Annotated in this window: 56 protein-coding genes and 2 other annotated features (2 of these 58 cut by a window edge); of the genes, 5 read left to right on the top strand and 51 right to left on the bottom strand. The window is 39.3% G+C overall.

Annotation, left to right across the window (positions count from 1 at the left end; translation table 11 throughout):
- Together ACX9YW_RS11210 and ACX9YW_RS11205 are read left to right on the top strand one after the other, a co-directional pair.
- Nucleotides 1-1088, top strand: the 3' portion of a protein-coding gene (locus tag ACX9YW_RS11210; protein WP_460346302.1) for an IscS subfamily cysteine desulfurase. Its footprint begins 58 nt before the window's first position; 1088 of the gene's 1146 nt are visible here — the last part of the coding sequence; its start codon lies off the left edge, out of view; the stop codon is at nt 1086-1088.
- Between the two features lie 16 nt (nt 1089-1104).
- Complete coding sequence (locus tag ACX9YW_RS11205; protein ID WP_460346300.1) at nt 1105-1641, top strand: transcription repressor NadR; 537 nt, start codon at nt 1105-1107, stop codon at nt 1639-1641.
- Between the two features lie 136 nt (nt 1642-1777).
- On the opposite strand, the gene pheA is transcribed toward ACX9YW_RS11205, so the two are convergent.
- From pheA to ACX9YW_RS11025, 36 genes are all read right to left on the bottom strand, one after another.
- Nucleotides 1778-2647 (bottom strand): prephenate dehydratase, encoded by an 870-nt coding sequence (gene pheA, locus ACX9YW_RS11200; protein ID WP_460346298.1) that lies wholly within the window; start codon nt 2645-2647, stop codon nt 1778-1780.
- Between the two features lie 41 nt (nt 2648-2688).
- Nucleotides 2689-3144, bottom strand: a complete 456-nt coding sequence (locus ACX9YW_RS11195; protein ID WP_460346296.1) for an ACT domain-containing protein — start codon at nt 3142-3144, stop codon at nt 2689-2691.
- A gap of 14 nt (nt 3145-3158) precedes the next feature.
- Complete coding sequence (gene obgE, locus ACX9YW_RS11190) at nt 3159-4448, bottom strand: GTPase ObgE (RefSeq protein ID WP_460346295.1); 1290 nt, start codon at nt 4446-4448, stop codon at nt 3159-3161.
- A gap of 69 nt (nt 4449-4517) precedes the next feature.
- Entirely contained in the window at nt 4518-5057 is a 540-nt protein-coding gene (locus ACX9YW_RS11185; protein WP_460346293.1) for a Spo0B C-terminal domain-containing protein, read from the bottom strand.
- A gap of 123 nt (nt 5058-5180) precedes the next feature.
- Nucleotides 5181-5471, bottom strand: a complete 291-nt coding sequence (rpmA, locus tag ACX9YW_RS11180; RefSeq protein WP_460346291.1) for a 50S ribosomal protein L27 — start codon at nt 5469-5471, stop codon at nt 5181-5183.
- A gap of 12 nt (nt 5472-5483) precedes the next feature.
- Complete coding sequence (locus tag ACX9YW_RS11175) at nt 5484-5813, bottom strand: ribosomal-processing cysteine protease Prp (protein ID WP_460346289.1); 330 nt, start codon at nt 5811-5813, stop codon at nt 5484-5486.
- Between the two features lie 15 nt (nt 5814-5828).
- Nucleotides 5829-6137 (bottom strand): 50S ribosomal protein L21, encoded by a 309-nt coding sequence (gene rplU / locus ACX9YW_RS11170; RefSeq protein WP_460346287.1) that lies wholly within the window; start codon nt 6135-6137, stop codon nt 5829-5831.
- 12 nt (nt 6138-6149) lie between these two features.
- Nucleotides 6150-6237: a sequence feature (ribosomal protein L21 leader region), on the bottom strand.
- Nucleotides 6238-6349: 112 nt separating this feature from the next.
- Entirely contained in the window at nt 6350-7789 is a 1440-nt protein-coding gene (locus tag ACX9YW_RS11165; RefSeq protein ID WP_460346285.1) for an Rne/Rng family ribonuclease, read from the bottom strand.
- 49 nt (nt 7790-7838) lie between these two features.
- Nucleotides 7839-8705 (bottom strand): M50 family metallopeptidase, encoded by an 867-nt coding sequence (locus ACX9YW_RS11160; RefSeq protein WP_460346283.1) that lies wholly within the window; start codon nt 8703-8705, stop codon nt 7839-7841.
- Nucleotides 8698-9462: a peptidoglycan DD-metalloendopeptidase family protein gene (locus tag ACX9YW_RS11155; protein ID WP_460346281.1), complete on the bottom strand. Its 765-nt coding sequence runs from the start codon at nt 9460-9462 to the stop codon at nt 8698-8700. Before ACX9YW_RS11155 ends, ACX9YW_RS11160 begins: the two co-directional genes overlap by 8 nt.
- Nucleotides 9463-9625: 163 nt before the next feature.
- Nucleotides 9626-10429, bottom strand: a complete 804-nt coding sequence (gene minD / locus ACX9YW_RS11150) for a septum site-determining protein MinD (RefSeq protein ID WP_460346280.1) — start codon at nt 10427-10429, stop codon at nt 9626-9628.
- 1 nt (nt 10430) lies between these two features.
- Nucleotides 10431-11111: a septum site-determining protein MinC gene (minC, locus tag ACX9YW_RS11145; protein WP_460346279.1), complete on the bottom strand. Its 681-nt coding sequence runs from the start codon at nt 11109-11111 to the stop codon at nt 10431-10433.
- A gap of 105 nt (nt 11112-11216) precedes the next feature.
- Nucleotides 11217-11729, bottom strand: coding sequence for a rod shape-determining protein MreD (gene mreD, locus ACX9YW_RS11140; RefSeq protein ID WP_460346277.1), 513 nt, complete (start codon nt 11727-11729; stop codon nt 11217-11219).
- On the bottom strand, nt 11726-12607 hold the full coding sequence (gene mreC / locus ACX9YW_RS11135; protein WP_460346275.1) for a rod shape-determining protein MreC: 882 nt from the start codon (nt 12605-12607) through the stop codon (nt 11726-11728). The genes mreD and mreC overlap by 4 nt, the downstream gene beginning before the upstream one ends.
- Before the next feature lie 10 nt (nt 12608-12617).
- Nucleotides 12618-13643: a rod shape-determining protein gene (locus ACX9YW_RS11130; protein WP_460346273.1), complete on the bottom strand. Its 1026-nt coding sequence runs from the start codon at nt 13641-13643 to the stop codon at nt 12618-12620.
- Between the two features lie 132 nt (nt 13644-13775).
- Entirely contained in the window at nt 13776-14450 is a 675-nt protein-coding gene (gene radC, locus ACX9YW_RS11125; protein ID WP_460346322.1) for a RadC family protein, read from the bottom strand.
- Nucleotides 14451-14528: 78 nt separating this feature from the next.
- Entirely contained in the window at nt 14529-15101 is a 573-nt protein-coding gene (locus ACX9YW_RS11120) for a Maf family protein (protein WP_460346271.1), read from the bottom strand.
- A gap of 182 nt (nt 15102-15283) precedes the next feature.
- On the bottom strand, nt 15284-16339 hold the full coding sequence (locus ACX9YW_RS11115; RefSeq protein ID WP_460346270.1) for an SPOR domain-containing protein: 1056 nt from the start codon (nt 16337-16339) through the stop codon (nt 15284-15286).
- A 105-nt stretch (nt 16340-16444) separates the two neighbouring features.
- Nucleotides 16445-17197 (bottom strand): type 4a pilus biogenesis protein PilO, encoded by a 753-nt coding sequence (locus ACX9YW_RS11110; protein WP_460346268.1) that lies wholly within the window; start codon nt 17195-17197, stop codon nt 16445-16447.
- Complete coding sequence (locus tag ACX9YW_RS11105) at nt 17194-17805, bottom strand: PilN domain-containing protein (protein WP_460346266.1); 612 nt, start codon at nt 17803-17805, stop codon at nt 17194-17196. Before ACX9YW_RS11105 ends, ACX9YW_RS11110 begins: the two co-directional genes overlap by 4 nt.
- Nucleotides 17806-17807: 2 nt before the next feature.
- The gene (gene pilM / locus ACX9YW_RS11100) at nt 17808-18776 is read right to left on the bottom strand and encodes a type IV pilus biogenesis protein PilM (protein WP_460346264.1); all 969 of its coding nucleotides are present in this window, start codon (nt 18774-18776) and stop codon (nt 17808-17810) included.
- An 18-nt stretch (nt 18777-18794) separates the two neighbouring features.
- A complete protein-coding gene (locus ACX9YW_RS11095) occupies nt 18795-19559 on the bottom strand; it encodes a prepilin peptidase (RefSeq protein WP_460346320.1) in 765 nt (254 codons plus the stop codon).
- A complete protein-coding gene (locus ACX9YW_RS11090; protein ID WP_460346262.1) occupies nt 19559-20035 on the bottom strand; it encodes a type II secretion system protein in 477 nt (158 codons plus the stop codon). Before ACX9YW_RS11090 ends, ACX9YW_RS11095 begins: the two co-directional genes overlap by 1 nt.
- A 122-nt stretch (nt 20036-20157) precedes the next feature.
- Complete coding sequence (locus ACX9YW_RS11085) at nt 20158-21363, bottom strand: type II secretion system F family protein (RefSeq protein WP_460346260.1); 1206 nt, start codon at nt 21361-21363, stop codon at nt 20158-20160.
- Nucleotides 21356-22402, bottom strand: a complete 1047-nt coding sequence (locus ACX9YW_RS11080) for a type IV pilus twitching motility protein PilT (protein ID WP_460346258.1) — start codon at nt 22400-22402, stop codon at nt 21356-21358. Before ACX9YW_RS11080 ends, ACX9YW_RS11085 begins: the two co-directional genes overlap by 8 nt.
- An 11-nt stretch (nt 22403-22413) precedes the next feature.
- Nucleotides 22414-24081, bottom strand: coding sequence for a GspE/PulE family protein (locus ACX9YW_RS11075; protein WP_460346256.1), 1668 nt, complete (start codon nt 24079-24081; stop codon nt 22414-22416).
- A 25-nt stretch (nt 24082-24106) separates the two neighbouring features.
- Nucleotides 24107-25105: a G5 domain-containing protein gene (locus ACX9YW_RS11070; RefSeq protein WP_460346254.1), complete on the bottom strand. Its 999-nt coding sequence runs from the start codon at nt 25103-25105 to the stop codon at nt 24107-24109.
- A 20-nt stretch (nt 25106-25125) separates the two neighbouring features.
- Nucleotides 25126-25959 carry a hypothetical protein gene (locus tag ACX9YW_RS11065; protein ID WP_460346252.1) on the bottom strand — a complete coding sequence of 278 codons (834 nt, stop codon included), beginning with the start codon at nt 25957-25959 and terminating at the stop codon, nt 25126-25128.
- Between the two features lie 167 nt (nt 25960-26126).
- Nucleotides 26127-27182, bottom strand: coding sequence for a hypothetical protein (locus ACX9YW_RS11060; RefSeq protein ID WP_460346250.1), 1056 nt, complete (start codon nt 27180-27182; stop codon nt 26127-26129).
- An 11-nt stretch (nt 27183-27193) separates the two neighbouring features.
- The gene (locus tag ACX9YW_RS11055; protein ID WP_460346248.1) at nt 27194-27673 is read right to left on the bottom strand and encodes a prepilin-type N-terminal cleavage/methylation domain-containing protein; all 480 of its coding nucleotides are present in this window, start codon (nt 27671-27673) and stop codon (nt 27194-27196) included.
- Nucleotides 27673-28176 carry a type IV pilus modification PilV family protein gene (locus tag ACX9YW_RS11050; RefSeq protein WP_460346246.1) on the bottom strand — a complete coding sequence of 168 codons (504 nt, stop codon included), beginning with the start codon at nt 28174-28176 and terminating at the stop codon, nt 27673-27675. Before ACX9YW_RS11050 ends, ACX9YW_RS11055 begins: the two co-directional genes overlap by 1 nt.
- A gap of 162 nt (nt 28177-28338) precedes the next feature.
- A complete protein-coding gene (locus ACX9YW_RS11045; RefSeq protein ID WP_460346244.1) occupies nt 28339-30057 on the bottom strand; it encodes a sensor domain-containing diguanylate cyclase in 1719 nt (572 codons plus the stop codon).
- A 109-nt stretch (nt 30058-30166) separates the two neighbouring features.
- Entirely contained in the window at nt 30167-31033 is an 867-nt protein-coding gene (locus ACX9YW_RS11040) for an ATP-grasp domain-containing protein (protein WP_460346242.1), read from the bottom strand.
- The gene (locus ACX9YW_RS11035; RefSeq protein ID WP_460346240.1) at nt 31026-31940 is read right to left on the bottom strand and encodes an ATP-grasp domain-containing protein; all 915 of its coding nucleotides are present in this window, start codon (nt 31938-31940) and stop codon (nt 31026-31028) included. The genes ACX9YW_RS11040 and ACX9YW_RS11035 overlap by 8 nt, the downstream gene beginning before the upstream one ends.
- Entirely contained in the window at nt 31937-32587 is a 651-nt protein-coding gene (locus ACX9YW_RS11030; protein WP_460346238.1) for a hypothetical protein, read from the bottom strand. Before ACX9YW_RS11030 ends, ACX9YW_RS11035 begins: the two co-directional genes overlap by 4 nt.
- Nucleotides 32588-32596: 9 nt before the next feature.
- Nucleotides 32597-34393, bottom strand: coding sequence for a hypothetical protein (locus ACX9YW_RS11025; protein ID WP_460346236.1), 1797 nt, complete (start codon nt 34391-34393; stop codon nt 32597-32599).
- A gap of 92 nt (nt 34394-34485) precedes the next feature.
- Between ACX9YW_RS11025 and ACX9YW_RS11020 the strand changes: the two genes are divergently transcribed.
- Nucleotides 34486-35769: a bifunctional folylpolyglutamate synthase/dihydrofolate synthase gene (locus ACX9YW_RS11020; RefSeq protein WP_460346234.1), complete on the top strand. Its 1284-nt coding sequence runs from the start codon at nt 34486-34488 to the stop codon at nt 35767-35769.
- 46 nt (nt 35770-35815) lie between these two features.
- Here the strand turns inward: ACX9YW_RS11020 and ACX9YW_RS11015 are convergent, their stop codons facing one another.
- Nucleotides 35816-38461, bottom strand: a complete 2646-nt coding sequence (locus tag ACX9YW_RS11015; protein ID WP_460346232.1) for a valine--tRNA ligase — start codon at nt 38459-38461, stop codon at nt 35816-35818.
- Nucleotides 38462-38505: 44 nt separating this feature from the next.
- Nucleotides 38506-38742, bottom strand: a binding site (T-box leader).
- Nucleotides 38743-38913: 171 nt separating this feature from the next.
- On the opposite strand from ACX9YW_RS11015, the gene ACX9YW_RS11010 reads away from it, so the two are divergent.
- Nucleotides 38914-39102, top strand: coding sequence for a YszA family small membrane protein (locus ACX9YW_RS11010; RefSeq protein ID WP_460346230.1), 189 nt, complete (start codon nt 38914-38916; stop codon nt 39100-39102).
- Between the two features lie 13 nt (nt 39103-39115).
- On the opposite strand, the gene ysxE is transcribed toward ACX9YW_RS11010, so the two are convergent.
- The 8 genes from ysxE to hemA all read right to left on the bottom strand — a co-directional run bounded on the left by ysxE (nt 39116) and on the right by hemA (nt 47693).
- Entirely contained in the window at nt 39116-40144 is a 1029-nt protein-coding gene (gene ysxE / locus ACX9YW_RS11005; RefSeq protein WP_460346228.1) for a spore coat protein YsxE, read from the bottom strand.
- Nucleotides 40145-40273: 129 nt separating this feature from the next.
- Nucleotides 40274-41320, bottom strand: coding sequence for a stage VI sporulation protein D (gene spoVID, locus ACX9YW_RS11000; protein WP_460346226.1), 1047 nt, complete (start codon nt 41318-41320; stop codon nt 40274-40276).
- A 139-nt stretch (nt 41321-41459) separates the two neighbouring features.
- Nucleotides 41460-42749 (bottom strand): glutamate-1-semialdehyde 2,1-aminomutase, encoded by a 1290-nt coding sequence (gene hemL / locus ACX9YW_RS10995; protein ID WP_460346224.1) that lies wholly within the window; start codon nt 42747-42749, stop codon nt 41460-41462.
- Between the two features lie 26 nt (nt 42750-42775).
- Nucleotides 42776-43753 (bottom strand): porphobilinogen synthase, encoded by a 978-nt coding sequence (hemB, locus tag ACX9YW_RS10990; protein ID WP_460346222.1) that lies wholly within the window; start codon nt 43751-43753, stop codon nt 42776-42778.
- Nucleotides 43754-43771: 18 nt separating this feature from the next.
- Complete coding sequence (locus ACX9YW_RS10985; protein ID WP_460346220.1) at nt 43772-44548, bottom strand: uroporphyrinogen-III synthase; 777 nt, start codon at nt 44546-44548, stop codon at nt 43772-43774.
- On the bottom strand, nt 44548-45480 hold the full coding sequence (gene hemC, locus ACX9YW_RS10980; RefSeq protein WP_460346218.1) for a hydroxymethylbilane synthase: 933 nt from the start codon (nt 45478-45480) through the stop codon (nt 44548-44550). Before hemC ends, ACX9YW_RS10985 begins: the two co-directional genes overlap by 1 nt.
- Before the next feature lie 16 nt (nt 45481-45496).
- The gene (locus ACX9YW_RS10975) at nt 45497-46330 is read right to left on the bottom strand and encodes a cytochrome C assembly family protein (protein WP_460346216.1); all 834 of its coding nucleotides are present in this window, start codon (nt 46328-46330) and stop codon (nt 45497-45499) included.
- A 16-nt stretch (nt 46331-46346) separates the two neighbouring features.
- Entirely contained in the window at nt 46347-47693 is a 1347-nt protein-coding gene (hemA, locus tag ACX9YW_RS10970) for a glutamyl-tRNA reductase (protein ID WP_460346214.1), read from the bottom strand.
- Between the two features lie 250 nt (nt 47694-47943).
- Between hemA and ACX9YW_RS10965 the strand changes: the two genes are divergently transcribed.
- Complete coding sequence (locus ACX9YW_RS10965) at nt 47944-48444, top strand: LiaI-LiaF-like domain-containing protein (RefSeq protein ID WP_460346212.1); 501 nt, start codon at nt 47944-47946, stop codon at nt 48442-48444.
- A gap of 263 nt (nt 48445-48707) precedes the next feature.
- Here the strand turns inward: ACX9YW_RS10965 and yihA are convergent, their stop codons facing one another.
- From yihA to ACX9YW_RS10935, 6 genes are all read right to left on the bottom strand, one after another.
- Nucleotides 48708-49289, bottom strand: a complete 582-nt coding sequence (gene yihA / locus ACX9YW_RS10960; protein ID WP_460346210.1) for a ribosome biogenesis GTP-binding protein YihA/YsxC — start codon at nt 49287-49289, stop codon at nt 48708-48710.
- On the bottom strand, nt 49286-51613 hold the full coding sequence (gene lon, locus ACX9YW_RS10955) for an endopeptidase La (RefSeq protein ID WP_460346208.1): 2328 nt from the start codon (nt 51611-51613) through the stop codon (nt 49286-49288). Before lon ends, yihA begins: the two co-directional genes overlap by 4 nt.
- A 240-nt stretch (nt 51614-51853) precedes the next feature.
- Nucleotides 51854-53539 (bottom strand): ATP-dependent protease LonB, encoded by a 1686-nt coding sequence (gene lonB, locus ACX9YW_RS10950; RefSeq protein ID WP_460346206.1) that lies wholly within the window; start codon nt 53537-53539, stop codon nt 51854-51856.
- 160 nt (nt 53540-53699) lie between these two features.
- Nucleotides 53700-54959, bottom strand: coding sequence for an ATP-dependent protease ATP-binding subunit ClpX (gene clpX, locus ACX9YW_RS10945; RefSeq protein WP_460346204.1), 1260 nt, complete (start codon nt 54957-54959; stop codon nt 53700-53702).
- Between the two features lie 369 nt (nt 54960-55328).
- Nucleotides 55329-56606, bottom strand: coding sequence for a trigger factor (tig, locus tag ACX9YW_RS10940; RefSeq protein ID WP_460346202.1), 1278 nt, complete (start codon nt 56604-56606; stop codon nt 55329-55331).
- 161 nt (nt 56607-56767) lie between these two features.
- Nucleotides 56768-57671 carry the 3' portion of a tetratricopeptide repeat protein gene (locus ACX9YW_RS10935; protein WP_460346200.1) on the bottom strand. Its footprint extends 119 nt past the window's final position, so 904 of the gene's 1023 nt are visible here — the last part of the coding sequence; its start codon lies beyond the right edge, outside the window; the stop codon is at nt 56768-56770.

Genomic DNA, 57671 nt, shown 5'->3' with positions numbered 1-57671 from the left:
TATATGTGAAAATGGCTACTGAATTATATGGAAATACGAGTAGTTTACATGATATCGGTGGCCAAGCAGCCAGCCTACTTGATAACTGCAGAGAGACATTTGCTAGATTGCTAGGTGTTGATAAGAAAGGGTTATTTTTTACAAGTGGCGGTTCTGAAAGTAATTTTTTAGCCATTGAAGCACTTTTAACTGCACCGAAACGAGAAGGAAAACACATTATTACGACTTTAGCCGAGCATTCATCGATTCATGGCAGTTTAAAAAGACTAGAAAACGATGGTTATGAAGTAACTTTATTGCCGTTTTCCGCTAATGGTGTTGTTGAAATCGAGTCATTGAAAGAAGCGATACGCCCGGATACGATTTTGGTGACGGTTCAACATACGAATTCGGAGATTGGCACGATTCAGCCGATTGAAGAGATCTCAGTCGTTTGTCATGAGCATAATATTCATTTTCATTGTGACTTTGTGCAAGGTCTAGGTAAATCGGATAGCCGACAGCTTTCTCGTTTGATTAGCAGTTTCTCATTTTCAAGTCATAAGTTTTATGGACCAAAGGGGGTCGGAGGGGTATTTATCCAACCGAGTATTCATTGGAAGCCATTTTTTCCTGGCACAAGTCATGAAGGAGGGCTACGTCCTGGTACGCTAAATTTACCAGGAATTGTGGCGATGACAGTGGCTTGTGAAAAAACAATTGGCATGATGACAGATTTGAATCAAAAATATCAAATGTTTCGTGAAGCATTACTTGAAAGATTAGTGCCAATTAATCATCTGCTGACGATTCACGGGTCGACCGGAGACGAGCAATTCCCGGGCATTGTTGGTTTAAGTATTGCTGGAATGGAAGGTCAATGGCTCATGCTTGAGTGCAATCGACTCGGTTTTGCGATTTCAACGGGCAGCGCCTGTGCAACAGGCAAACAAAATCCTTCTAGAGCAATGCAAGCATTAGGAATTTCTGGAAAGGCTGCCAAAGAGTTTGCCCGGATTTCCTTTGGCAGAATGACGACAAAGGAAGAAGTCGAAATGCTTGGGGATACTATTGTAAGGATTGTACACGAATTTAATGGCAGAAAATAAGGGAGGTTTGTGAGATATGCCCAAAAAGATGCTAGGAGAAGAGAGACGTAAATGGATTTTGGATGTATTAAAGGCAAGTAACGAAGCCATTACCGGCAGTGAATTAGCTGCTAACACTCATGTGAGCCGGCAGGTGATTGTTGGCGATATTACACTTTTAAAGGCAAAAAATGAACCAATCATTGCAACTAGCCAAGGTTATTTATACTTTAAAGGTAATTCCCCTGTAACCACGGTGGAACGAACGATTGCTTGTTCTCATAAGCCGGAAGAAACGGAACAGGAACTAAATCTCCTTGTTGACCACGGAGTCATGGTAAAGGATGTCAAAATTGAGCATCCAGTTTATGGTGATTTAACTGCCTCGATCATGGTTTCCAATCGACAGGAGGTCCGGCAGTTTATGAAAAAGGTGCTTGAAACGAAGGCAGCTTTTTTATTAGAACTAACAGGTGGAATTCACCTTCACACCATTTCCGCACCGTCAGAGGAAGCCTTAGATGCAGCGGAAAATGCCCTAGCGGCGGCGGGGTTTATGGTAGGGATTGACTAAATCAGGTTTTGGTGACCTGATTTTGGTGTTTTCTTGAGAAAAGGGCAGCAAACCGGAGTTTGGTGTCCTTTTTGGGTGCTATTCTCGAAAAACGGGCAGCAAACTGGAGTTTGGTGACCTTTTTGAGCTCTTTTCTTCAAGAAAGGTCATCAATGTTCTTTTCCAGATTAAAGGAAGGATAGCTGCCAAGCACTTTTACCTTGCTTCCTAACGCCTCGATTTCAGCGATGGCACCTGGAATGAGGATATCGTCCAGTTGCTTCTCGATGTCGATGATGAAGAAATAGTGGCCTAAGCCTGTTTTCATCGGGCGAGATTCAATTTTTGAGAGATTCAGCTTGCGCCAAGCGAAGGCGGATAATACTAGATGTAACGCTCCTGATTGATCATCAGGTAATGTCACCATAATCGTCGTCTTATAACTATTCATACGGGCTTTGGTCCCAGCAAACTCGATTTCCCGCTTAGATAAAATCACAAACCTCGTATGATTATGGGGATAATCATGGATATTGCGGGAAACGATTTCGAGCTGATATTCCTTTGCTGCTAATTCATTGGCGATAGCGGCAATCGGTCGTTCTGGATGCTCCTTAACAAATTGGGCAGCTGCTGCTGTGGATGTCATATTTTCTGATGGGGTCCCCTTCCATTGCGAATGAAGGTGTTTATGACATTGGGCAATCGCATGCGAATGGCTGAAAATCTTTTCAATTTGCTTATTTTTATTTTCAGGATGAACCATAAGATGCTGGGCGATCGGTGTAGTGACCTCACAGCGAATCGGAATGGCCACTTCATGAGTTAAATAATCGAGTGTAATATTAACAGAGCCCTCAAGCGCATTTTCAAGCGGGACCGTTGCGACATCAATCATTCCTTCATTGACGGCATCGAGACATTCCGGTATGGTAGCAAACGGAATAGAATTATCCACCCCCACAAACATCGTCCTCACTGCTAAATTGGTAAAAGTAGCCCGAGGACCTAGATAGCCAATTTTCATGTTCATCCCCTCTTAACTGAAAAATGCCGGATATCAGAGCTTTACGCACCTGAACCCAGCACTTCCACTTTTTCTACAAATTCTAACTCACGAAGTTGTACAAGTAAATCATCAAGGCCAATGGCCATTTCCGTCACATTAAGTGATAACGTCACATTGGCCCGGCCTTGAAGCGGTATCGTTTGGTGAATGGTCAAGATGTTACAGCCCGCCGAAGCGACAACGCTTAGGAGCTGAGATAGCGTCCCCGAGCGGTCCTCCAAATGAAAAAAAAGGGTAATTAAACGGTCATTCACAACAGAAGAAAACGGGAAGACAGTGTCTCGGTATTTATAAAAAGCACTTCTGCTCAGTTCTACCTTCCCGACTGCATCCCAAATCGACTTTGCTTTACCGCGTTCAACCATTTCTTTTGCATCGACAGATTTTTTCATAGCCTCGGGTAAAACATCTTCCCTGACTAAATAAAATTTGTAATTCTTCTTACTTTCCCGCATTCACACTCAAATCCCTATTCAATAAATTCAAATTCAAATTCCATAATTCTAACGATGTCGCCATCCTTCGCTCCACGTTGGCGCAATGCTTCATCAACACCCATGCCACGAAGCTGGCGCGAGAAGCGATTAATTGATTCTTCCCGTTGGAAATTGGTCATCTTGAATAATTTTTCAATATCCGCACCGGAAACATCAAACGCACCGTCTGGGCCACGAGTAATTCTAAAGTTTTGCTCCTTCGCTTCATGCTTATAAACGACACGATTAACAGAAGTATCTTCCACCTCTTCATAAAGTGGGAATTCCGGTGTTGTCTCAATTTTATCAGCGATGGCAAAAAGCAGGTCGCGAAGCCCTTGGCTTGTAATCGCTGAAATTGGGAATATCGGAAAATCCTCTGTAAGCTTTTCTTTGAAAACCTTTAGATTCTCCTCCGCTTCCGGCATATCCATTTTATTGGCAACAATAATTTGCGGACGTTCCGTTAGTCGTAGATTGTATTCCTTTAATTCCTTATTAATCGTTACATAATCCTCATAAGGGTCACGACCCTCCGTTGCGGCCATATCGATAACGTGTACGATTACCCGGGTTCTTTCGATATGTCGTAAGAATTGATGGCCAAGTCCTACCCCTTGATGGGCCCCTTCAATTAATCCAGGTAAATCTGCCATGACAAAGCTACGTCCATCTGCTGTTTCAACCATCCCCAAATTCGGAACAATCGTTGTAAAATGGTACTCGGCAATCTTTGGTTTGGCCGATGAAACGACAGAAAGCAGTGTTGACTTTCCTACACTTGGGAATCCAACTAAGCCAACATCGGCTAATAATTTTAATTCTAAAATAACATCGCGCTCTTGACCCGGTTCACCATTTTCCGAAAGTTCCGGAGCCGGATTTGCCGGAGTAGCAAAACGACTATTTCCACGGCCACCACGGCCACCTTTTGCGATAACTGCCGTTTGACCATGTTCCACTAAATCAGCAATGATTTCATTTGATTCCGCATCCATGACAACAGTCCCTGGAGGAACCTTCACAATCATGTCTTTAGCACCCTTACCATGCTGGTTCTTCGACATTCCATGCTCCCCACGCGGTGCCTTAAAATGCCGCTGATAGCGGAAGTCCATTAACGTTCGCAAGCCTTCTTCTACTTGAAATACAACGTCTGCACCTTTACCGCCATCTCCACCCGCTGGGCCACCCTTTGGTATATATTTTTCTTTGCGGAAGGCAACCATTCCATTGCCCCCGTCGCCACCTTTTACATATATTTTGACCTGATCGACAAACATTACATTTCCTCCCGTCTGTTTCATCCAATCATACGACGAGAATCGCAGATTTAAATCCTTCTACTTAGTTTAGCCTTCATATGTATAGGTCCATTCCATTTCAAAGCTGATTTCATCACCAGAAAATTCCTTTAATAAAAGCAGTGGTTCTTCCTGAAGTAAAAACTCCTTAAGTTCCGCTTGTTTTTGGATGGATCCAGTGAAATCAAAATAAAGAATGGTTCGATTTTCTTCAGGTAAAATCGAGATCGATAAATGATTTTCTTGAAATGGCTCAACGCAGTTATTTAAGTTGGAAAAAAAAGTTCTAGTCCATTCACTAAGCGTTGAATCATCTACTTTAACCTTTGTTATTTCACCTAATACCTCATATTCCAACTGAAAATGATAAGGCTTCCAGTTAGCTGTTAAGATAAGAGCAGCAAATTGGGGAAGATTCAGATTAGTTAATCTTGCCTCCTGTTGTGCTTCCATAACAATCTCGTCTATTATAGCTTGTGCTCTTTCGAGTTTATTTAATGATAAATTTCCTTTAATTAATTGAATTTTATTTAACCAATCGTGCCTTGCAAATCGCAGCACTTTGACAATATCCCATGTTCTCTCCATTCCATAACTCCCTCACCAAATTTGTGACAGAAGACTGCTTGTCTTTTAGTATATCAAAAAAAGTCAAGGGTCGTAACTAAAAAAACTCTAACCTTCGTTAGGTTAGAGTTTTTAAAGAAGAGTTTATGCTTCTTGTGCTACAGGATATACGCTAACTTTCTTGCGGTCACGTCCAAAACGTTCGAATTTAACAACACCATCCACTGTCGCGAATAATGTGTCGTCTCCTCCACGTCCTACGTTTGTACCTGGATAAATTTTTGTACCGCGTTGGCGATAAAGAATTGAACCACCAGATACCATTTCACCGTCAGCAGCTTTAGCTCCAAGACGTTTCGATTGAGAGTCACGACCGTTCTTTGTAGAACCTACCCCTTTTTTCGAAGCGAAAAACTGAAGATCTAATCTTAACATTTGTTCCACCTCCTATTGGAAGGTAATTTTTATGTGTTTTCCGTAGTCTTTTTCGATTGTTTGTAATGAAACAATCATGCCCTCTAGCAAAATTTGAACTTTCTTTTGTGTCTCCTCTGGGATGTCCATAGGAAATTCACAGCGAAGAAAGCCACCTTTTCCTAATTCTGCTTTTGGTTCAAAGCCTGCCAATGCTTCAATCGCATTTACCGTTCCAAAGGAAACGGCTGTTGCGGCGGCACAGACAATGTCTTTTCCTCTTTTAGCATAATCGGCATGACCGCTTAATGTAAATTCATGAATCAGACCGGATTCTAAACGACTTATCGTTACATGAATCATATCGATTCAATCCTCTTAAGCGTTAATTTTTTCAATTACAACTTTAGTATAAGGTTGACGATGACCTTGCTTTTTACGATAGTTCTTCTTAGACTTATACTTGAAAACGATAATCTTCTTCGCGCGGCCTTGCTTTTCAACTTTAGCAGTAACAGTTGCGCCAGCTACCACAGGGCTACCAACTTTAACTGTTTCACCACCAACGAAAAGAACCTTGTCAAAAGTAACCGTTTCACCAGCTTCAGCGCTAAGCTTTTCAATGTAGATTGCTTGTCCTTCTTCTACTTTGATTTGCTTACCACCAGTTTCGATAATTGCGTACATACTTGCACCTCCTCTTAGACTAAGACTCGCCAATTGCAGGCGCTTTGCTTAGAAACCTGAGCAAAACCTTAATACCTACTCTGAGCGGTTGTAGCACAGGTGCGCTACAAACATAACATAATGAATCCTATCATATTTTTGATGGATGTGTCAATAACTATTTCAAGTGTCATTGGCATACAAATAACTTGCATGATAAATAGTAAATAGGTTTAATTCGATCCCAACTTTGTAATTTCATAAAACGGTTTACATGCTTCAACGTAATAAAATTGTATGTTGAGTCCAAGTGTTTCTTCTAGGCGTTCGAGATGGTCTTCGCTAAAAAGCTGCCCCACTTCGTCAGTTGTCGTGATCTGTACAACCTCGTAGTCAGATTGGCGATATTCCCAAAGCTCGCGCTCAAGCTGGAAAGCGACTGATTCGACGCGAAACACTCGGCCAGTTCCAGCGCAAGTCGGGCATTTCATTTGCAGGGATTCCGACAAAGTCGGTTTCGTTTTTCTTCTTGTTAACTGGAGAATGCCTAGTTCGGTAAACCCGATTATTTTTGTTTTTTTAGTATCGTGTTTTAAAGCATCACTTAAAGCTTTGATGACAAATTGTCGCTCCCGCTCGAGCTTCATATCAATAAAATCCACTAGAATCATGCCGCCAAGGTCACGGAGGATGATTTGGCGCGCGACCTCACTAGCCGCTTCGACATTAACCTGTTGGACTGTTACATCTCGGTTTGACTTGCCGACAAACTTACCCGAATTAACATCTATTACAGTTAAAGCTTCCGTTTCGTCAAACACCAAACAAGCTCCTGAGTCCAACCAAACGATCCGCTTTAATGCCTTCTCCAATTCGTTACTGACAGATTGAGCCGAGAAGATATTTTCTCTTCCTTGGTGAAAATGAAGGCGGACCGCATTCGATATTCGCCTTGCTAAAAGCAATTTTTCAAGTTTTTGCTTGAATTTACTATCGTCAACCCACACTTCACCTTCAGAAACCGCGTTTAGAACCTCGCCAAGTTGGGTAAAAAATAAATCTTTTTGCCATAACAGCATAGAGCCTTTTGCTGATATGGCATCCTTCTGGAGCTGTTCATACATTTTCCGCAGCTCGTCAATTTCAGTCTCAAGCTCCGACTTGTCTGCTTTAGCACTGCTTGTCCTGAAAATGAGCCCTTCAGGTTGTTTAATTATTTTTTCACCCCAGTGCTTTAAGTCATCACGAATCTGCGAATCTGCGATTTTCTGAGAAGTTGCCACAAATCCCCCGCTCGGCATGTATATCAGATTTTCTCCTTGGAATTCAATTACCCCTGATAACCGTGGTCCCTTACTACCTGTGGCGTCCTTTTCAATCTGAACTATTAAGCGTTCCCCTTGATGAACGTATGTGGAAATCGGTTTATCTTTCGCATTTGCCACTGCAAAGGAAGCTAATTTATCCCGATGCAAGAATCCTTGTTTGTCGATGCCAATATCAACAAACACGGCATTCATTCCGGGTAAAACTTTTGTCACAATCCCTAAATATATATTTCCTACGAGGGACTGTCCCCCAGGTTGCTCGACGTAAAGCTTTGTTACCTTTTGATTCTCGATGACAACAAATCGTTTTTCTGAAGTTGCATAATTGACTATTATTTTTGCCAAAACAAAAAGCCTCACTTTTCCTACTGTTATAAGTTTATTATAACAAAATTTAGTAAGGGAAAAGGAGGTCGCTAATTTTTGCCTTTACTCTTTTTTCGGCAAAATAGGCATGTAATAGTTCATTTTCGTCTAATGTACCAATTTCCTTCTTGTCTTTGTAAACAACAATTAAGTGTTTTTTTCCGCGTTGAAACTCACTTAGCACATCGAAGATCGAATGATTTTCATCTGCTAGTATTGATTCCAGTGTACGGAATGTTTCTTTTTTACCATAGTATCTTTCTAACAAAAAGCGCATAAACACATACGGCTGCTGTTTCCACTCGGTATAGAGAGAGAGAATAATAAAGACGATGACGATCCAAACGTTTAAGTTTAAAGGCGAAATCACAAGAACGGCTATGGTAAATAAAACGAGGCCTCCTATTGACAGTACCAGGGTTTGATGATGCGCTTTTGGGAATGAATGCTGCAGGGAGAACAGTAGAAAAACTAGTTTACCACCATCGAGTGGCCAAATTGGTAGCAAATTAAAGACAAATACCATTAAATTAAATTGATAAAACAACTCGTAAACATCAGGCGAAATGAGATTGAATGTATAGCAAAGGTAGCCAGCTGCAATGAGCCAGATATGCTGGAAGGGCCCTGCAAGCGTGACGATTGCTTCCTCCTTTAGAGGACGGTTGCCATGTTCATCCATCTCCGCTACTCCCCCAAACGGAAGGAAACTTATTTTTTTTATGCGCCATGAAAAAAAAGAGGCAGCAACCGCATGACCCATTTCATGAATAAAGATAATCATTAGTAACAAAGATAATTCAATGAAATGGGCGGTTGCCACAGCTAAGAAAATCACAATCCACAACAGTGGATGAATATGAATTTTTCGAAACAAGTAAACTGCTTTACTCAAATCGAATCACCTGACTTGGATCGATAAACTGATGATTCTTTTTCACAGCGAGATAGAAGGATGATTTTAACCCATCCTCCGTACTAGTGGCAACACCAAGCTTGGTGCCTTTATCAATAAACTTGAATAAGGATACTTCCACTGTTGCTAAGTTACCATACCAAGTTTCACTTTCATCCGAATTCTGGACCACAACGGTCTTCCCAAAACCTTCTTTCATTCCGGCAAATGTAACGATTCCGCCATGAAGTGCTTCTACGGATGCTTCCTTACCGGTTTCTATCATGATTCCTTGGCCATTTTTTGCGAAGTCCTCAATTATCCGACCTGATGCAGGCAGAGCGTATTGCGGTCCATCATTGTTGTTTGGTTTCGGTTCATCTTTTATCATCGGTAGAAGTGCCAAAGGCTTACCAAACTTTGATTCATACCAGTCTGAAACTGCCGCAAACTGAAAGCTCGTTTCCATCGTGTTCTCAACAACTGCCCTAGCTTGATCAAGCTTAGGATTGTCATTTTTGAACAAGATTCCCACGATGAGTACAAGGGATACCGAGGCTAGAATTTTGAAGATAAATAGCTCTTTATTAAACAGGGGATGGATCCCCTCATCTGGTCCCGCTTCAAAGGAAGGCATTCTTTCAAATCCCTGACGTTCATCATCTGTCGTGCTCCAGAATGGTGCGTTTGAGGAGGAATCTCCTTTCAATTTTTTTCGTTTGGCAATCCTTTTACGGATTTCATCAGCTCTAGACATATTCACACCCAACCCTTTTAATGGCATTTGTACAAGTCTATGAGTTGTCCCTTGGGAGTATGACTATTGATTAATGAAACCTGTTAAATTCAAAAACTTGCTCGTTTGGTCCTTTCACGGTACGATTACTGCTTAAAAAAAAGACCAGGCCAATTAGCCTAGTCTATCTCACGCCAAAAAACTTCTTCAATTTAGAAAATACTCCTTTAGACTCCGATGCTAAAGATTCTAGAGGAATCGATTCACCAAGAATCCGTCGCGCGATGTTGCGGTAGGAGATTGCTGCTTTGCTATTGGGGTTTAAGGCGATTGGCTCACCCGAATGGGATGCCTTGATTACCTCGTCATCATCAGCAACAATACCGATTAACTCAATTGATAAATGATGGATGATTTCGTCAATGTCCATTGAATCTCCGCTTTCCATCATATGATTGCGGATCCGATTAATAATAAGCTTGGCAGGCTCGACGTGTTCGATTTTTTCCAGCAAGCCAATCACTCGGTCAGCGTCACGGACGGCGGATTTTTCCGGAGTCGTCACAATAATCGCTTTATCTGCCCCAGCAACTGCGTTTTTAAAGCCTTGTTCGATTCCGGCTGGGCAGTCGATGATGACATAATCAAATTCTTGCTTTAATTCTTCGATTAATTTCTTCATTTGTGATTCATTGACGGCATGTTTGTCGGTTGTTTGTGCGGCCGGCAACAAATATAGTAAATCTTCAAAACGCTTGTCCTTGACCATTGCCTGATGCGTTTTGCAACGCCCCTCCACAACATCCACTAAATCGTAGATGATGCGATTTTCTAATCCCATGACAACATCCAGATTGCGAAGTCCAATATCGGTATCTACCAAACATACACGCTTGCCTTGAAGGGCCAAAGCCGTACCGATATTAGCTGATGTTGTGGTTTTACCGACCCCGCCTTTTCCTGATGTGACTACAATTGCCTCTCCCACTTTAGCGTCCCCCTTCGAATCTCGTGAAATTTGGTCTAATACGCATTAAAACTTGCAATCTATCAACAACTATATGATTATTTTCATCAATATAAGCACATTCCATCTCGCGACCAACCTCTTCGGTCAAGGTTTCAGGTGCACGATTAATTAATCCACTGATTCTTAACTGAGCAGGATTCATGTATGAGGCCACAATGACAGCAGATTCATCACCATCACAACCCGCATGGGCAATTCCTCTTAAAGAACCCATTATAAAAATATTGCCACCCGCAATCACTGTGCCACCCGGATTGACATCACCAACTAAAAGTAGATCACCTTCGACCTGTAAAATTTGGCCAGAGCGGACAATTTTAGAAACGGTGACAATATCTGATTGTGTTTTAATTTGTTTAGCCTCTTCAATCGTCATGACGTTTGATTCAATCGTATCAACGACCATATTTTTTTTCTGACGGACTATGCTCTTGATTTCTTCTTTCTGTTCCTCTGTTAAATAACGATTTCCGACACTTACCTTCACAGTGATTAATGGGCGATCACCTTGTGCTCGATAGGTCGCAGACAATTTATCATCAAGCTCTTTTTTCAATTCATGATAGGAACAAGAATCATCGAGATGTAAGGTAAGTCCATCCTTTGAGCCTTTAATCATTACATTCTGTGTTTTCTTCATAGCAGAAGTCACCCCTAAGAAATGCTCAAAGCGCCTTCTACAATGGCGCTGCAGCTGGACACTCTATTCAAAACAATTCGACAAAAACGATAAAACTCCTGTCGATTATGCTAATTGTTCATTAAGTTTTTCAAATTGTTTTTTCAACGGATAAATGGTAATTAATACAAAGATTAAATTGACCGCCAATGTCGGCCAAAGTCGAAATTGAAGAAAGACTGGAAAACTCATTCTTGTCACATGGATCAAGAAGTTCATCTCATACACAATGATCTCAAGTATGGCAATTCCCAATAATACAGCAAAGGTCACAATGAATACATTGGCTTGTAAAATTTTCATCAACTTCGAAATAAAATAAGCCGTTAACGGAAACATAAATAAGTAAATTCCAATAATTTCGGTATAAACGATATCAAACATTAACCCAAATAATAAACCGTACCAAATGCCGTACTTTCGATTACCGAAGATGGTTAAAAGTAAAATTCCTGCCATTAAAAAGCGTGGTACAAAGATATGTCCACCGCTTAGAAATCTTACTGGAAAAAGTTCGACAAATAGACTCTCTAAAATAAACAAAAATAAAAATAGGAAAAATGGTAGGAGACGAATCACAATTCTTCCTCCTCATTATCGACCAACTCAGACAAATCAGGTTGTACCATTGTTCGATTAATGACCATGACATTTTTGATATCGTAAAAATTTGCACCAGGTCTGACATAGGCTGTTTGATTTAGCCCATATTGGTCAGGCATTACCTCAACGACCTTACCAATTGCTAGCCCTTCAGGAAAAACGCCACCAAGACCAGAGGTAATCACATTTTGCCCCTTTTTAATCTTCGCATCAACCGGAATCGATTTAATTAACAATAATTCACGTTTATCATCAAATCCCTCGACTAAACCGTAAATTTCCTTATCCCCTTGGACGATAGCGGAAATCCGGTATTTTGGATCCATCGTACTTAATAATTGTATCGTTGAAGTAAATTGTGAAACCGTTTTTACTTTACCGATTAAGCCTTTAGAGGTAATCACTGCCATATTTACTTTTATCCCATGAACCTTACCACGATTAATGATGATCATTTCATGCCATTGGTCCGGGTTTCGAGAGACAACTGTAGCTTGAATCGGTTTAAAGTCACGCAAAGACTCTTTTTTATCTAAAATATCGCGTAATTCCTTATTTTCTTCTTCTAATAAATGCACTTGTGATTCAAGGCTGGCTAATTTATCTAAACGCTTTTTCAGCTCTTTATTTTCAATATATGTAGTTTGCAAATCATCAAGGTTCTCAAAAAAACCGGCAAAAAATTTAGTGGGCGTTGAAACAAGAGAAGTAACCCAACCGGAGGTGTCCTTCGTAAACTTCTCCGGCCAGGTTAAATTTTCACGATCCCGCAATGAAAAGCCGATTAATGCCACGAGAATAATGATGCTGACAAGCAAAAATATCAGGCGTTTATTCAGAAAAAACTGTGGCATTATTTACACCTCATCGTGAATCCTTATTATTATTTTTAAATAAATGAATATGATCGAGCGCTTTTCCTGTTCCAATTGCAACACAATCGAGTGGATTTTCCGCAATGATGACAGGCATTTTCGTTTCTTCACTAATGACTTTATCGAGATTACGCAACAAAGCCCCGCCACCAGTTAACACAATTCCACGGTCCATAATATCTGCAGCCAGCTCCGGCGGCGTTTGTTCAAGTGTGTTCTTAACCGATTCGACAATGGCATAAACCGTATCTTGTAATGCTTTCGCAATTTCCGCTGCCGTAATTTCAATCGTTTTCGGTAAACCTGTTAATAGGTCTCGTCCTCTAATTTCCATATTTTCAATGCCTTCAGGGTCCCCCGCAGAGCCGATTTCCATTTTAATCGCCTCTGATGTGCGATCCCCGATGAGGAGGTTGTACGTTTTGCGAATATAATTAATGATTGAATCATCCATTTCGTCCCCTGCCACACGAACAGATTGACTTGTGACAATTCCACCTAATGAAATAATCGCTACCTCTGTTGTTCCGCCACCGATATCCACAACCATACTTCCGGTCGGCTCCCAAACAGGTAGATTAGCACCGATTGCTGCTGCAAATGGCTCTTCTATTGGATAAGCATCCCTAGCTCCAGCTTGCTTGGTCGCGTCAATGACAGCCCGTCTTTCAACGGCGGTAATTCCGGATGGTACACAAACCATCACATATGGCTTACGCCCGAATAATCCGCCCTTAGATTTCGTTGCTTCGCGGATATAATATTTCATCATAGCTGCAGTCGTTTCATAATCAGCGATAACGCCATCTTTCATTGGACGTTTCGCCACCACATTTCCAGGTGTACGACCAATCATATTTTTCGCATCATTACCGACGGCAACAATTTGTTTGGTATCGGTTTGTAGTGCGACAACTGATGGTTCGCGTAGCACCACACCTTTTCCTTTAATAAAAACCAGCGTATTCGCTGTACCTAAATCGATTCCTAAATCTTTTGTACCAATTCCAAGCATCGTAGTATCTCCCTTTCTGATACGTTTAACGATTTAAAATAAGGCTCTCTATTCACACAAATATGTTCTTTACCTTAAAAAATCATAAACACTATTATATCGTAACGTTGATGAAAAAAATAGTAGGAAAGGTCATAAATACCCTTTTTCCTTCAAACTAACAAACTTATTTTCCCCGATAATCAGGTGATCCAGCAACTCAATGCCAATGATTTTCCCGCATTCGACCAAGCGTTTCGTCACTTCAATATCCTCCCTACTTGGCGCAGGATCGCCACTGGGGTGATTATGGAGGCAAATAATGGAGGCAGCAGATCGTTTCAACCCTTCTTTGAACACCTCGCGCGGATGGACAATTGAGGCATTTAGACTGCCGATAAAAACCGTTTGCTTATGAATAACTTGATTTTTTGTATTTAAATAAAGACAGACGAAATGCTCCTGTGACAAAAACCGCATATCATTCATCATATATTTTGCTCCGTCCTCTGGAGAACGAATCACATAACGATCATCGAAAGCAAGATTGGCGATGCGCCTCCCAAGTTCAATCGCGGCAAGAACTTGAATCGCCTTTGCTTTCCCAATCCCTTTGATGGCGGTTATTTCCTCTAATGAAGCGCTCTTTAGCATTCTTAATCCTTCGAAATGGGTTAATAATCGATTGGATAATTGCAGTACAGATTCCTGGCTTGTCCCAGTGCGAAGTAAAATGGCGACAAGTTCGTGATTGGAAAGACTTTGTGGTCCATTGGTGACAAATCGTTCCCGTGGTCTTTCATCCTGTGGAAAATCACGAATCATCATTAATGGTGGTGTTTCTAATTCATTGGTTGTCAAAAAAGATTCTCCTCCCTTTTAATCGGGAGTTAAAGGAAACGTGAGTTAAAAGTGTAATGGAAAACCAGCTTTCCTTAACTCGCGAACTGTCCTCGAAACAGGCAGTCCGACCACACTAAAATAATCACCTTGTATTTCCTTCACTAAAAAGCTACCAAGCTGTTGAATTCCATAGGCTCCAGCCTTATCAAGCGGTTCTCCACTTGATACATACCTGTTGATTTCCGTTTCGGTCAACTCCCAAAACGTTACTGACGTGCGTTCAAAAAAATTCGTTGAACCAGATGGTGAAATGATTGCTACCCCTGTATATACTTCGTGGGTACGTCCTGAAAGTTGTCGCAACATGTCGAAAGCTTCTCTTTCATCATTTGGTTTTCCTAAAATTTTGCCGTCTAAGACGACGATGGTATCCGCCCCAAGTACAAAGGAATGCGGAAAATTCACTGCAACCGCCTTTGCCTTTTTCCCAGCAAGTGCCATCACGACTTCATCCGGCGATAAATCGGCCGAAAAACTTTCATCAACATCGCTACTGGAGACCTCAAATTTAAGCTGCAAATTAGCTAGAAGTTCTTTTCTACGAGGAGATGATGAGGCTAAAATGAGGTGTTCCATACATTCACCTTACCTTTTCTTTTTCGTATCATTCAGGGAGATACACCTTCATCGTACCAAAAATGACCAACTATCACAATTTTAATCCATTAAATTTTTTGTAAAAAGAAGCCTGTCGATATCTGCAACAGACTCCTATAATTTATCCCATTTCCCAGAAAATAAACGAAATTACTCGAATACTAAAGTGAAAAATAGGTGCCGATAAATGTCAACAAATGTTGCTGGGCCTCTACAGCTAGTGTATGCTGCGGTTGCTGGGTGTACGCCGTTAATTTTTCAATCGATGTTACCAGGTCTTTGCGCATTTGCTCAATTTTAATAGACTTAATATCTTGCTTATCAATCGTTAATAAAAACTTATTTAGCTCTTGTAAAATGGTCCCATCGACCGGCTTCGCTAGCATGCCTTTTGCAGAAAGTGTGGCAAGCGATTGATAGAGGGTTCCGACTTTCTCTAGTAACCCTACTTCCACCGTCGTTAAGTCCTTCAAGTCTTTTTCTGGAACGGAATACGGTTTCGCAAATACGTCCATCCCCATCGCCTTCATTTCACCGCCAATTGCCTTCGCGTTTTCAATGGAATCAGCAAGACCTACCACGAGGATGGCTTGTCCATTGCTTTCAATAATCTGTGCCGGAATTCCTTGCCCCTTAAATCTTTGCTCTTCCACTTTAGCAGATTCCATACTGGAGAAAACCCCACCTTGGACGATATACGTTTCAAAGGCCCCGAGTTGTAAAGGAACCGTTGCACCTGCAGGAGTTTGCTTGGTCGGGGACGTGTTTTCTGGAATCGTTGTAACTTCATTCTCTACCTTCGCTTCACTGATGACCAATTTTAAAACTAAGAATCCGAAGCTTGTCCCTATTAGGATGGCAAGGGCAATAGAAAATAGAATTGATTTAATTGGTCCACTTCCCTGTTTCCCTTTTAAATTTTTCTTTAAGGAAAGGATATTATTTCTTTTCTTTTCGACAGGCTTTTTCGCAATCACATATTCTTCGATTTCATCACTTTCATCATCATGATTAGGCAGTATCCAATCAAAGCTTTCATCGGCGGCTTGCTCCGCAGCCGCTACCTCTAAAAAACTCTCTTTGTATTCACTAGAATGACTAGAGTGGAGCGATTCAGCACTAGGTTCGACAGCATTTTCTTGCAAATCTTCGCTAAATTCACGCTCCGTCCCGTTGATCTTAATCGTAATCGTTCGATTACTTCTCTGGTTCTCCATCCCAAAATCTCCCTTCTACCCGACTATTTGTTCCATTCTATCATTTTGACAAAAAAAAATAACAAGACTTTTGTCGTCTTGTTATGGAATGTTTCGTCAAATTTTTTAGTTACCGTTATCATTGTAAGGATTATCGAACTGATTAAACGGATTTTTCTTGTTTGCAGGTTCACCTGATTCTACTTTTGGCAACTCATTTTGCAACTCTGCTAATCCTGGCATGTAATAGATGGTTAGCTCTACTTGATAATTTAAAGACTGATTGGACTGATCGGCTTGTCCTAGGCTATTCACTTCTGGAGAGCCAGAAAAATTTATCGACTCAACGGTAACAATCCGATCTAAACTTTCAATCGTTTCGATAAATTTCTCCAAGTCAAAATAACTGGGAGATTGAATCGTTAGCGCAACTGAAAGTTTTTGAATCCCAGTTGGCTGGGCAGTGTCGGTAATCACTTCGGAATTTGTAGTTTCTTGCTGCTGTGATATACCTAGTATTGTGTTAGATTCGGTCTCATCTTCCTTCTTTTCTTCCCCGAATCCCATGTTTAAAATTAGACTATTTGACATTGTCTCCGCTTTTTCCAAGTCTAAAATAAATTGGTTTAACAGCGGATCAACTGGTAAGCGTTTTTGTAAAAACTGTGAATTTTCAACAACGGTATCTGTAGCTTCAGTATGTTGATTTATTAACGCTTGATAGGATTGTTCGACGGTATCTAATTGATTTTTCTTAGTTTGAACCACCGTTTTTAGTGGCTGCAGGTACTGAAAGTAAACAAACACAAAAAGTAGTATAATGACTAAAAATCCGAATAAAAGGATTTTTTTTTCATTTTTACTGAATTGGAGGGTCATTCCGAATCCCCTCCTTTTTCTATGTATGTAAGTTCTTTAATTTTGTCTTTTGCTAAAGTAAGCTGAAAATCACCAATATAGCGAGGTAAATAGTTGTTATGTACACCATCTTTTAGATTACTTATATCTGTTGCTAGGCTCAGCCGTGATATGGTAGCTTCGGAAATCCACTCTGATTGGTTTAACCATTGCAGAAATTGCGCCGCTTCTCGACTTGTATCAAACTGAACAGTTAGTTGAACATTGCCTGTTCCACTGTAGCTATAATTCTGAATGAATCCCCTTTCTGGAAGAAGGGAAGTTAGGTGCTTTAACACCGGTACTGCTTTTATTGGGTATGTCTCTGCCCAGGAAACTGCATTTTTTAATTGTTCTACTGAGGTTGTTTCCTCAGCGGTTGTTAATCTCTTTTCCTGCTCTATTTGCAGCTTTTGATTAGCTTGAAGGATTTTCTCTTCTAAAAGATTCCCTTGTTTTTTCAAGGAGTTTCCATTGATGAACAAAAAGATGGAACCTAATATCATAATCGAGGTTAGGATAGCTAGGATAAGAATAGGTGAAATATTTTTTCGTTCCTTTTTCGGTAAGAGGTTAATATCGACAAGCATGTTTACACCTCTTTTATGGCTAGCCCGAGAGCAAGAAAATGGGATGGCGGGAAATGTTGCACGCCTATTTGACTTAAAGTAATCGATCCAATAGAGATGGTAAACCGTTCCTTCATTTCATCCAATATAACGGCAAGTAACGGATGATCGCCATTCAATAATATTTTCGATAATTGTTGATTCCCTTGATATAAGGAATATTGGTAAAAATCCATTAGCTTTTGAACTTCTTTGTAGTAATCCTCGAGTTGCTGGGCTAAGGAGGAAACATCACCGATAAAGGTGAGTTGCACAAATCCAGCTTGCGTTTCGCGCAATTCCCAATCGTCTTGATGAAAAGGGAAAGGAAATTGATGCATAAAAATCGGATATTGTTGTTCAAAAATACAAATAAAAACACGGTCAATATCGAATTGAATCATCATTAAACGCTCATTAGCACTAGCATTGTCTGTTTGAAAATAAAGCCGATATAACGCTAAAGGTGAAATATCAGCAGCAATCGGTTTTAATTTTAAATCAGTTAAGATTGATGAATATTCCTTTACTTGATGTTCGGGTGCTGCAAACAAAATGGCCTCTTTTTTTCCCTCTTTTTCTGGAAGTAGAATCGAATCAAAAACAGGATCTTCAAAAGGCAAATGAATGCTAGAACCAATTTCTAAAAATAAATAACTGACTAATTCATCAGGCTGAATTTCGTCCGGTATTTTAATTTTACGGATCATCACGAGTGGATCTGGAACAAGGAACCGAACTTTTCTACGAGAAATCCCCCAATCTTGAATGCATTCCTCTAAGATCATCGAAAAAGTGGACGAATCTATTATTTTTCCTTCATGGATAATTCCTTGCGGTAAAATTTTTTCACCCCAGTTAGTCGGTGTTGGAGAAGGCGAAGTTTTAGCCTCAACAAAACGAATTGAGTGATCATTGAAGATTAAATTGGCTATTCGTTTAGTGTTAAACAACTTCAGTTTCACCTTCTTTTACCATCCAGTCGTGATGATTGTTAAATATTTTTCAATAATAATATTACCATAAAAGTAGGCAATTAATGTACCTGCTGCAATAAAGGGTCCAAATGGAATTGGTTTCTTCCGCTCTAGTAAACGTAAAGCTATACCAATCATACCAAATATAGCCCCTAAAAAGGTAGCTATAAAAAATGAAAGCAGCATCATTTTTGTGCCAAGAGCTAAACCAATCACGGCATATAATTTGATATCTCCGCCACCCATGCCTCCCTTACTTACTATCGAAATAAGTAACAGGAGCGAAAATCCGATGACTGCCCCTAAAAGGGAATCCCACCATGGATCAAGGGGTAAGAAAAATCTTTCTATTATAAAAAGAGCCGTAAAAAACAATAATATTTTATCAGGAATGAGAGTGTATGCGATATCAGATACAGAAATAATCACCAATAAAGAAATCAATGTCCATGCAATAAATAATTCACTTGACCACCCCATAATAATGGGTGCACTCATAAATAAAATCCCGGTCAAAAGCTCGATAATCGGATAAAGGGGCGAAATGCCAACCTTACATCGGCGGCACTTCCCCCTTTGAATAACATATGAAACAACTGGTATTAATTCTAGTGGCCCTAGAGTATGTTGGCACTTTGGACATGCAGAACGTGGTTTGACAATCGATTGGTTCATTGGAACGCGTAAGCCGACAACGTTAAAGAAGGAACCGAAAATAATTCCATAATAAAAAATAAAAATTTTAATTAAATAAACCATTATTGCCAAGTTCGTTTAGCAGCTTTAATATCCTTTAAGGTTAAACCACTGATAAGAGCAGTAGTATTGGCTTTACCATCGGAGTCTACGTCAACTAAAGTAACTTTATATTCTAATTCATTTCCTGATTTTACAATATTAACTTTTGTTAACTTAAGATCATATTTTGCATCAGTAAGTGGATCTACTAGTTCCCCTTCGATAAGGCCATTATTCTTTAATTTTTCTAATGTAACATCAAGACCAGTAGCCCCAGTTGGTACTTTTTCAACTCCAGTGTTGACATATAATTTTGCAGCGTCAACTAACTGAATAGCATTTGCTTCTCGTGCATCCTTCTTAGTATTATTAATTAGCCCACCAATATTCGGCACCGCAATTGCCGCTATAATTCCCAAAATAACTACTACTGCAAGTAATTCTACTAATGTCAAACCACGTTGATTTTTGATTCTTTTTTTAATTGTTTGTAGCATGTTTTCTCCTCCTTTAAAATGGGTAAAATATAGTACTTTTTTCCTATAAATCTAGGTTTACTTAAATTATACTATATCTATCTATTAAAATATATGTCGTATTTTTAAATTTTTATTGGCAATTATTGAATATGATTGAAAATATCAAACATCGGAATCATAATTGATAGGACTATAGTCCCAACCAGTCCCGCTAGCACCAAAATCATAATTGGCTCGATTAATGATTTCAGACGATCGGTACTTGACTCGACTTCCTTTTCATAAAAGTCGGCTACTTTTCCTAGCATTTCATCTAATGCCCCCGTTTTCTCCCCAATGACAATCATTTGGGTAATCATCGGTGGAAACGCCCAATGTTTCGTCATTGGCTCAGTCATCGACTCACCCTTTTGGACAAATTCGCGTGACTCTCTTAAAACCCTAGCAATCACTTCATTTTCCACGACTTTCTCTACGATCGCCATGGCCTGTAGAATCGGAACGGCACTAGCAAATAACGAGCTCATCGTCCTTGTCATTCTCGCTAGCATCGCCTTCTGCATCATTTTACCAAATAGCGGAACTCTAAGAATAAAGTAATCCATAAAATAGCGTGTCTCTTTCCGATTTTTTAGTATAACAATCCCGAAATAAATCCCGATCATCCAAAGAATCACGAGCCACCAAAAAGATTGCATCCAATCACTTGCATGGAGAACAAACAAGGTAATAGCAGGTAATTCCGCCCCAAATCCTTGAAACATTCCAACAAATGTCGGAACAACCTTTACTAGTAGAAAGATAACGACGCCGACAGCCAATATTCCTACCGTTAATGGGTAGGCTAAAGCAGAAGTAATTTTTTGCTTTGTGTGATGCTGTTTTTCAAAATGTACGGCTAATCTTTCGAGGGTATCATCCAAATTCCCTCCGACCTCACCCGCCCTGACCATGTTGATAAACATCGGAGAAAAAACCTTCGGGTGTTTGCCAGCTGCCGCGGAAAGCGGGTTCCCTTCCAGTAGTTCCTGTTCCATATCTAAGAGAACCGTTTTTAATTTCTTACTATCTGTTTGCTGAGAAAGAATTCGGGTTGCATCTACAACAGGTACGCCAGCTTTTAGCAAGGTGGCAAACTGACGTAAATAAATGACTAAATGTTGGAGCCTCACTGGATTTCCTAGCGCCAAATCTTTTGTCAATAATGATTCCGCTACTTCGTCTATTTCAATAACGCGGACCCCTTCTTCGCGAAGCAGCTGTAGCGCCTCGCGTTTTGATTCTGCTTGTATCGTTCCGCTCGTTTTCCCTTTTTTGTTTCGACCACTGTATTTAAATCTAGCCATTACCTTCTAGCTCCTGTAGCAATGGAACGGCGGTTTCTTTGTCAATTACACCAATCTCAAGTAATTCCTTGATGCTTGCCTCTAACGTATGCATTCCTTGTGAACGTGACGTTTGCATTACGCTGACAATTTGATGAATTTTTTCATTTCGAATCAAGTTGGCCACTGCGGAATTATTAATAAGAATTTCGGTTGCTGCTCTTCTCCCATTTCGGTCAACTGTAGGGAATAAGCGCTGTGAAATAATCGATACTAACACAGACGCTAATTGAATCCGAATTTGCGGCTGTTGCGATGGTGGAAAGACGTCAATAATCCGATTAATGGTTGCAGGTGCACTGGATGTATGCAACGTACCTAGAACTAAATGTCCGGTTTCTGCAGCGGTAATGGCCGTTTGAATCGTTTCTAAGTCACGCATCTCCCCAACTAAAATCACATCTGGATCTTGTCGAAGCGCCGCTCTTAACCCATTGGCAAAGTTTTTCGTATCTGCCCCTACCTCGCGCTGGTCAATAATCGATGAACCATGCTTATGCAAATATTCAATTGGGTCTTCAAGGGTAATGATGTGTTTGCGCAAATTTTGGTTCATAAATTGAATCATCGCTGCCAGAGTGGTCGACTTCCCGCTTCCTGTCGGTCCGGTGACAAGAACAAGCCCTTGATGCCTTTCAGCTACCTGCTTCAAAACCTGAGGTAGATACATTTCTTCAATAGTCGGGATTTTGGTTGGAACAATCCGTATCGCGAGGGCCACACAGCCCCGTTGAAAATACGTATTAATACGGTATCTAGATACCCCGGGGATTCCATATGAGAAATCCAGCTCCCCTTTTTCAACAAACGTTTCCCATTGTTGCTTCGGGATAATCGCCTTAGCCATTTCTTCCGTTTCATCCATCTGCAGAGGGTACTTACCATAGCGTTTTAACTCGCCATTTACACGCATGATCGGTGGAACACCTACTGTCAAATGAATATCTGAAGCTTTTAATTCAAAACCCGCACGAAGCAAATGATCTATTTTTTCCTGCATGCTGTTCACTCCTATTCAAAATAGGCTACTTTTAATACTTCTTCAGTTGTCGTTAGTCCTTGCTTTACTTTTAATAGACCATCATCGATGAGAAAAACAGTCTTATTGGCAATCGCCATTTTCTTTAGTTCAGTATCCGAATTAGAGGTCATAACGATCCGTCGCATTTCATCATCAATCACCAATACTTCATGAAGGGCAATTCTTCCTTTGTAGCCAGACATATTACATGCCGAACAGCCTTTCCCACGCACTACTTTACTAATCACGATCCCTCTTTTAGCAAAAATTTCCTTATCCATCAAAGTCGGCTCTTGCTCCGTACGGCAATCCCGGCAAACCTTCCGAACCAATCTTTGGGCGACGATCCCACCTAAAGAGGAAGCAACAAGAAATGGTTCAATGCCCATATCAATCAGTCGGGATATGGTTCCAATCGAATCGTTCGTATGCAAAGTACTTAACACTAGATGCCCCGTTAAAGAGGCTCTAATCGAGACTTCTGCTGTTTCTTTATCCCGTATCTCCCCAACCATAATAATATTAGGGTCTTGTCTTAAAATAGATCGCAGTCCCTTGGCAAATGTCATGCCTACACCTGGATTGACTTGAATTTGATTAATACCCTCGATTTGGTATTCCACTGGATCCTCTATCGTCACGATGTTGACTTCTGGACTATTCAATTGATTTAGGGCGGAATATAAAGTAGATGATTTCCCTGATCCAGTAGGTCCGGTGATCAGGACCATTCCGGTCGGCTTATTGATCATATTTATAAACCGTTTTAGGTTTAATTTGTTATAGCCCATGTTCTCAATATCACTAATGGCATTTCCAAGATCCAGAATCCGAATAACAATTTTTTCACCATAAACAGTTGGGATGGTTGACACACGCATATCAACAGTATGGTGGTCTAAACGGATTTTAATTCTTCCATCGAGCGGGACACGGTATTCGGTTATATCTAAACTCGCTAATACCTTTATTCTCGCTGTGACAACACTTTGTAACTGTTTCGGTAAAACCCTTTCAATTCTTAACACTCCATCTATCCGGTAGCGAACAACGACTTTTTTTTCCTGTGGGTCAATATGGATATCACTCGCTTTATTGGTAACCGCATTTGAGAAAATCGAATTCACCAATCGAATAACCGGTGAATCCTGTTGTTCATTATTTCTTTCCTCTGTAGCCCTATTGGCTACTGGAATCTGCTCGATAAACTCATCAAACTCGGAATCCACATCATCATAATTTTTATTGATGGCTTTGACAATTTCATCTTTGGTGGCGATGACTGGTTCTATCTGTAAACCTGTAGTAAGTCGCAGGTCATCGATGGCATAATAATCCATCGGGTCAGACATCGCTACAAATAGTTTATCGCCTTCTTTTCTAATCGGAATCAGGTTATTTCTCTTCGCCACTTCTTTTGAAACAAGATTAAACAGTCTTGTGTCAAATGAATATTGATATAGGCTTATGTGAGGGATTCCAAGTTGGACTGACAGTTCTTGCATTAACTGCTGTTCAGTAATATAACCTCTTTCTAAAAGAGCATCCCCTAACTTTTGGTTAGAACTTTTTTCTTTTAACGTCAAACTTAGTTGTTGTTCTGTTATTAGACCGGCTCTAACTAGTAAGTCCCCTAGCCGCTTTCTTTGCTGAACCAAGCCAATCCCCTCTTTCTAACCGGCATTATTTTTCGGTTTCATCAGGTTTCCCCCATAAAGGGTCCTGTTCATCGTTTGAGTTTGCTTCTGAATGATTTCCTTCTGTTTTAGGATTCTCTGGAGGAATTTGTCCACCGTTATATTCCTCATTGGCCTTGTTTTCCGTTATGAGATCCCCTTGATTACTTTCCTGGATTCCAACTACCTCTACACGATGGATCGGAGGGTAATAATCCTTTGAAACGAGACTCTCCTCCACTTTACTGCCATCAGGATTTAGGACCTGTTTTTTCAATTCAATATATAGCCCGTTTTTCCCAACTTTTGTTTGATTTGTTTGGCCTGGATTTAAAAAGGGACTGTATTGTCTAATGGTCTTAGGTGTAAATTCTTCTCTCTTGCTTTCTGTAATTGAATATTGAAATGGAAATGGCAAACCCTCAAGGTTGAACACTAATGATTGTCCATCACTGAAAATGGTCATTTTATATCCTTCTTTATTTGGATTATGGAAACTAAGATCCAAACCTTGTTTAGGATCAACCTTCGCTTCGTATCCAAGCGGAATATCTTCCTGTAGTTCCATCCCTATATGCCTTTCGACCACTTGAAAATTAGTTGGAAGAATAGTCTGATAGGTTCCAGATGACAAAAACCCGAGTAAATCTTGATTTAAGCCAGTCAGCCCTTGTTTTTCTAAAAAACTTAACATCGAAAAAGTGGCTTGTGGCTCAATAATTAAAGTCGCACCTATATTGTTCATCTCTTCATTTACAATGGGAGTTTTAACGGTATGAAGTATTTGTTCCCTTTCTAATGGTTTGTTCCCCTTTTGATTGATATTATCAGTCACTAACGAACCTTTATCCTCTGTTTCACTTTTGGAATTTTTCTCCGCTGAAAGCTTTTGGGAATTCGAGACGATACTTTTAAAAGCAATCGTACCAAAATGAGAAAAACTAAAGATTAGAAAGGTAGAAAGAAATATAATAAGCGTTATTCGTAAAGGAAATAATAATTTCATTCGGTTCTATACCTCCACCTTTAAGAAAGATTCTCTAACTTAAAGTCCTTGCCTTTAGAATGGTCCTTGTTTCCTTTTTCTATTTCATCATTTTCTTCATCATATAAAAGCTTTTCAATCTCAGATAAATAATGTGATGAATCTTCATCAGCATCCTTCCTCTGTTTATCGATATCGGTAATGGGATTGTCGACACTAATAAGATCGTCTTTCCAATCTTCTAATTCAGCTATGTTGTCTTCTAATTCTTCCAACTCTCCATAGAGGGAACCGATATCTTCGATTTCAACTAAACTGATCTTTATTTCTTCCATTCCATCTTCTAACCCTACCGGATCCGGTTCTAAAGGTTCGGATTCAAATGGTTTAATCTCTATATCCTCTAATTTCTCTGAATCAATCACTTCATCCTTCAAGTTTTGTTTTTCTAAGAAGGTAGCTATTTCAGATAAATCACTATCTTCGGTATCTTCTTCAGAAAGGATTATTTCCTCCGGATTATTGGAAGAAATAAGTCTTTCTTCTAGTGAAGCTAATTCTCTTTCATGAGTAAATAGATTAATAGAATTTTTTTCTGTTATTTCATCAGAATCTATCACTTTTGAGAAATCAACTCTCTCATTTTGGTCAGTCATTCTTTTACCCAAGATCATACTTGCTAAACCTGCAAAGGCAGCCATTAATAATCCCACTTGCCAAAAGGGAATGACTGTGTACACCATAATTCCAATAAGTGAAATAACTAAGGAAACGATTAGAAGTGAAAATTTTTGTAACGGTGTCATTTTCACCGGCAAAAAGTACAAAATGGGGTACATAATAATAAAAGCTAAAAGTGCAAAAAGAATATTCATTATATTCAACCCTTTACAAGGAATAGGAAATTAGTCCTAAAAATATCAATTCAAGATTATTGTATAATAAGATAGGATTTTTTTAAAGATTACTAATTATTGTATTGTAGGAAATACTATGAAATAAAAAAGGTACCCCATCGTGGATACCTGTTATGAAAATGTGATTAATAAATTACATTTAAATTACTCTCAATAATTCCCCATTCATTCAGATCATAGAAATATTGGATGTCTTTTTCGATTAAGGGTGGACAGGAATTAACTGACCGCAAATAGGCAGAGTAGTCATCCCAAGTATTCGTTGTTCCGTTTCTTAATATATAAGCGTTACCTCTTATACAAATATAATTTGTTTGGTTACCACCCAAGGAGACTGGATATTTAAAATAGGCATCACCCGAAACAACTAGGATCCCATTGTTTCCGTTAAAGGTAACTGAAAACAATTTATTATTAGCCTCTCTTCCTTCAAACCAAGCATGTCCACCTACCATCAATTTACCATTACCACCAATAATGACCGGAACATAAAAATGGGCCGATGAAAACATTTTTGACACCGCATTCCCACTTAACTTTGTATCATTAGGATTGGTAATACTTACCAATGGTAGAGTATTAGGGTCCACCGGTGTCCCTGTGCCAGTACCTGGCCCCGGTCCACTTCCTGAACCACCAGTTCCTGGTCCTGTTGTGGCTTTATTTTCAATTAAGAAATAGGCTTTGACACTCTTTTCAGACTTATCTACAATTTTTCCAATACTTTCGATCGGGATGGAAAAGTTTTTATAATTCTCACAGCTAGCAACTTTGGTGTCATCCCTTGGTGTGAGGGAATACGGTGCATAGTATTTAATTTGAAAGGAATGATCCGGATTAGCATCCATGTTTATTGTTTTTGGTAACACGGAACTAAATGAATTGATTTGAATCGTCATTTTTTCACAAAAAAGAGTATCATGATTAATCGTATTGTTTATATATCTTGTATCTTTTTTGGACTCTTCAATCGCTTTTGCGACTAATGTTTGGAGATAGGCATGCGCATATTGAATGCCCATTTCAGACATGTCTTTTGATTGGGAGTTCCCCTCTGTTTTTTGGATTTGTAGGGAGGTATTAACCACTTTAGGTAAAAGCAGCATTCCAAATGAAACGATTAAGATGATAATGACTAACACATTTAAGAGTACATAGCCGCGCTCATTAAAATTTTTCATGGTTATTACCTCTACAATCTGCTTATGATGGTGGTCAATTCGAATTTTTTAGAAGGATCTTTTTTATTTGTTAACATTAATTTTTGAACATGAAGAGGTATTTTTTTATTTAAGCTAAGGGAAAGGTTTGTAATGGTTGGATTAGCTGTATCAATGACAAATGAACCTCCACTAGATGATTTTAGTTCGATACGAATATCGTAATCTTGGGTAGATATTAAGTTGTCCCCAATAGTAAGATTCCAATTTGTTGCATCGGTCCGCTGGTAAGCAATTGTGTATGGGTCACTCCCTGAGCTTAAATGGCTACTAGTAATCATTGAAACAATAATATTGGCTTGTTGCCGTAAATTTATGTGTGTATCGCTGATTTCCATACTTCTAAAGGTTTGGACGAGCACACTTGAAATCAGGCCAGCAATTGTCAAAGAAAGCGTAATGGTTACTAATAATTCTACTAAAGTGATGCCACGGTTATTTAATTTCACCATCAGGTTTTCCCCCTAATATAACCAAAGGTCTCCGAAAGTAGTTTTCGGTTAGCCGTAAGTGGTGAGTTATAAATTTTAATATTAATTATATATAATACAGGCAGTGCTGTAAGGGTAAGAGTATTAACACCTGTAATGGTATTTTCAGTATAATTTTTCTTGGTAAGCGATATCTCTGGATAGTAACTAACACCATTTACGCTATAGTTACACTTTGAATTTTCCAGTTCGGCAATTAACTCCACGGGATAAGAGGTTGGATAATTCGAGCAATTAATAAGAAATTGGGTTTGATCCAAAGTATTATTGTATTTCGCTTCGACTATTTTAAGAGTTTTTCTAGCAAGATTGAATGCAACAAGTTCTTCTTCGTTTTTACTAGAAAAAACTAAAGAATTGTTAAAAAACGAAAAAAAGGATGTAAGAATAATAAACAATAAAACGACAGAGGCAAGAACTTCAATTAGGGAAACTCCATTTTGATTTAGTTTTAATCGGTTCATTCTAATTCCCTAACCCCCTATCATTTTTATGACTCTTCTCTTATTATACCAATGATTTAGTATAATTTTAGTGAATAAATTCTGTCAATAAAGTTTTATTGGTATAAACCATCGAAAAAATAAAAAAAAGACAGTAGACTTTAGTTAAAAGTCTTGCTGTCTTTATTTTACATACTCCGCCACCCGATTTCGCCCTGCCCGCTTAGCGCCTACATAAAGGGCACGGTCGGCATGTCTGATCAGGGCCATTGAATCATCCGCGTCTGCTGGTGCTGATGCCACCCCTATGGATGCCGTGATATGGACAGAAAGTTGGATTTCATCTTCACCTATATGCTCGTTTAGGATAAATGGATAGTAAGCAATTTCTTGGCGAATAGTTTCAGCCATTTCCAAAGCATCTTCTTTTGTCATATCTGGAAGAAGAACAACAAATTCTTCACCGCCAAAACGGGCAACGGTTCCATTATTACCTACGGTTGATTTTACTCGGTTAGCCAGTTCATAAAGGATTTCATTTCCACTCTGATGACCATAAGTGTCATTAATGACCTTAAAATGGTCGATATCAAGGATGACGAGTGAAAGCGTTTGCCTTTGTCCGATTTCTAACTTCTCATATTCTTCGGCAACTAGGCGTTCGAAATAGCGATAATTATACAACTTAGTGAGAGCACAACGTTCACTGTGTGCTTTGGTTTCTTGATAATGCTTAGCGTTTTCAATAGCGACTGCAAAATGAGAGCAAAGTATGTCAACAATAATAAGCTGTGATTTTTCATAGGCTCGTTTTTGTTTTGATGCTAAAAATAAAATACCTGTCACTTCATTGTGGCGTACGATTGGAACACATATCAAACTTTGTGCTTCAGGAGGCATATAGCCTTCTGCGTATTTTTTCCATTCTTTCTCAGAATGAAAAATAACCGCTTTACGACTCGCCCAAACATATCCACTAATCCCTTCATTTTTCATAATCGGGGCAATTTCTGGGGGAGTTAGCATGCATTTTTCCATTCGCCTTAGTAATTCTAATCTTTCATCTTTTACATCCAAAATATAGGCATAATCTACAGGTAGCATTTCCGAAACCTTTTGGATAAATAGATCGAGAACTTCATCTACCTGTAAATGCTCAGCCAATTGGTGGCCGATATCGGCGGCATTTTGTAAGTATTCGTTAATTTTCTGGCTTGAGTAATAAAGATACAGAATAATCGATAAGGTGACAAAGGGAACACCGACTGATAAAAAGGCAATTTCTCCAACTTGCCTGTAAAGAATATAGAGCGTAAAACCAATTGGTAAACTAATAACGACTGTCGCTAGGTCCCAAACAATATCTTTTGCCAAAAAGGTCCTTTTTCGTTCGTAAATCCATCGTAGCGTTAGGGTTAAGAGAAATTGATTAACCATAAAATGGACAAGTGCATAAACAACCGCAAACCAGAAGTTGGATGGGTTGTTAATGAGGTCCATACCGGTCGCTCCACCCAAAGAGTAATAGATGAGTCCACTTGTTATCGATATGATAAAGAACATAATCGAGTTAAGCGGATATCTAAAGGCATCAGTTTTTCCAACTCGAAGTCTGATTAGTAAAGCAACAAGTGCTACCTGCGAAACAATCAATTCAGCTGCTAGTCCAAATGCCAAGAAGATGGCTAAATAGCCCCAGAGGATAAGCGAAATGGGTGTATTATTGATGACCATCGGCATCAACCCACCAATTAAGGCTAATACAGCAAATCCTAGAAAATCATCGAGTTGGGAATGGCTGATTTGTAGTGGATAATGTGTAAAAACTAGCCACATACCAAGCGGTACTATTAATGACCAAGAAAGCCAAATAGCCTTTTTAACATTTGGTTTGACCTGCATTACCCACACTCCTTTAAATAGTTCGAAACTAAGATAACTACTATTTTAACAAAAATTCAGTCAATTGTCACACTACTTATTGACTAAATTTTTACAATTTTTGACTAAGTTAATGAAAACTTCTATTGATATAATTCAAATAGATTGCAGCAGGATCAACTGCACTAGTTGAATAAAGGGAGCGGCAGCCAACAACATCTTCTATTTCATTAAAAATGAATTGATTTTTACTATTCAATAGAAAATCGATTCCAATAAAATCGGCTTTTAGCGTGGTGGAGATTTTTTCTACCATTTGTTTTTCATCATGATTCAATTTATACGGGCTTATATTGCCACCTAACGTATAATTTGCTTTAAAGGATGTACTAGATTCTCTCAGTACAGCCCCGATCACTTCTGAACCGATAACAAATACACGGATATCCTTGCCCGGATTATCTGAAAACTGTTGTAGCACAAATCTCTTATGAGGTACTTCTTTTAATTTATCGACTATTTCAGCAATCGAGTTGACGAGATACACTTCATTTCCCCCACGACCATCTACCTGTTTTAACACCATTGGAAAGTTTAACCGACTAGTTTCAGGTTGGAATGTGTGATAATGAATAAAGTAAGTGTCTAAGGTTGGAATATTTAGACCGCTTACAAATTGATAGGTTATCGCTTTATCATTACATATTTCTGAAACCCTAGATGGGTTAAAGCATCTGATTCCCAAGTATTCAAGCTGTCTCGACAACAATGGGTTAATCGTTCTTACAATCGCAAATCGACATTCCCTGATATTTAAATGGGTATGGTAGACGGAAAATTGGTTATTTTCAATGCCAAATATTAGTTCTTCTTCAAGAACTAAATGTAGATTAATGTCTTGCTGTTTTGCTTGATCCATTAACATTGCAATGAATCCTTTATTTCTTTCGGCGTCCATCCTTTTGTATATTAACCACCCCGTTATGCCATTAGCCATTTCGCTTCTCCTCAAGATCGTTGATGATGAAATCAATCATATAATCCGGCACCCATATTCCTGTACAATCATAAATATTGCGTAAATGTGAATTCGAATTGACCTCACAAATAATTGGCTCTTCATTTTCCCCAAATAAAAGATCGATACCAGAGAAATAAGTTCCCATGATTTTGGTACATTTCACTGCTAATTGGATTTGAGCTTGTGTCGGCTCATACTTCATCATTTTTCCACCATTGGTCACATTGGCTCTGAAGTCTGTTTCTGAATGCCTGTACATGGAAGCAACAGCCTGGTCACCGACGACGTTGATTCGAACATCTCTGCCGTGGCTAGAGGCGATGTATTTTTGAAATAAATAGGAGATTCCGGAAAGCTCAGCAACTTTCGTGTAAAATTCTGTTTCGTTATGGATTAAATATACTTTCATTCCAAATGAGCCATGAACCTCTTTAATAATTAGCGGAAAACCTAATCGGTCGATGACATATTCGTAATAATCGTTGTCTTTTAATTGAAAGCCTTTATATACCTTAGGCGCAATTATCGTTTCAGGAATCGGAATTCCATGATCGGCTAGCATTTGGTACATGATGGCTTTATTATCGCAGCTTTCAATCGAGGAAACAGGATTATAAACTGGTATACCTAGCTTTTCCAAATGACGTGCTAAGAGAATATCCTTATCTAAAAAGATAATAAAATCAGGTTGGGTTAAATTTCTGAAAATTCCTAAGGCTACATTTCCATTGACGATTTCCATCGCAATTTCGTGATTTTGATAGATCGTGCATGCAATGTTTTTTCTTTCGCAACTGATTTTTATCATATTCGCTTGATCAATAAATTTTTCCGAGATGAGGCTACCGTTATAAATCACCCAGCATGATAGATGTATATTCATATTAGACTCCTTATGGTTTCTATGCTTGATATAATGGATTCTAGTATTTCAACAAAGCGATTTTCCTTCGTTTGTAGGTTTAATAATCCCCAATTGATTTCCACTTGAATACATGGAATTTGGGAGCGCTGCGAAATGGTTGACGAAACGGTATTCTTGAACCCGCCCGTAAAATGCTCATCCACAATAACAGGAGTAATTCCATTTGATTCAAACTGACTTTTTAATATATTAGCATAAACCAGATTATGAAAAACATTTCTCCCTTTACCTGTGCCAATTTCGATTGCCGCTTCCCGTTCGCTTTTCATGATATGAAGATCAATTAGAAACTCAATTCCATTTTTGGTAACTAAATCAATAATCTCCTCTTTATAAGGATGCTCCGAATCATAGTTAGGATCAGTCAAATCATTTTTGGTTTTTGTAATGCAATAGCAATCCAGTTTTTTTTGAATAAGTTTTGCCAGTACCCCAGTCATAAATTCACCATGCTTCGGTGAACCATTTCGAAAATGGGTTACACTATGTGGGGCGGAAATGATGACAGGAATACTTCCTGTCAAGATTTCATAAGTTCCATTCTCTTTAAAATCCTCGTTTTTATATCTAGATTCTAACTCAATTAAATCTTGCAGAAGGTCCATACTGTTCACCTAATTCTTTGGTATTTTCTCACGGACTGTCGATAACGTAATATAACTCGAAATCGGTATGGTAACGATACACAATATCACTCTCAACCAAAATTTCAAATCTGCAAAGGAGAAAATGGCAATGATGGTTGCAAGGATAGGTAAAAATTGTAGACTGGCATTTTTCTTAAAAAGGAATGAAAGATTCCTTTCCACTTCACAGGCTTTGCCAATTTGCTTAATCCCTAATTTAAACCTTAAATGAGCCGGGATACCGATAGAGATATTGATGCGACTTTCATTTGGAACGATATTCGTTTCTTTAATGGATTCGGTTGAATCTAGTTCTAGCACAGGAACTACGACAGAACGGCCACGATAATGAAGGATGATTAAATCATTTTCATCAATTCCTAGCAAACTCATCGCACTTCTCGGCATCCTTACAATATTACTAGATTCATCAGTGCTATATGGTCGAATCACATTTAATTGGATCTTAGAGGACCTAATTGACAAATTAAGGAATTTCTTGAAAACACCTGTTAATACATTTCGTTTTTTCTTCATTTTTGAAGTATAAATTGGATAAATGGCTACCTGATTATAGCCAACCTTCTTAAAAATTTCTTTCAGTTTTTGCTTGTCCTCAAATTCTTTTATACTATGAACCTTTTGATTGCTGTAATGATCGTTTAAAAAGGTGATTTGATCGGCATCTAGTACATTCTTTCTATTAAATAAATCAAAATAATAGGGCGATAAGGTATCTGGTGGATGTTCTAAATCCAAAAATTCCCGCTGTAAATAGCTTAATTTTATCGCCCCATCGGTCGGGGATGAAGATTTTCTAATCTTGTCCCGGTGAATATCAAAGGACGAGGCAGTTGCAAGATTTACGATTTCAAAACAATCGGCACCCGATTCCATTAAGTCTTTATATAGATTGGAAGAAACAAAAACCACACCACTTGCCAAATTTTTAGCATCTTGTATATGTATTTTTTCACCGATCATTTTCTTAATTGGATGAATAATAAGCCGCGAATTGGCTTCCGTTTTTAACTTTGTACGAATTCCAAGAGTTGTGACGATTTGATTTGGCTCCAATTTAGACGTACTTTTGACACATCCAATAGAATACTTAAAGTTAATTGGATTATAAACAATAATGTATTCATTTTCATGTATTCCGTACTGGCGCATCGCATCAATATGTAATTCAACCCTATTTAAAGGAAGGTTTTGCAAGACTTGTCTATCAGATAATCCAACGATTTCACTTTTATACTGAAGCGATAATTTTGGAATGGTTCTAATCAACGCTTTTAATAGATCAAAAAACTCGCTTAAATGATCTAATTTACCTATTTTCATAAAAGTTAATCGTTTATCCGAAAAAACAGGATCAGATTCGACAACCTCAGTATTCAAACAAAATAGATTATGTTCTATCAATAAAGATTGAGTTAAAAAGGATTGAATAGCCTCCTCGTTACTCGAAATCAATATCTGATTAGGACCAATATGTTCAATGTCTAAGACAAAAATCGTATGTATCCCATGTTCATTTATGTAGCTTTCGACTTCAACGGAAACTAGGGACCGAACCGCTTTTACATGAACTTTTGTTAGCCCATAAATGGTTTCACACCAATTTCTTGCACGAAAAACATTGTCTTTCTCTATAACAAGGATTAATATTGGTTTCTCCCCGATAAAGGTATCCTTTTTGGTAATAAAATGATTCCAAATAGACTGCTCTTTCGTCTCGGACATTTGAAGGTACTCGATAAAATCCTTCTTTTTTCGTTTCAACCCGGATGGCATCCTTCCACCTACTATAAAAATTGATATATAATGATATTCTAACGATTAAGAATTAAAGTGACAATAGGGAAGGGATTGTAATGATAAAAGGGCTCGATTATTATAAAGCGAAATTCCATATAAGAACAAAGGAAGAAATCAATCTAGGGCTCCAACGAATCGAAGAATTTTTACAGAAAATCGGCAACCCGCAAAAAGCAATTCAAACTGTCCATCTCGCGGGTACAAATGGAAAAGGGTCCACTCTTCAATTTTTGCGATCAATACTCATCGATGCGGGTTATCAGGTTGGTACCTTTACTTCACCATATCTACACTCTGTTCATGATCAAATTTCAACGAATGAGGGACCGATTTCGGAGGAAAAACTTGAGGAGACCATTTTATACATATTGAACCAATTAGAAGACAAATCTAATCTCGAGTCCTTAACGGATTTTGAATTTTTAACTGTTCTGTCACTCGTCTATTTTGCTAGAGTGGATCAGCAAGATATTGTTCTTTATGAAACAGGGATGGGAGGATTACATGATTCTACTAACGTCATTACTCCTCTTGCTTCGATCATTACCAATATAAGTTTAGAACATACCAACTTTCTTGGTGAGACATTAAGCGAAATCTCCTTTCAAAAAGCGGGAATCATTAAAGACAATATACCTTGCCTAACGGCAGTGGATCATAGCGAGGCATTGTCCGTTATACAAAAAACAGCGGCAGAAAAAAACGCTCCGCTCTATGTCAATAATATCGATTTTCAGATTCGGGAAGAACAAGAGGGTTATCTGTTTCAAACAAACGATACCGTATATCCTTTATTGGAAATAGGGATGAAAGGAAATTATCAAATAAAAAATGCTGGATTAGCTATTATGACAGCTATCATTTTACATCGGGATTATTCCTATAAAATTGAGTCCATCCATATTGCTAATGGACTCAAACAAGCCTTTTGGCCAGGTAGATTTGAGATGTTTTCGCAGAATCCATTGATCATCTTAGATGGAGCCCATAATCCGGATGCGATCGATGGTCTTGTCAAAACGCTAGAAAAAGAATATGTTGATAAACGGATTCACATCATCTTTGGCGCCCTAACTGATAAAAATGCTTCTTCCATGATTAAAATGCTGGAAAGAATTGCCCATCGCATGACATTTATCGATTTTGATTTTCCTCGCGCTGCAAAGGCTGCCTATTTAGAAAGTCTATGCTCCTTGGAAAGTAAAAGCAGCTGCAGTCATTTACCCGAATGTCTAAGTGCAGAAATGAATCGATTGGGGCAGGATGAAATATTAGTTATTACCGGATCGCTTTATATGATTGCCGAAGTAAGAGCGACCTTGCTCGAATTAAATAGATAAATAAAAAGACGAATTCCAGATAGCTGGAGTTCGTCTTTTTAAATAATTAACTGTTTTTTAATTCATCAATCCGCGCTTGAACAGCTGCGCGCTTTTCTAAATAATCCTGCTCTTTGGCACGTTCTTCGGTAATTACCTTTTCAGGTGCTTTAGCCACGAAACCTTCGTTGGAAAGTTTCTTCTGAACGCGTTCCACTTCACTGTTTAACTTTCCTAGTTCCTTCTCGAGACGAGCGATTTCCTCATCAATATTGATTAGTCCCGCTAATGGAAGAATGATTTCTACGCCCGTTACAACGGCTGTCATGGCTTTGTCAGGTGTCGTTAAGTCTGTTCCGATGTGAAGCTCATCCGGATTACAGAAACGAACGAGATAGCCGCGGTTGTTTTCTAATGCTGATGTGATGTTAGCATCCTTCGTTTTTAAGAATATGTTGATTTTTTTACTTAAAGGTGTGTTCACTTCGGCACGAATATTTCTTACCGCACGAATGATTTCAACAAGCAGCTTCATTTCACCTGCTGCCTCCGTGTCGATTAACTCTTGGTTAACGGTTGGCCAAGCTGACGTTGTGATTGATTCACCTTGATGAGGAAGGTTTTGCCAAATTTCCTCGGTAATAAACGGCATAAATGGATGCAATAATCTCATCGTGTTATCTAAAACATAGGCAAGTATGGAACGGGTCGTTTTCTTCGCGGCTTCGTTGTCACCGTATAGTGGCAGCTTCGCCATTTCAATATACCAGTCACAGAAGTCATCCCAAATGAAGTTGTATAAAACGCGACCCACTTCACCGAACTCATAACGGTCAGATAGTCTAGTTACTGTCTCAATGGTTTCATTTAAACGAGTTAAAATCCATTTGTCAGCCACTGATTTTTCGCCGGTAAGATCGATTTCATCGTACGTCATACCGTTCATATTCATGAGAGCAAATCGAGATGCGTTCCAGATTTTATTCGCAAAGTTCCAAGTCGACTCCACCTTTTCCATACTAAAGCGTAAGTCTTGACCAGGTGAGCTTCCTGTTGCCAAGAAGTATCGTAGGGAGTCAGCACCGTATTGATCGATAACATCCATTGGGTCAACCCCGTTGCCTAATGATTTACTCATTTTACGGCCTTCTGCGTCACGAACTAAACCGTGGATCAAAACATCTTTAAATGGGCGTTGACCAGTAAATTCTATACCTTGGAAAATCATTCGCGATACCCAGAAGAAGATAATATCATAACCTGTTACTAAGCAGTCCGTTGGATAGTAACGTTTATAGTCCGCTGATTCCGTATTTGGCCAGCCCATTGTTGAAAACGGCCAAAGGGCTGAACTGAACCATGTATCTAAAACGTCGTTGTCCTGTGTCCAGTTTTCGATATCGGCTGGTGGCTCGTGGTCAACATATACCTCGCCCGTTTCATTATGGTACCAAGCTGGGATTCGGTGTCCCCACCATAATTGACGAGAAATACACCAGTCACGGATATTTTCCATCCAGCGCATATAAGTATTTTCAAAACGGTCTGGAACGAAATGAACCTTATCTTCTTTGCTTTGTAGGGCAATCGCCTCGTCAGCAAGTGGCTGCATTTTTACGAACCATTGGGTTGAAAGGTATGGCTCAACTACTGCACCACTGCGCTCGGAATGACCAACGGAGTGTAAATGTTCTTCAATTTTAAACAAAACGCCTTGTTCTTGAAGATCTTTGACAATTTGCTTTCGGCATTGGAAACGATCCATACCTTGGTATTGTCCAGCATTGGCATTCATGGTGCCGTCTTCGTTCATCACTAAAACTCTTTCCAGGTTATGACGGTTACCAATTTCAAAGTCGTTAGGATCATGTGCAGGAGTGATTTTAACTGCTCCTGAACCGAATTCCATATCCACATAATCATCCGCAACGATTGGAATTTCGCGGCCAATGATTGGAAGCTTAACGGTTTTACCGATGAGATGTTTATAGCGTTCGTCTTCTGGATGAACAGCTACCGCCGTATCACCAAGCATGGTTTCCGGTCTTGTTGTTGCTACGTCAATGCTACCGCTACCGTCTGTTAATGGATAATGCATGTGATAGAACGCACCTTGAACATCCTGGTAAATAACCTCGATATCAGATAGTGCTGTTTTCGTGGACGGATCCCAGTTAATAATTCGTTCGCCACGATAGATAAGTCCTTTTCTGTAAAGTTTAACGAAAACTTCACGTACGGCATCGGATAAACCTTCATCGAGGGTGAAGCGCTCACGCGAGTAATCTAAACCTAAGCCTACCTTAGCCCATTGCTGGCGGATATGGCTTGCATATTCCTCTTTCCACTTCCATGTTTCTTCAACGAATTTTTCGCGCCCTAAGTCATAGCGGGATTTACCTTCATGACGAAGCTTTTCCTCTACCTTTGCTTGAGTGGCAATTCCGGCGTGATCCATTCCAGGGAGCCAGAGTACATCGTAGCCTTGCATCCGCTTCATGCGTGTTAGGATATCTTGTAATGTTGTATCCCAAGCGTGTCCTAAGTGAAGTTTTCCCGTTACGTTTGGTGGTGGGATTACGATTGTATATGGTTGTTTGCTTTGGTCATCTTTTGCTTCGAAAAATTTACCTGATAGCCACCATTCATAGCGACCCTTTTCAATCGATTTCGGGTCATATTTAGTAGGCATGGTTAGTTCTGTTGTTTCCATTGGGTTTCCTCCTTTTGAAAAATAAAAAAACTCCATTCGCCTAATAAAAGGACGAATGGAGTTGTATTCGCGGTACCACCTTTTTTCCAACACACAAACTGGTCATGTTGGCTCTCGAGTTAGATAACGGTCTATTCCGTCTTCCATTACTAGGATGAAATCCGTTGACAGAAGAAGCTCCAGGGTGACTTTCAGATGGGTCTATTTAGGAAATGTCGCAGCGTTTCATTTCCCTCTCTTGAAATAGAAATCCAACTTACTCTCCCTATCAAAGCCTGTTGGTAAATTTTATATAGTTATACTACTGAAAAATAACGATGTCGTCAATCATGATAACCATATTTTTTATAAAATATTCGGCTTATCCTTTTTTCGTTCCTGAAAAAATAAGACACTTTTTAAAAGCGACCATCATACATTAATAATAATTAACAAACAAGGGGTGCTACTAAATGCGAAAATACAACCCTTATACCCTACCACCTTGGCTTAGAAAATGTAGAGCGATTGCCAATCAGTTTATCATTCCTTTTTGTATTTTTCAAGGAATCCGGACGATTATTATTCCGACTACTTTTGATGTGTTGCTATTAAGTGTATTTATTCTTCTGGCCATCGCTTTATACATGGAAATAATTTAAGGAGCCTACCGGTTTATGATTGCGGGGCTCCTTCCTTTTTTTGCTTCAATTGTTCTTCGATTTGCATCATTCTCCCAATCACATATTCGGTGTTTTTTAGCTGCCAGTATCGTCGCTGCAATTTTTGCGAATATTCTCGTTCGTTTTTCTTATCAGTTGTTTGTACATACTCCGTTGTTAGCCGAACCAGCAAATTTGGATAGGAAAAATAACTGAACAATAATAGTTTCTCATCATCCTTATACGCGAAATATTTAAAATAGTAATCATATAACCAAGTAAGAACATCTTCCGATTGTCTCATATGCCCTCTTAACGATCGAAATAGCACCGGCAAGACATCGTGAATCGGTGATCCAAGCTTCGACTCTTCGAAATTAGCAAAAAAACCATAGCCTTTTTCATCGTACAGAAAATGCTCGGTCGACACTTTTCCATGATTTATCACCGTTCGCACTTTTTCCTGATCCTTCGTCGCCTCGTACCATTCTCCTAGCTTGGTGATGGCAAACCGCTGTGCCTGGCGTACATCATGATAATAAAGGCAAAACTGAAGCTCAAATGGAGACATATAGATTTTTTTTTCACAGGACTCGATAAATCCTTCCAAAAACTCAGAATCCTTTTCCCACTGCTGCTTCGTTCGCTCATAATGCTTTTCTCTGTCCTCTTTATCTATCTGTACCTCTTTCTGCGACAGCGCATGCAATCTAGCTAATTCACGGAACATCTGTTGCGGCCGTTCATTATGGTCCTCCTTTTCATCATTACTTAACCAAGGCATTAAGTAATATAAAGAATTACCGTGAATAACCGCATAACGTCCATCAAAGGTCGGATAAATCGGAACAATTCGGTTATAGCCTTTCTGATAGAGGAAATGTACATGTTTGATAAAGTCAACACCATGCTGGATGGGGATTGATTTTAATGCAAAGGTTCCTTTTTCGGAATAAATCTTATAAATTTTCCCGAATTTCTCGATAAAATGTGCTCTAATATCATAATGCTGCAGGATTTGCTCTAGATTTTGTTCATTCATTTTGTCGCCAACTCACTTTCATCCCGGGGAGCGCCTAAGCCTAAAAGCGCCGGTACACTCGACAACACAAATAGAAAAAGTAGAGCAGGTTATACAACCCGCTCACTGTTATCTCACTAAATTCAACGTCTATTTTTTGGAAGAAGCCGGGACATAAAGGACTTGCCCCTCATAAACATCTTGATTTGGCTCCATTTTATTCACTTTTAATAGCTGTTGAACAGGTAAAGCATATCGTTCTGCTAACATTTCGGCTGATTCTCCTTGCTGAACGATGCAAACCTTCATCTTTGCATGGTCATCGCCTTCTTTGCGGGCTAAAAATTCTGAAATCGACATGCTCTTTTTATTAGCTAGCTTTTTCTTAACAAATTTTTCAACAATGTTTGAAGAGGACGAGGACGAGGACTCTGAACTTTCTTCCCCATGGTGAGTTGCAATCGTCGCTGATTCAACCTCAACATGTGTCACCTGCACTGGCGCCGCTGTTTCGGTAGTATGCGGGTGTTGACTACGATAGGCAGCGAACGAAATTTCTGGTGACATTGGCTGGTAGGAAGAGGATTCCGCCAGGGTTGGTTCCGGAAAAGCGGGCTCATCCATTCTAGCCTCTACTTCAAATACCTCAAAGTCAGTGTCTTCCTCTTCTTCTGGTTGATTGCGATGAGAGAATTCATAGACTTGAGTTACCTCTATTTCTTCTAGCTGCTCCTCTTCACGTTCTTGTTCAACATCATTCTTTGCTGATTGTTCACCGTAAAGGCCGGTAATATTGAGTTCCGCTGTTAATTTTAAACAGCTGCGCTCAAGTAAGGCATAATCAAACGTTTCAATTAACACATCAATTTCACTTATCTCGCGAACACGATAAGTAGGGATCGTAATATCCACCGGGAATTGATGGGCAAACTCACATACGCCTTCCTCCCGTTGCTCCACTCTTTGCACCCAGCGTTGTGCTGACGGGACCTGCTGGTCTGGGTCCGTTTCGGAATAGGTTTTATACTCTCCAGTTAAATCGAGAGTACCTCGAATGGTTACATACTGGTCACTTTCTTGAATTGTTATATTCGGATCAAGTGAGAGCGATAATAGCTCCTCGACTTCCTGTCCTCTTTGAAACCAGACAGACTCCTCTAAAGAAAATCGTAAAAACGATTGGTTCTCTTGAGACAAAGCGACTCCTCCTTTCTAATCCTTTAACGTAAAATCACCATGTCATTAAACTCTATGAACGACGTGTGATTTTTATGATAGGATTTCATCCAACAAAAACAAAAAAACTCCCACTACAAAAGTGGGAGTTTGCCAGCATTTAGCCTCTAATCACCGCAAAAGCATTTTCGATAGCTGTTAAGGTTTTGGCGATATCTTCATCGCTATGGGCGGTTGAAAGGAACAAGCCTTCGAACTGTGATGGCGGTAAGAAGACGCCTTGGTTCGCCATTTCGCGATAATAGGTTGTAAAATAATCGAGATTAGATGTTTTCGCTGCCTCGTAATTCACCACAGGCTCGTTCGTAAAGAAGAAGCCAATCATCGAGCCGGCGCGATTGATCCAATTTGGAATATCATATTTTTCAGCCGCTGCCTTTATTCCTTTTTCAAGGATATCAGCTTTACGTTCAAATTCAACATAGTTGTCAGGAGAAAGCTGACTTAATGTCTCTAACCCTGCTGTCATCGCTAGTGGGTTACCTGATAAAGTTCCCGCCTGGTAAATCGGGCCGCTTGGAGCGATTTTTTCCATGATTTCAGCGCGTCCGCCATAAGCACCAACTGGTAGTCCGCCACCGATGACTTTTCCTAAGCAAGTTATGTCAGGGGTAACTCCAAAGTATCCTTGGGCGCAGTTGTAACCAACGCGGAAGCCTGTCATCACTTCATCGAATATTAATAACGCACCGTACTGCGTAGTTACTTCGCGAAGTCCTTCTAAGAAACCAGGTTGTGGTGGAACGACACCCATGTTACCTGCAACCGGCTCCACAATAACCCCTGCGATGTCCTCCCCGTATTGTTCGAATGCATATTTTAAGCTATCTAAATCATTGTAAGGCACTGTAATTGTGTTTTTAGCTACACCTTCAGGCACTCCAGGGCTATCAGGTAATCCTAGAGTCGCTACACCTGAACCAGCTTTGATTAAAAGCGAATCGCCGTGGCCGTGATAACAGCCTTCAAATTTCACAATTTTATTGCGGCCAGTGTAACCACGAGCCAATCGTAGCGCACTCATTGTTGCTTCGGTACCTGATGAAACCATTCGAATGATTTCAATAGAAGGAACGCGCTCAATCACTAGCTTAGCAAGTTCATTTTCAACTAAAGAAGGTGCTCCGAAGCTTGTTCCAAGTTCTGCTACCTTTTTAATTCCTTCGACCACTCTGTCGTTAGTATGACCTAGAATCAGAGGCCCCCAAGAAAGTACATAGTCAATATATTCATTACCATCGATATCATAAATTTTTGAGCCTTTTCCTCTTGCCATAAAAATTGGATCCATCTTCACCGATTTAAAGGCACGGACCGGACTGTTAACCCCACCTGGCATTAGGTTTACTGCTTCTTTAAAAGCTTCAATTGATCTAGTATAAGAACGCATGTGCAAATACCTCTTTTCGGTCTATTTTAAGATTCTCTTAACCAACGAGCTACGTCTTTCGCAAAATAAGTAATAATTAAATCTGCGCCAGCTCGTTTCATACCAGTCAACATCTCCATCACGACTTTCTTCTCATCAATCCAGCCGTTTAAAGCAGCCGCTTTTACCATCGAATATTCGCCACTTACATTGTAAATCACTAATGGTAGATTAAAATTATTTTTTACATCGCGAACGATATCCAGATAAGGAAGACCAGGTTTCACCATTAGGAAGTCTGCGCCTTCTAATACATCTGATTCAGCTTCACGAAGCGCCTCTAAGCGATTAGCTGGATCCATTTGATACGCTTTGCGGTCACCAAATTGTGGCGTACTATCAGCTGCGTCACGAAATGGGCCGTAGAAGGAAGAGGCATATTTAACTGCATAGGACATGATGGGAATATCCTCATAGCCAGCTTCATCTAAACCATGACGAATCGCTGCTACGAATCCATCCATCATATTGGAAGGAGCGATGATGTCTGCACCCGCTTCTGCTTGGCTAATGGCCGTTTGCACTAATAATTGTAGGGATGGGTCGTTTAAGACTTTGTCGCCTTCAATTACACCGCAATGGCCATGGCTTGTGTATTCACATAAACAAGTGTCAGCAATGACAATGATTTCCGGGTAATGTTTTTTTACAAGTCTAGTGGCTTCTTGTACAAGTCCGTGATTATGATAAGCACCTTGACCTAATTCATCCTTCTCATTTGGCACTCCAAACAAAAGAATCGATTTAATCCCTAATGTTACGATTTCATCCATTTCTACTTGAAGATTATCAAGGGAAATTTGATACACACCTGGCATAGATTTGACTTCATTTTTAATATTTTCCCCTTCAATAATAAACAACGGGTAGATAAGGTCATTGATATGTAAGTTCGTTTCGCGTACTAATGAACGCATATTTTCAGTAGCTCTTAATCGACGGTGTCGATGAAAGTTTAATTCCATGGTATTTCAACCCTTCCATTAATGTATTCTTTGGAGATAGATGACGATTTCCTTTAACATATCTTCCACTGTATAGATTTCTGGCATGACATCAACCCGCAGTCCCATCGATTCAATCTTTTCCTTCGTGACAGGTCCTATACAAGAAATGATATAATTTTCCAATTCGCGATGCAATTCGTATTCATTGATAACATCCATAAAATGTTCGACGGTGGATGGGCTAGTAAATGGTAAAATGTCGATTTCACCGTTAGCTATAGCCGATTTCAATTGACTTTTACTATCCTCGGGCATGTACGTTTCATAAGCAATGACTTCATCCACATGCGCTCCGCCCCGTTTTAACGATTGAGCAATATAGTCGCGAGCCAGATTTCCTTTTGGAATTAGAATTTTCATTCCAGATTCAACCAATGGTAAAAATTCCTCTACAAACCCTTCGGCAACATATTCTTCAGGTATAAATTGCGCCTGATAACCCTTTTGAGAGAGTACTTCAGCAGTCTTCTTGCCGATTACCGCCACTCTCGGTAATGTTGGAGCCCCATTTTGATAAAAAGAAAGAAATGTCTCCACCGTTACATTACTTGTAAAAATGATCCAGTCGTATGTATTTACTTTTTTCAAAATGGTTTCAGTTTCGATGGATGGCTGTATCGGCCGAAAGGCAAGGAGAGGGATTTCCAACGGAACTCCCCCATATTTTTCCACTAATGTTGAAAAAGATTTTGACTCGTATTTTCCACGCGGCACTAGTACCTTTTTTCCTAAAAGTGGAAGGTGCCCGTTCATTATTTATCTAACTCCGCTTTCACTTGATCGATTAATTGTTTTGCACCACGCTCAATTAGTAAGTCAGCTGCTTGTGCCCCAAGTGCTTCAGGGTCAGTCCCCTTCACTTCCTCCTTGTAGATGATTGAACCATCTGGAGAAGCTACTAAAACAGTTAGGACAATTTCTTTTTCATCATTGATAAAAGCATAGCCGGCAATCGGAACCTGACAACCGCCTTCCATTTTGTTAAGGAAGCTTCTTTCAGCCCTTACAGCTAGATCCGTGCTTTCGTCAGTAAATTGAGCCAACAATTCACGAAGCTCTTGATCTTCTTCACGACATTCAATCGATAGCGCACCTTGACCAACAGCAGGTAAGCAAATTTCAGTTGATAGAAACTGAGTAATCACATCTTTAGCCCAGCCCATACGGAAAAGGCCAGCTGCAGCTAAAATAATGGCATCATATTCATCGGTCTCAAGTTTTGCTAATCTTGTATCAATATTGCCACGAATCCATTTAATTTCAAGATCTGGTCGTTCCACAAGCAATTGTGCAGCACGACGTAAACTGCTAGTGCCGATTTTTGCCCCAGCCAGCAATTCCTCAAGAGGTACATGACCTTTCGAAATTAACACATCGCGATGGTCTTCACGTTTGGGAATACTCCCAATCATTAATCCTGGCGGTAAAACAGCCGGCATATCCTTCATGCTGTGTACAGCCATATCAATTTCTTTGTCCAACATCGCCTGTTCGATTTCCTTTACAAACAGACCTTTACCGCCAACCTTGGATAAGGTTACGTCTAAAATTCGGTCGCCTTTTGTAACAATTTCCTTCACCTCGAACTCGAATGGAGCGCCAAGATTTTTCAATTGCTGAATGACCCAATTTGTTTGTGTTAATGCTAATTTACTTTTTCTTGAACCGACAATAATTTTTCGCATAATAGCCTCCTATAAGTTACGAGTTCCAAAAATGGAAGGATGATAATTGACCAAAAAGGAAAAAATTGATTAAAACAATAAGAAAAGAAGCGATATTCCAAATCGATAACCTTTTCCCTGAAACACCTTTTCTTGTGCGCAAATATAAAATCACACTGTAAACCGCTAAAACGGCAAAAGACCCTAACACTTTCGAATCGTACCATTTCATATCGGGTACTTTTAAAAAGGCCCATTGAATCCCTAAAATCAAGCTTAAAATCAACATCGGTACGCCAATGATATTTAATAGATATGAAAAATGTTCAAGTTTTGAAAGGTCAGAAATCCGCCACAGTCTTGTTCCCCATTTTTTCCTTTTTAATAAATCATATTGAATCAAATAGAGTAAGGAAAAAACAAATGATAAGGAAAAAGCGCCATAAGATAAAATCGCCATCGTAATGTGAATTAAGAGCAATTCGGAGATTAATTGTTCACCCATATTGATTGAATCCAGCTGCATAGGGGCAAACGTATGAATAGCCATGATGCCGAACCCTAATATATTTGTAAAAAAGACGATAAAATCCACTTTTAATAATCGATTAATCACTAAGCTTAAGGTCACCAGAACCCAAGCATAAAAATAAAGCCCTTCAAAGATGGTTAAAACAGGGAATCTACTTGTCTTTAACATATATAAAATTAAAAAGGACGTTTGCAAAATCCATACAAATGCAAGTAACCAGAAGGCAATTCTATTCGCCTTCCGGTTATGCTGAAGAAAATCTACAAAATATAAAAGGACGACCAGGGCATATAGGATGACAGTCAGTTCATGCAGCCTTGTAAAATAGATGTCGTACATAGCTCCAAACCTCTCTCTATGATTGTAAGGAAGCCTGTGTTACATTGACCACTACATGTTTGGTATCGGCTGTCTTATGAACTTGCTGAGTTTTCACATGTTCCTCGATATTAAAGATTTTGATAAATAAATCCAACGCTTCATTGGCATCCTTACGAGACGCTAATTCTTTCGCCTGTAAAATCGGATCCTTTAGCAGCTGATTGATAATACTTTTTGTATGTTTATTTAAAACTTTAAGATCCCGGTCGGATAAATCAGGTAGTTTCCGTTCGATACTTTCCATCGTTTCTTCTTGAATCGCAATGGCTTTTTCACGTAATGCAGAAATTACCGGAACAACTCCAAGCATATTAAGCCACTGATTAAATTCGACGATTTCAGCCTCAATCATTAAGCGAATTTTATCCGCCTCTTTTTGACGTTCTTTCATATTCGCTTCGACAATTCCTTCTAAATCATCAATGTCATATAAAAAGACATTGTCCAGTTCGGCAAGACGTGGATCAAGGTCACGTGGAACAGCAATATCAACCATAAATAATGGTTTCCCTTTGCGAAGATTATCCACATGCGTCATCATTTCTTTCGTAATGACGAAATCCTTTGCACCTGTTGAACTGATTAAAATGTCGGCTTCTACTAATGCACATTGTAACTCTTGTAACGTTTTCGCGATTCCATTGAAACGATTGGCTAGATTTTGCGCCTTTTCAAAGGTTCGATTAATGACTGTGACCTTACTTACCCCATTGGAGTGTAAGTTTTGAATCGCCAGCTCTCCCATTTTACCTGCACCCATTATGAGCACATGTTTATTTTGGAGGTTACCAAAAATCTTCTTCGCTAATTCAACCGCTGCATAACTGATGGAAACAGCATTGGCACCAATATCAGTTTCTGAATGTCCTTTTTTAGCAAGAGTAATCGATTGTTTAAATAACTGATTAAAAACGGTTCCGGTGGTTTTCATTTCTTGACCTTGCAAAAAGCTGGTCCGGACTTGACCAAGGATTTGCGTTTCCCCAAGAACCATTGAATTTAAACCGCAAGTAACATTAAATAAATGATTTATAGCTCCGTCTTGTTCATAAATGAAAAGATATGGTGCAAAATCATCCTGCGCAATCTGAAACCATTCTGATAAAAATTCCTTTATATAGTATCGGCCAGTATGCAATTGGTCAACGACCGCATAAATTTCCGTACGATTACATGTTGAAATAATGACATTTTCAAGGATGCTCTTTTTGGATTGCAGCCTTTCCATAGCATTACCTAAATCAGTTGGATTAAAAGTTAACCGCTCGCGGATTTCGACAGGGGCCGTTTTATAATTTATTCCGACAACTAAAATATGCATATCTACCGAACACCCCCTAAATACATATACTTAATACCCTAGTAAGATTATAGCACGGCATTTTTCGCTTTTTACGCAAAAAATGTGAACAGAATTCGAATTCCTATGTTAATATGGTAGAAAAGTGACTTGTCCAAAAATTCCGCATAGTCGCTTTCCTTCATTTATTTTTTATTCGACAAAAAATCCTTCCTTATGTACAGTATCAAAAAAACATAAGAGATTCAAGTGAAGCGGATGTGGTAGAAGGATGAAAAATCAACGTATTTTTCCAGGAATTATTTTAATAGGGTTTGGGGCTTATTTTTACCTACAACAGACACAAATAAACTTGTTTAAAGAATTTTATACTTGGCCAACCTTATTAATCATTGTCGGGATTGCTTTTTTAGGTCAAGCTTACCTCGGAAAAGATTATGAAGCGATTTTGCCTGGGACAATCTTGCTAGGATTCGGGATTCATTTTCATGTCGTCAATAAGCTTGCTGTTTGGCCAGATCATATTGGTGCCTTTATTTTAATTATCGCGCTTGGCTTTTTGCTGCGCTATCAAAAGCTCGGCACTGGCCTTTTTCAAGGGTTGCTCTTTTTGATTTTGGCAGGACTGCTACTTTTTTACGATAAAGTAGCCGAATGGTTTGGTTTTTTAGAAAATAGCGTGTCACTTGCATGGAAATTTTGGCCAGCCGCATTAGTTTTAATTGGGATTTATCTTTTAGTGAAAAAAGAGGGGAAAAAAAGGCATCGATAAGCATGAAAATTACATACTTTGAGAGAAACTCGTCAAGAATTGGCGAGTTTTTTGCTTTTAATAAACAAGCAATTTTTCGATTTAGCGATATATTTACCTTTATTAGAACTTTATTTACCTTTTTGATGGACATATTTACCTAATTTCGGATTATATTTACCCTAATAACATTTTATTTACTTTTTTCACAACTTCGCCACATTTGTGGCCAACAAAAAAAACTGAACCAGGCAACACCCGCTCCCGGTTCAGTCAAAAACACATCACATATACTGACTCATCACAGCCCAAGCTTCATCTTTTCCTAAACCGGTTTCCGAAGAAAACACAATCATCGGGTCGCTTGAATCGGCTTGAAGCTTTTCCTTGGTCACCTTCAAATGTTTCTGCCACTTGCCCCTTGGAATTTTATCAGCCTTGGTGGCAATAATAATGCACGGAATTCCGTAATGCTTTAAAAATCCGTACATCATGCAATCATCTTCCGTTGGGGGGTGACGGAGATCAACGATCAGTACGACCGCACGGAGTTGCTCACGTGTCGTAAAGTACGTCTCAATCATTTTCCCCCAAGCTTCGCGTTCCTTTTTGGAAACTTTCGCATAACCGTATCCGGGGACATCGACAAAATGCAGCATTTCATTAATTATATAGAAATTCAATGTTTGCGTTTTACCAGGCTTTGATGAAATACGTGCCAAACCACGGCGGTTTAGCATTTTGTTAATGAAAGAAGACTTCCCAACATTTGAACGGCCAGCCAGCGCAAACTCTGGTAAATCACTTTCAGGATACTGTTCGGGTTTAACAGCACTTATCACAATTTCCGAACTAGTTACCTTCATTCACGAGCACCATCCAATAAAGCATTCTTTAAAACCTCATCTACATGCGAAACTAATACAAAAGTTAAATCATCGCGGACACTTTCCGGGATGTCTTCAATGTCCTTTTCATTGTCTTTAGGACAAATGATTTTGGTTAATCCGGCACGATGCGCGCTTAAGGTTTTTTCCTTTAAGCCACCAATTGGCAACACGCGACCACGTAAGGTAATTTCACCCGTCATGCCAACCTCGCGGCGAATCGGTCTACCTGTTAAAGCGGAAACAAGTGCAGTAGCTATCGTTATCCCAGCAGATGGTCCATCCTTTGGTACAGCACCTTCTGGAACGTGAATATGAATATCATACTTTTCATGAAAATCTGATTCAATGTTTAGTTCTGCTGATTTCGACCGAATGTAACTGAAAGCCGCTTGGGCAGATTCCTTCATCACATCGCCTAGCTTACCTGTTAAGACTAGCTTTCCTTTTCCAGGTGCTAACGATACCTCGATTTGAAGCGTATCTCCACCAACGGTTGTATAGGCGAGACCTGTTGCCACACCAACCTGATCTTCTAATTCAGCTTCACCATAACGGAAAATTGGTTTACCTAAAAATTCTTCAACATTTTTATCGGTAATGACCACTTTCTTTTTTGTACCCGAAACGATAATTTTCGCTGTTTTCCGGCAGATGCTAGCCATTTGTCGCTCTAAGGAACGAACCCCCGCTTCTCTCGTGTAATAACGGATAATTTTTTGAATTCCCTCATCACGAATCTGGAGAACTCCTTTTGTCAAACCATGCTCCTTGACTTGCTTAGGCAATAAATGTTCTTTAGCTATATAGAGCTTTTCTACTTCCGTGTAACCGGCAATCGTGATAATTTCCATGCGGTCTCGTAATGGCCCTGGAATGGTCGCTAGGTTATTGGCTGTAGCAATAAACATAACCTTCGATAGATCGTAGGTCTCTTCTATATAATGGTCGCTAAAGTTATGATTTTGTTCTGGGTCTAATACCTCTAGCATGGCTGCAGATGGGTCGCCGCGGAAGTCGCTTGACATTTTATCAATTTCATCTAGCAGGAAGACTGGATTAATCGTTCCGGCCTTTTTCATCCCCTGGATTATCCTGCCTGGCATTGCTCCTACATAAGTCCGTCGGTGACCGCGGATTTCTGACTCATCCCGAACACCACCGAGCGATACCCGAACAAAATGACGATTCAACGATCGAGCGATGGAACGAGCTAAACTCGTTTTCCCTACTCCTGGAGGTCCAGCTAAACAAAGAATAGGACCCTTAAGACTATTGGTTAATTTTTGAACGGCCAGATATTCCAGCACCCGCTCCTTAACCTTTTCCAGACCGTAATGATCTTCATTTAAAATTCTTTCGGCCTTTCCGATATCGAGATCATCATCGGTTGCATTCGACCAAGGTAACGAAATTAACCATTCTAAATAATTGCGAATAACAGCACTTTCAGCAGAACTAGAAGGTACTTTTTCATAACGTTCTAACTCTTTATAAGCGGTCTTTAATACATGTTCGGGCATGCCGGCTTGCTCAATTTTTTCGGTAAGTTCGGCAACTTCGCCTGTTTTTCCTTCCTTATCGCCCAGTTCCTTTTGGATAGCTTTCATTTGCTCACGCAAATAGTATTCCTTTTGGGTGCGTTCCATCGATTTTTTCACACGTTGGCCGATTTTCTTTTCAAGGTTAAGTACTTCTTTTTCGTTATGAATAATATCGATTAATCGACTAACGCGTTCTTTGACATCGAGAGTCTCTAATATGGTTTGTTTTTCCTTCAGTTTTAATGGAAGGTGGGAGGAGATAATATCGGCCATACGTCCTGGCTCCTCAATATCTACGACCGATGCATAGGTTTCAGCTGAAACTTTTTTTGACATTTTTATGTATTGTTCAAAATAATCAAGCATTGTTCGCATTAGCGCTTCCAGCTCAGTATCCTTAGTGTCATCATCTTCGTATGTATTCACCTTAACAGAAAAGTAAGAAGTTTCGGGTAAGTATTGGATCACTTCTGCCCGTTTTAGCCCTTCCACAAGCACACGAATAGTTCCATTCGGGAGCTTGAGCATTTGTTTTACCTTCGTTAAGGTTCCCATTGGATATAAATCTTCTTCGACTGGTTCATCTAAAGAGACATCCTTTTGGGTTGTTAAAAAAATGAGATGGTCCCCCACCATTGCTTTCTCTAGCGCTTGCACTGATTTTTCACGGCCAACGTCCAAATGTAAAACCATGGTCGGATAAACTAATAATCCTCTCAATGGAAGTAGTGGAACGTTGTACTCTTTTGGTTTTGCCATGCAAAGCACCTCCGTTTTACCTTAAATTTTCTTCATGTAACCTTTGTACAATTCTAACTTATTTAAGAAAAAGTGTCTATTTTTTCGGGCGGACTGCTAATCGCTTTATTAGTATCAATTTAACTAGCTATTTTTAAACAAGAAAAAAACTTCGGAATGGATTTAACCATACCGAAGTTTTTTCAATCGTCTAGCTTCAATCTATAGGGGCTTTACTGGTGATTTTTAGCTATATAACTACTACACAGATTCCTTCTTGGAAATGTCAAAGGATGCAGGAATGGAGTCCAATGACACTGGTTTTCCATCTTTTAAATAATTCAGTTTTAGCGCTATTTCGAAGACCTCTTCTAGGTGACTAACGGTAATAATATTTATTCCGTTGATTTCGTTCAAGATCGATTGCTTATTTTCGCTAGGTATGATCACCGTTTTGGCACCGGCTTTTTTCGCTGCCACGACTTTTGGATATACACCACCGATAGGCTTTACGTGACCATGGATACTGATTTCCCCTGTCATCGCTAAAGTATGGTCAACAGGAATTTTATAGATGGCTGAATAAATCCCTGTTGCCATTGCGATACCTGCTGATGGACCATCGATAGGCACACCACCTGGGAAGTTGACATGGATATCAAATTCGTCCGCTGGAACTCCCATTGAGCGTAGCACAGTGATAACATTTTCAATCGAGCCGCGCGCCATACTTTTTCGGCGAATCGATTTACCACTTCCGCCAATACTTTCTTCGTCAACAATACCGGTAATATTAATCGAGCCTTTTTCCTTTGCAGGTATCACGGTTACTTCAATTTCCAATAACGCCCCACTGTTTGGTCCATAAACGGCTAGACCATTAACAAGGCCAATGGAAGAGCTTTCGTTGATTTTTTTCTCCATCCGTGGGGTTAGCTGGCTTGAATGGATAACCCATTCAATATCTTCATCTTTAATATGCATGCGATCTTCCGTAATGGCAATCCCACCAGCAGTTTGGATAATATTCACTGCTTCACGTCCATTACGGGCATAATTAGATAAAATTTCTAAACCTGAATCCTCGATTTTTAGTTTTACTTTTGCAGCTGCTTTTTTACCGATGGAGAAGATTTCCTCTTGAGTAAGCTCACGGAAAAATACTTCCATACATCTAGAACGAATGGCAGGTGGTATTTCGCTTGGTGTTCGTGTTGTCGCCCCAATTAACCGGAAATCTGCTGGTAGACCATTTTTAAAAATATCATGGATGTGATTTGGAATTTGCGAATTCTCCTCATGGTAATAAGCACTTTCCAAAAATACTTTACGGTCCTCCAACACCTTTAACAGCTTATTCATTTGGATTGGGTGCAACTCACCGATTTCATCGATAAACAGAACTCCACCATGTGCATTGGTAACTGCACCTTGTTTCGGTTGGGGGATTCCCGCCTGCCCCATCGCACCAGCGCCTTGGTATATAGGGTCATGTACAGAACCAATTAAAGGATCAGCTATTCCCCGTTCATCGAACCTTGCTGTCGTTGCATCCAGTTCAATAAAAACAGAGGTTTGTCGAAAAGGTGATTTCTGATTCTTTTTCGCCTCTTCCAAAACTAAGCGAGCAGCAGCAGTTTTACCGACTCCTGGTGGCCCATAAATGATCACATGTTGCGGATTCGGACCACAAAGTGCAGCCTTGAGCGCCTTGATTCCGTCCTCCTGCCCAACGATGTCTTGAAACTCTCTCGGACGCACTTTTTCCGATAATGGTTCCGTTAAGGTGATTGACCTCATTTTTCTAAGCTGCTCCATCTCTTTTCGTGATTCTTTATCAATCGAAATTTTTTGTGAGCGTTGCCCTTTTAATAAATTCCAGAAATATAGTCCGATAATAACCCCAAAGAACAATTGTATGATTAAGGCAATTCCCGTCCAAGTCATGTTATTCCTCCCACTTGTTACAAACTCATATATGCTATTATCTCCGCAAGCAAGAGGGAATAAACAAGGAATTGTGAGAAAGATTTACTCCAACGCACTGAATGGAACAAAATTTATATAAAAAAACGCCACTTTAAAAAGTGGCGAGTTTTATCAAATATTAGGCAGAACGTTCCTTATCAACTACCGTACCGTCATCTAGTAAAAGTTTTGGTGTGCTGTTATTTAAAACCGTTTCCTTCGTAATCACACATTTTGTGATATCTTCACGAGAAGGCAGGTCAAACATCACATCTAACATTATACCTTCAATAATGGAGCGTAGTCCACGGGCACCTGTTTTACGCTCAATGGCCTTTTTCGCAATTTCCTTTAGTGCATCTTCTTCAAACTCTAAATCAACATCATCTAATTCAAGCATCTTTTGATATTGCTTGACTAGTGCATTTTTTGGTTTCGTTAAAATTTCGATTAGAGCCTCTTCGTCTAATTGTTCTAAGCTAGCAATAACCGGTAAACGCCCAATAAATTCTGGAATTAATCCAAAGCGTAATAAATCTTCAGGTAATACCTTCGATAGAAGTTCTTTTGAACTGATATCGGCCTGTTTATTGTCACCGCCAAAACCAATCACTTTTTGACCAAGGCGACGCTTAATGATTGGCTCAATCCCATCGAATGCTCCACCGCAAATGAATAGGATATTGGTTGTGTCAATTTGGATAAATTCTTGGTGCGGGTGCTTACGACCACCCTGTGGTGGAACACTTGCAACTGTACCCTCAAGAATTTTTAATAAAGCTTGTTGAACACCCTCACCTGAAACGTCACGTGTGATAGATGGGTTCTCGGACTTACGAGCAATCTTATCGATTTCATCGATATAAATAATACCTTTTTCAGCCTTCTCTACATCATAGTCTGCAGATTGAATTAACTTTAATAAAATGTTTTCTACGTCTTCTCCTACGTAACCGGCTTCTGTCAGTGATGTTGCGTCAGCAATGGCAAAAGGAACGTTTAGAATTCGAGCCAAGGTTTGGGCTAATAGCGTTTTACCGCTTCCTGTCGGTCCAATCATACAAATATTACTTTTTGAAAGCTCGACATCATCAATTTTACTATTGGAATTAATACGTTTGTAATGGTTGTACACCGCAACAGCTAAGGATTTCTTTGCTTGATCCTGTCCAATAACATATTCATCCAAAATTTCGCGAATTTCCTTTGGCTTTGGTACATCTTTAAATTCTACTTCTTCTTCCGTTCCTAATTCCTCTTCAACGATTTCGGTGCAAAGCTCAATACATTCATCACATATATAAACACCTGGACCAGCAACTAATTTACGGACTTGATCTTGAGTCTTCCCACAAAATGAGCACTTTAATTGCCCTTTTTCATCATTAAATTTGAACAATATTTTCACCCCTTGAAAAACTTTCTACCTAAAAAATAATGACGGTTATAAAAGATAAAATTGATCTATTCATTTTTCTATAAAACATTCTTATATTTATGTATTGGATTGTAACACATTTTATATTCGGACAGGAAATAATAACACTTGAAACTTACAGTGAAATCCATATGGAATTTAACTTATGATATGTATTGAAAATTTTCTTTATAACCGTCAATTAAAATTAGTGTACGTGTTAAGGATAACCAAATATTAATAAAAAAAATCTTTCGCCTTCTATTTAGTACTTATGTATTATATGGATATAAAAGAGCCTAGTTAAAAAACAAGGCACGATTAGGATCGTGCCCTGTATAATTTCATGAATTATTTTTTGTTTTCTACTAAGAAGTCTACTGCTTTTTTCAATTGTAGATCACCTTTTAAGCCGCTAAAGTCACCTAATGCTTTTTTGATGTTATCTACAGTCATATTGTAAACTTTAGACATTGTTTCAAGTTCTTTTTCAACTTCTTCATCAGTTACTTCAAGATTTTCAGCTTTTGCAATCGCTTCAAGTGTTAAGTTTACACGAACACGCTTTTGAGCTTCCTCTTTCATTTGCTCACGAAGTACTTCTTCGTTTTGACCTGAGAATTGGAAGTATAGTTCAAGGTTTAATCCTTGCATTTGTAAACGTTGCTCAAACTCGTTCATCATTCGCTCAAGTTCAGTTTCAACCATTGCTTCAGGAATATCCACTTCAGTATTGTTAGCTGCTGCTTCTACAACTGCATCGCGAACATGATGCTCAGCTTGATGTTCTTTATCGTGAACTAAACGGTCTTTAATTTTTGTTTTTAATGCATCTAATGTCTCGACTTCTTCATCAACATCTTTAGCGAATTCGTCATCTAAAGCTGGAAGTTCTTTTGTTTTGATCTCATGAACAGTTACTTTGAATACAACAGGCTTTCCAGCTAATTCAGTTGCATGGTATTCTTCAGGGAATGTTACGTTAACATCCTTTGTTTCACCAGCAGCCGCGCCAACTAATTGCTCTTCGAATCCTGGAATAAATGAACCTGAACCAAGCTCTAATGAGTAGTTTTCAGCTTTTCCACCTTCGAATTCTTCTTCTCCTAGGAATCCAACAAAGTCAATGACAACAGTATCACCGTTTTCAGCTGTGCCTTCTTCTTTCACAACAAGCTCAGCTTGACGCTCTTGAAGTGACTTAATTTCATTTTCAACATCTTCATCAGTAACTGTTGTGTCAATAGCTTCTACTTCTAAGCCTTTGTATTCACCTAACTTCACTTCAGGCTTAACGGTTACAGTCGCTTTAAAGATTAGGTTTTGACCTTTTTCCATTTGTTCGATATCAATTTCAGGACGGTCAACTGGCTCAATTCCAGTTTCAAGAACTGCGCTAGCATATGCTTCAGGTAATAGAATATCTAGTGCATCTTGATATAATGATTCCACACCGAAACGCTTTTCAAAAAGAGCACGAGGCATTTTGCCTTTACGGAATCCAGGTACATTTACTTTTTTAACAACCTTTTGGAACGCAGCGTCTAACCCTTTGCTTACTTCTGTAGCTTCAACTTCTACAGTTAGGACCCCTTGGTTCCCTTCTAACTTTTCCCATTTTGCAGACATTTGCATTTTCCCTCCAACATCTATTTATCACTTCATGAAAGTTTATTGGTTGAATACTTCTTGCCTTACAAGTCCATATCCATCCGTATGTAAAATATGTTTTCTTACACATTACAACCACTACATTATAACACACGTTTGCTTTCTTTCAACATTCTAACCTATAGAATCGGGGAAGAAATTTCTTCTAATTTTTTGAGAAACCTTAGAGTTTCCGATATTTCCCCTTGATTTATTAGATATTTTTTTGCTAATTTTTCGATAGAAACCTGTTCACCATAAAATTCCAGACCGATATAATGGTAAGCAGCCGCCCATACTGATGGCGTGATTGGTTCTCGGGAGAGCGGGTACAATAAGAATGAATGCCTTGCGAAAATGGCATTAATACTTTCGAATAGAGTTGGGTTATCCTGCTCTAGCTCATTTTTTAAATGTTCCAGACCAGGAGAATCTGCTAAATATTGTTCCATATTAGGCAATTCTACAGGTTTCATTTTTATGTACTTGTCAAATTTCTCAACTTCGACCTCCTGACTAACTTCTTGCTCCTTTAATAATTGAAGTAACATCGTTTTCACAAAGGGATGTCCATCAGGAGATTGAAGATAGATGCGTATATGGGGTAAATAGGCTCTCACATTTTTGTGAGCGAGTTCGGCAACAGCTAGGAACTGTTCGTTTAAGCTCTCATATTCTAAGAGATTCCATTCTTCTATTGATTCATCTTCAACTTGCTCACTAGCCGAATGAACCGTATCTAACTTTCGTTTGCTAAACTCAAGGATTTTAGTGAAACTATCCAGTTTTTCAATCGGAATTTCTTTTTCCTCTAAAAGGGCTCCAATCGTTGCAACAATTTCCTCGTATTCGTTTAGTTGCAAGAGAATGGTGATGTAGATATCAATTAATTGAAAATAGTCTACCGCCCCTTTTTTTAAGGTAGACTGGGCAAGTTCCTTAGCAGCGGTCAAATTATTGACTTCAAAGTAAGCAACAATAAGACCAAAAGCTATATCCTCATTATCCTCGTCAAGCTGTTGGGCCTCTTCGAGGAATTCGATT

It is taken from the genome of Pseudoneobacillus rhizolycopersici, assembly GCF_054786815.1.
The sequence above is the reverse complement of the archived record's forward strand: the minus strand, read 5'-3'. Positions and strand labels throughout refer to the sequence as shown.

Excerpts from the sequence above, each read along its gene's own strand:
- ACX9YW_RS11030 (WP_460346238.1), bottom strand. The coding sequence starts at position 32,587 with ATGGACCTTCTGCAAGATTTAATTGAGTTAGAATCTAGATATAAAAAC.
- ACX9YW_RS11065 (WP_460346252.1), bottom strand. The coding sequence starts at position 25,959 with ATGAATATTCTTTTTGCACTTTTAGCTTTTATTATTATGTACCCCATT.
- ACX9YW_RS11040 (WP_460346242.1), bottom strand. The coding sequence starts at position 31,033 with ATGGCTAATGGCATAACGGGGTGGTTAATATACAAAAGGATGGACGCC.
- hemL (WP_460346224.1), bottom strand. The coding sequence starts at position 42,749 with ATGCGTTCTTATACTAGATCAATTGAAGCTTTTAAAGAAGCAGTAAAC.
- ACX9YW_RS11175 (WP_460346289.1), bottom strand. The coding sequence starts at position 5,813 with ATGATTCATGTAACGATAAGTCGTTTAGAATCCGGTCTGATTCATGAA.
- ACX9YW_RS10975 (WP_460346216.1), bottom strand. The coding sequence starts at position 46,330 with ATGTACGACATCTATTTTACAAGGCTGCATGAACTGACTGTCATCCTA.
- ACX9YW_RS11205 (WP_460346300.1), top strand. The coding sequence starts at position 1,105 with ATGCCCAAAAAGATGCTAGGAGAAGAGAGACGTAAATGGATTTTGGAT.
- pheA (WP_460346298.1), bottom strand. The coding sequence starts at position 2,647 with ATGAAAATTGGCTATCTAGGTCCTCGGGCTACTTTTACCAATTTAGCA.
- ACX9YW_RS11115 (WP_460346270.1), bottom strand. The coding sequence starts at position 16,339 with ATGGAGAACCAGAGAAGTAATCGAACGATTACGATTAAGATCAACGGG.
- ACX9YW_RS11060 (WP_460346250.1), bottom strand. The coding sequence starts at position 27,182 with ATGAAAAATTTTAATGAGCGCGGCTATGTACTCTTAAATGTGTTAGTC.
- ysxE (WP_460346228.1), bottom strand. The coding sequence starts at position 40,144 with ATGAATGAACAAAATCTAGAGCAAATCCTGCAGCATTATGATATTAGA.
- hemB (WP_460346222.1), bottom strand. The coding sequence starts at position 43,753 with ATGGAATTAAACTTTCATCGACACCGTCGATTAAGAGCTACTGAAAAT.
- rplU (WP_460346287.1), bottom strand. The coding sequence starts at position 6,137 with ATGTACGCAATTATCGAAACTGGTGGTAAGCAAATCAAAGTAGAAGAA.
- ACX9YW_RS11185 (WP_460346293.1), bottom strand. The coding sequence starts at position 5,057 with ATGGAGAGAACATGGGATATTGTCAAAGTGCTGCGATTTGCAAGGCAC.
- ACX9YW_RS11010 (WP_460346230.1), top strand. The coding sequence starts at position 38,914 with ATGCGAAAATACAACCCTTATACCCTACCACCTTGGCTTAGAAAATGT.
- tig (WP_460346202.1), bottom strand. The coding sequence starts at position 56,606 with ATGTCTGCAAAATGGGAAAAGTTAGAAGGGAACCAAGGGGTCCTAACT.
- ACX9YW_RS11105 (WP_460346266.1), bottom strand. The coding sequence starts at position 17,805 with ATGCTTGTCGATATTAACCTCTTACCGAAAAAGGAACGAAAAAATATT.
- yihA (WP_460346210.1), bottom strand. The coding sequence starts at position 49,289 with ATGAAGGTAACTAGTTCGGAAATTGTGATAAGTGCTGTTAAACCCGAA.
- ACX9YW_RS11130 (WP_460346273.1), bottom strand. The coding sequence starts at position 13,643 with ATGCTTGGAATTGGTACAAAAGATTTAGGAATCGATTTAGGTACAGCG.
- lonB (WP_460346206.1), bottom strand. The coding sequence starts at position 53,539 with ATGACTTGGACGGGAATTGCCTTAATCATACAATTGTTCTTTGGGGTT.
- ACX9YW_RS11035 (WP_460346240.1), bottom strand. The coding sequence starts at position 31,940 with ATGAATATACATCTATCATGCTGGGTGATTTATAACGGTAGCCTCATC.
- lon (WP_460346208.1), bottom strand. The coding sequence starts at position 51,613 with ATGGCAAAACCAAAAGAGTACAACGTTCCACTACTTCCATTGAGAGGA.
- minC (WP_460346279.1), bottom strand. The coding sequence starts at position 11,111 with ATGAAGAAAACACAGAATGTAATGATTAAAGGCTCAAAGGATGGACTT.
- ACX9YW_RS11085 (WP_460346260.1), bottom strand. The coding sequence starts at position 21,363 with ATGGCTAGATTTAAATACAGTGGTCGAAACAAAAAAGGGAAAACGAGC.
- ACX9YW_RS11110 (WP_460346268.1), bottom strand. The coding sequence starts at position 17,197 with ATGACCCTCCAATTCAGTAAAAATGAAAAAAAAATCCTTTTATTCGGA.
- ACX9YW_RS11070 (WP_460346254.1), bottom strand. The coding sequence starts at position 25,105 with ATGAAATTATTATTTCCTTTACGAATAACGCTTATTATATTTCTTTCT.
- ACX9YW_RS11095 (WP_460346320.1), bottom strand. The coding sequence starts at position 19,559 with ATGGTTTATTTAATTAAAATTTTTATTTTTTATTATGGAATTATTTTC.
- ACX9YW_RS11195 (WP_460346296.1), bottom strand. The coding sequence starts at position 3,144 with ATGCGGGAAAGTAAGAAGAATTACAAATTTTATTTAGTCAGGGAAGAT.
- mreC (WP_460346275.1), bottom strand. The coding sequence starts at position 12,607 with ATGCCACAGTTTTTTCTGAATAAACGCCTGATATTTTTGCTTGTCAGC.
- ACX9YW_RS11155 (WP_460346281.1), bottom strand. The coding sequence starts at position 9,462 with ATGTCTAGAGCTGATGAAATCCGTAAAAGGATTGCCAAACGAAAAAAA.
- radC (WP_460346322.1), bottom strand. The coding sequence starts at position 14,450 with ATGATGATTCGTGATTTTCCACAGGATGAAAGACCACGGGAACGATTT.
- ACX9YW_RS10985 (WP_460346220.1), bottom strand. The coding sequence starts at position 44,548 with ATGAACGGGCACCTTCCACTTTTAGGAAAAAAGGTACTAGTGCCGCGT.
- ACX9YW_RS11045 (WP_460346244.1), bottom strand. The coding sequence starts at position 30,057 with ATGCAGGTCAAACCAAATGTTAAAAAGGCTATTTGGCTTTCTTGGTCA.
- ACX9YW_RS11050 (WP_460346246.1), bottom strand. The coding sequence starts at position 28,176 with ATGAACCGATTAAAACTAAATCAAAATGGAGTTTCCCTAATTGAAGTT.
- ACX9YW_RS10965 (WP_460346212.1), top strand. The coding sequence starts at position 47,944 with ATGAAAAATCAACGTATTTTTCCAGGAATTATTTTAATAGGGTTTGGG.
- ACX9YW_RS11120 (WP_460346271.1), bottom strand. The coding sequence starts at position 15,101 with ATGGAACACCTCATTTTAGCCTCATCATCTCCTCGTAGAAAAGAACTT.
- ACX9YW_RS11015 (WP_460346232.1), bottom strand. The coding sequence starts at position 38,461 with ATGGAAACAACAGAACTAACCATGCCTACTAAATATGACCCGAAATCG.
- ACX9YW_RS11090 (WP_460346262.1), bottom strand. The coding sequence starts at position 20,035 with ATGCTACAAACAATTAAAAAAAGAATCAAAAATCAACGTGGTTTGACA.
- ACX9YW_RS11080 (WP_460346258.1), bottom strand. The coding sequence starts at position 22,402 with ATGCAGGAAAAAATAGATCATTTGCTTCGTGCGGGTTTTGAATTAAAA.
- ACX9YW_RS11020 (WP_460346234.1), top strand. The coding sequence starts at position 34,486 with ATGATAAAAGGGCTCGATTATTATAAAGCGAAATTCCATATAAGAACA.
- hemC (WP_460346218.1), bottom strand. The coding sequence starts at position 45,480 with ATGCGAAAAATTATTGTCGGTTCAAGAAAAAGTAAATTAGCATTAACA.
- ACX9YW_RS11055 (WP_460346248.1), bottom strand. The coding sequence starts at position 27,673 with ATGGTGAAATTAAATAACCGTGGCATCACTTTAGTAGAATTATTAGTA.
- rpmA (WP_460346291.1), bottom strand. The coding sequence starts at position 5,471 with ATGTTAAGATTAGATCTTCAGTTTTTCGCTTCGAAAAAAGGGGTAGGT.
- obgE (WP_460346295.1), bottom strand. The coding sequence starts at position 4,448 with ATGTTTGTCGATCAGGTCAAAATATATGTAAAAGGTGGCGACGGGGGC.
- hemA (WP_460346214.1), bottom strand. The coding sequence starts at position 47,693 with ATGCATATTTTAGTTGTCGGAATAAATTATAAAACGGCCCCTGTCGAA.